Origin of the sequence: Microbacterium flavescens, from assembly GCF_018588945.1 — a bacterium.
Classification (GTDB): Bacteria; Actinomycetota; Actinomycetes; order Actinomycetales; family Microbacteriaceae; genus Microbacterium; species Microbacterium flavescens.
Genome location: NZ_JAFIWA010000003.1, coordinates 341103 through 397915, shown reverse-complemented (window position 1 = coordinate 397915; position 56813 = coordinate 341103). Strand labels below are relative to the sequence as shown.

The 56813-nt window shown below is 70.1% G+C and carries 55 protein-coding genes and 1 tRNA gene (2 of these 56 cut by a window edge); 17 read left to right on the top strand and 39 right to left on the bottom strand.

All coding sequences use genetic code 11. The features are described 5' to 3' along the window. A protein-coding gene (locus JX005_RS08810; RefSeq protein ID WP_214467102.1) for a S9 family peptidase crosses the window boundary here: on the top strand, window positions 1-1779 show its 3' portion. It extends 210 nt beyond the left edge of the window; the window shows 1779 of its 1989 coding nt (coding positions 211-1989); the start codon falls outside the window, past its left edge; the stop codon is at window positions 1777-1779. 64 nt (window positions 1780-1843) lie between these two features. Here the strand turns inward: JX005_RS08810 and JX005_RS08805 are convergent, their stop codons facing one another. After that, the gene (locus tag JX005_RS08805) at window positions 1844-2404 is read right to left on the bottom strand and encodes an HdeD family acid-resistance protein (protein WP_214467101.1); all 561 of its coding nucleotides are present in this window, start codon (window positions 2402-2404) and stop codon (window positions 1844-1846) included. A 188-nt stretch (window positions 2405-2592) separates the two neighbouring features. On the opposite strand from JX005_RS08805, the gene JX005_RS08800 reads away from it, so the two are divergent. Genes JX005_RS08800 through JX005_RS08790 form a run of 3 tightly spaced genes read left to right on the top strand, consistent with a single transcriptional unit; the run spans window position 2593 to window position 4177 of the window. Further along, window positions 2593-3186, top strand: a complete 594-nt coding sequence (locus JX005_RS08800; RefSeq protein ID WP_214467100.1) for a sulfite oxidase-like oxidoreductase — start codon at window positions 2593-2595, stop codon at window positions 3184-3186. Next, the gene (locus JX005_RS08795) at window positions 3183-3908 is read left to right on the top strand and encodes an FAD-binding oxidoreductase (RefSeq protein ID WP_214467173.1); all 726 of its coding nucleotides are present in this window, start codon (window positions 3183-3185) and stop codon (window positions 3906-3908) included. The genes JX005_RS08800 and JX005_RS08795 overlap by 4 nt, the downstream gene beginning before the upstream one ends. Then, window positions 3905-4177 (top strand): DUF6510 family protein, encoded by a 273-nt coding sequence (locus tag JX005_RS08790; RefSeq protein ID WP_246533703.1) that lies wholly within the window; start codon window positions 3905-3907, stop codon window positions 4175-4177. Before JX005_RS08795 ends, JX005_RS08790 begins: the two co-directional genes overlap by 4 nt. A 15-nt stretch (window positions 4178-4192) precedes the next feature. On the opposite strand, the gene JX005_RS08785 is transcribed toward JX005_RS08790, so the two are convergent. Further along, a complete protein-coding gene (locus JX005_RS08785; RefSeq protein WP_214467099.1) occupies window positions 4193-5113 on the bottom strand; it encodes an AEC family transporter in 921 nt (306 codons plus the stop codon). 46 nt (window positions 5114-5159) lie between these two features. Here JX005_RS08785 and JX005_RS08780 point away from each other — a divergent pair, with 46 nt between their 5' ends. The 3 genes from JX005_RS08780 to JX005_RS08770 all read left to right on the top strand — a co-directional run bounded on the left by JX005_RS08780 (window position 5160) and on the right by JX005_RS08770 (window position 7177). Then, complete coding sequence (locus JX005_RS08780; RefSeq protein ID WP_307858537.1) at window positions 5160-5921, top strand: phosphotransferase; 762 nt, start codon at window positions 5160-5162, stop codon at window positions 5919-5921. A 140-nt stretch (window positions 5922-6061) separates the two neighbouring features. After that, window positions 6062-6655 (top strand): hypothetical protein, encoded by a 594-nt coding sequence (locus tag JX005_RS08775; RefSeq protein WP_214467098.1) that lies wholly within the window; start codon window positions 6062-6064, stop codon window positions 6653-6655. Between the two features lie 75 nt (window positions 6656-6730). Further along, a complete protein-coding gene (locus JX005_RS08770) occupies window positions 6731-7177 on the top strand; it encodes an HTH domain-containing protein (RefSeq protein ID WP_214467097.1) in 447 nt (148 codons plus the stop codon). Window positions 7178-7237: 60 nt separating this feature from the next. On the opposite strand, the gene JX005_RS08765 is transcribed toward JX005_RS08770, so the two are convergent. Genes JX005_RS08765 through JX005_RS08755 form a run of 3 tightly spaced genes read right to left on the bottom strand, consistent with a single transcriptional unit; the run spans window position 7238 to window position 10092 of the window. Further along, on the bottom strand, window positions 7238-8746 hold the full coding sequence (locus tag JX005_RS08765; protein WP_214467096.1) for a Fis family transcriptional regulator: 1509 nt from the start codon (window positions 8744-8746) through the stop codon (window positions 7238-7240). Continuing rightward, window positions 8739-9086 carry a helix-turn-helix domain-containing protein gene (locus JX005_RS08760; protein WP_214467095.1) on the bottom strand — a complete coding sequence of 116 codons (348 nt, stop codon included), beginning with the start codon at window positions 9084-9086 and terminating at the stop codon, window positions 8739-8741. Before JX005_RS08760 ends, JX005_RS08765 begins: the two co-directional genes overlap by 8 nt. Continuing rightward, complete coding sequence (locus tag JX005_RS08755) at window positions 9079-10092, bottom strand: tyrosine-type recombinase/integrase (RefSeq protein ID WP_246533702.1); 1014 nt, start codon at window positions 10090-10092, stop codon at window positions 9079-9081. Before JX005_RS08755 ends, JX005_RS08760 begins: the two co-directional genes overlap by 8 nt. Before the next feature lie 408 nt (window positions 10093-10500). On the opposite strand from JX005_RS08755, the gene JX005_RS08750 reads away from it, so the two are divergent. Both JX005_RS08750 and JX005_RS08745 read left to right on the top strand, forming a co-directional pair. Next, a complete protein-coding gene (locus tag JX005_RS08750) occupies window positions 10501-11367 on the top strand; it encodes an AraC family transcriptional regulator (protein ID WP_214467093.1) in 867 nt (288 codons plus the stop codon). A gap of 28 nt (window positions 11368-11395) precedes the next feature. Next, window positions 11396-12076 (top strand): GNAT family N-acetyltransferase, encoded by a 681-nt coding sequence (locus JX005_RS08745; RefSeq protein WP_214467092.1) that lies wholly within the window; start codon window positions 11396-11398, stop codon window positions 12074-12076. Between the two features lie 85 nt (window positions 12077-12161). Here the strand turns inward: JX005_RS08745 and JX005_RS08740 are convergent, their stop codons facing one another. Next, window positions 12162-12425 carry a DUF6458 family protein gene (locus JX005_RS08740; RefSeq protein WP_214467091.1) on the bottom strand — a complete coding sequence of 88 codons (264 nt, stop codon included), beginning with the start codon at window positions 12423-12425 and terminating at the stop codon, window positions 12162-12164. 202 nt (window positions 12426-12627) lie between these two features. Here JX005_RS08740 and JX005_RS08735 point away from each other — a divergent pair, with 202 nt between their 5' ends. Then, the gene (locus JX005_RS08735) at window positions 12628-13542 is read left to right on the top strand and encodes a pseudouridine-5'-phosphate glycosidase (protein WP_307858536.1); all 915 of its coding nucleotides are present in this window, start codon (window positions 12628-12630) and stop codon (window positions 13540-13542) included. Continuing rightward, window positions 13542-14381, top strand: a complete 840-nt coding sequence (locus JX005_RS08730; RefSeq protein ID WP_214467090.1) for a carbohydrate kinase family protein — start codon at window positions 13542-13544, stop codon at window positions 14379-14381. Before JX005_RS08735 ends, JX005_RS08730 begins: the two co-directional genes overlap by 1 nt. A 6-nt stretch (window positions 14382-14387) precedes the next feature. On the opposite strand, the gene JX005_RS08725 is transcribed toward JX005_RS08730, so the two are convergent. Then, window positions 14388-14834, bottom strand: a complete 447-nt coding sequence (locus tag JX005_RS08725) for an SRPBCC family protein (RefSeq protein ID WP_214467089.1) — start codon at window positions 14832-14834, stop codon at window positions 14388-14390. After that, on the bottom strand, window positions 14827-15192 hold the full coding sequence (locus JX005_RS08720; protein ID WP_214467169.1) for an ArsR/SmtB family transcription factor: 366 nt from the start codon (window positions 15190-15192) through the stop codon (window positions 14827-14829). Before JX005_RS08720 ends, JX005_RS08725 begins: the two co-directional genes overlap by 8 nt. An 87-nt stretch (window positions 15193-15279) precedes the next feature. On the opposite strand from JX005_RS08720, the gene JX005_RS08715 reads away from it, so the two are divergent. Both JX005_RS08715 and JX005_RS08710 read left to right on the top strand, forming a co-directional pair. Then, complete coding sequence (locus tag JX005_RS08715) at window positions 15280-15849, top strand: dihydrofolate reductase family protein (RefSeq protein ID WP_214467088.1); 570 nt, start codon at window positions 15280-15282, stop codon at window positions 15847-15849. Further along, on the top strand, window positions 15846-16328 hold the full coding sequence (locus JX005_RS08710) for a DUF2087 domain-containing protein (protein WP_246533700.1): 483 nt from the start codon (window positions 15846-15848) through the stop codon (window positions 16326-16328). The genes JX005_RS08715 and JX005_RS08710 overlap by 4 nt, the downstream gene beginning before the upstream one ends. Here the strand turns inward: JX005_RS08710 and JX005_RS08705 are convergent. Genes JX005_RS08705 through JX005_RS08695 form a run of 3 tightly spaced genes read right to left on the bottom strand, consistent with a single transcriptional unit; the run spans window position 16317 to window position 19542 of the window. Continuing rightward, on the bottom strand, window positions 16317-17078 hold the full coding sequence (locus JX005_RS08705; protein WP_214467087.1) for an SGNH/GDSL hydrolase family protein: 762 nt from the start codon (window positions 17076-17078) through the stop codon (window positions 16317-16319). The two genes, JX005_RS08710 and JX005_RS08705, sit on opposite strands and share 12 nt — an antisense overlap. 31 nt (window positions 17079-17109) lie before the next feature. Continuing rightward, complete coding sequence (locus tag JX005_RS08700) at window positions 17110-18468, bottom strand: MFS transporter (RefSeq protein ID WP_214467086.1); 1359 nt, start codon at window positions 18466-18468, stop codon at window positions 17110-17112. Window positions 18469-18504: 36 nt separating this feature from the next. Continuing rightward, a complete protein-coding gene (locus JX005_RS08695) occupies window positions 18505-19542 on the bottom strand; it encodes an LLM class flavin-dependent oxidoreductase (protein WP_214467085.1) in 1038 nt (345 codons plus the stop codon). 107 nt (window positions 19543-19649) lie between these two features. Between JX005_RS08695 and JX005_RS08690 the strand changes: the two genes are divergently transcribed. Continuing rightward, entirely contained in the window at window positions 19650-20276 is a 627-nt protein-coding gene (locus tag JX005_RS08690) for a phosphoribosyltransferase (RefSeq protein WP_214467084.1), read from the top strand. Between the two features lie 13 nt (window positions 20277-20289). Here the strand turns inward: JX005_RS08690 and JX005_RS08685 are convergent, their stop codons facing one another. Together JX005_RS08685 and polA are read right to left on the bottom strand one after the other, a co-directional pair. After that, window positions 20290-21963 (bottom strand): DUF885 domain-containing protein, encoded by a 1674-nt coding sequence (locus tag JX005_RS08685; protein WP_214467083.1) that lies wholly within the window; start codon window positions 21961-21963, stop codon window positions 20290-20292. 46 nt (window positions 21964-22009) lie between these two features. Beyond that, window positions 22010-24649 carry a DNA polymerase I gene (polA, locus tag JX005_RS08680; protein WP_214467082.1) on the bottom strand — a complete coding sequence of 880 codons (2640 nt, stop codon included), beginning with the start codon at window positions 24647-24649 and terminating at the stop codon, window positions 22010-22012. 116 nt (window positions 24650-24765) lie between these two features. On the opposite strand from polA, the gene JX005_RS08675 reads away from it, so the two are divergent. After that, window positions 24766-25140, top strand: a complete 375-nt coding sequence (locus tag JX005_RS08675) for a hotdog fold thioesterase (RefSeq protein WP_214467167.1) — start codon at window positions 24766-24768, stop codon at window positions 25138-25140. Window positions 25141-25187: 47 nt separating this feature from the next. On the opposite strand, the gene JX005_RS08670 is transcribed toward JX005_RS08675, so the two are convergent. Next, window positions 25188-25808, bottom strand: coding sequence for an ANTAR domain-containing response regulator (locus JX005_RS08670; RefSeq protein WP_214467081.1), 621 nt, complete (start codon window positions 25806-25808; stop codon window positions 25188-25190). Window positions 25809-25858: 50 nt separating this feature from the next. Between JX005_RS08670 and JX005_RS08665 the strand changes: the two genes are divergently transcribed. After that, window positions 25859-25941, top strand: a tRNA-Leu gene (locus JX005_RS08665). Between the two features lie 28 nt (window positions 25942-25969). On the opposite strand, the gene JX005_RS08660 is transcribed toward JX005_RS08665, so the two are convergent. The 17 genes from JX005_RS08660 to rpe all read right to left on the bottom strand — a co-directional run bounded on the left by JX005_RS08660 (window position 25970) and on the right by rpe (window position 45317). Then, window positions 25970-27265: a MinD/ParA family ATP-binding protein gene (locus JX005_RS08660; RefSeq protein ID WP_214467080.1), complete on the bottom strand. Its 1296-nt coding sequence runs from the start codon at window positions 27263-27265 to the stop codon at window positions 25970-25972. A 194-nt stretch (window positions 27266-27459) separates the two neighbouring features. Then, on the bottom strand, window positions 27460-27837 hold the full coding sequence (locus JX005_RS08655; protein ID WP_214467079.1) for an SHOCT domain-containing protein: 378 nt from the start codon (window positions 27835-27837) through the stop codon (window positions 27460-27462). 79 nt (window positions 27838-27916) lie between these two features. Continuing rightward, on the bottom strand, window positions 27917-29368 hold the full coding sequence (gene pyk / locus JX005_RS08650) for a pyruvate kinase (protein ID WP_214467078.1): 1452 nt from the start codon (window positions 29366-29368) through the stop codon (window positions 27917-27919). 48 nt (window positions 29369-29416) lie between these two features. Next, window positions 29417-30883 carry a glutamate synthase subunit beta gene (locus tag JX005_RS08645; RefSeq protein WP_214467077.1) on the bottom strand — a complete coding sequence of 489 codons (1467 nt, stop codon included), beginning with the start codon at window positions 30881-30883 and terminating at the stop codon, window positions 29417-29419. Then, window positions 30876-35480, bottom strand: a complete 4605-nt coding sequence (gene gltB / locus JX005_RS08640; RefSeq protein ID WP_214467076.1) for a glutamate synthase large subunit — start codon at window positions 35478-35480, stop codon at window positions 30876-30878. The genes JX005_RS08645 and gltB overlap by 8 nt, the downstream gene beginning before the upstream one ends. An 86-nt stretch (window positions 35481-35566) precedes the next feature. Then, window positions 35567-36550, bottom strand: coding sequence for a prolipoprotein diacylglyceryl transferase (gene lgt / locus JX005_RS08635; protein WP_214467075.1), 984 nt, complete (start codon window positions 36548-36550; stop codon window positions 35567-35569). A 54-nt stretch (window positions 36551-36604) separates the two neighbouring features. After that, window positions 36605-37399 carry a tryptophan synthase subunit alpha gene (gene trpA, locus JX005_RS08630; RefSeq protein ID WP_214467074.1) on the bottom strand — a complete coding sequence of 265 codons (795 nt, stop codon included), beginning with the start codon at window positions 37397-37399 and terminating at the stop codon, window positions 36605-36607. After that, entirely contained in the window at window positions 37396-38661 is a 1266-nt protein-coding gene (gene trpB, locus JX005_RS08625) for a tryptophan synthase subunit beta (protein ID WP_214467073.1), read from the bottom strand. The genes trpA and trpB overlap by 4 nt, the downstream gene beginning before the upstream one ends. After that, the gene (trpC, locus tag JX005_RS08620) at window positions 38658-39470 is read right to left on the bottom strand and encodes an indole-3-glycerol phosphate synthase TrpC (RefSeq protein ID WP_214467072.1); all 813 of its coding nucleotides are present in this window, start codon (window positions 39468-39470) and stop codon (window positions 38658-38660) included. Before trpC ends, trpB begins: the two co-directional genes overlap by 4 nt. Before the next feature lies 1 nt (window position 39471). Then, window positions 39472-39702 (bottom strand): DUF6704 family protein, encoded by a 231-nt coding sequence (locus tag JX005_RS08615; RefSeq protein ID WP_214467071.1) that lies wholly within the window; start codon window positions 39700-39702, stop codon window positions 39472-39474. A 42-nt stretch (window positions 39703-39744) separates the two neighbouring features. Further along, complete coding sequence (locus JX005_RS08610) at window positions 39745-40341, bottom strand: Trp biosynthesis-associated membrane protein (RefSeq protein ID WP_307858535.1); 597 nt, start codon at window positions 40339-40341, stop codon at window positions 39745-39747. A gap of 44 nt (window positions 40342-40385) precedes the next feature. Further along, window positions 40386-42254 carry a cell wall-binding repeat-containing protein gene (locus JX005_RS08605; RefSeq protein ID WP_214467069.1) on the bottom strand — a complete coding sequence of 623 codons (1869 nt, stop codon included), beginning with the start codon at window positions 42252-42254 and terminating at the stop codon, window positions 40386-40388. After that, window positions 42251-42619 (bottom strand): phosphoribosyl-AMP cyclohydrolase, encoded by a 369-nt coding sequence (gene hisI, locus JX005_RS08600; protein ID WP_214467068.1) that lies wholly within the window; start codon window positions 42617-42619, stop codon window positions 42251-42253. The genes JX005_RS08605 and hisI overlap by 4 nt, the downstream gene beginning before the upstream one ends. Further along, window positions 42616-43389: an imidazole glycerol phosphate synthase subunit HisF gene (gene hisF / locus JX005_RS08595; protein WP_214467067.1), complete on the bottom strand. Its 774-nt coding sequence runs from the start codon at window positions 43387-43389 to the stop codon at window positions 42616-42618. Before hisF ends, hisI begins: the two co-directional genes overlap by 4 nt. Further along, the gene (gene hisG / locus JX005_RS08590; protein WP_214467066.1) at window positions 43389-44231 is read right to left on the bottom strand and encodes an ATP phosphoribosyltransferase; all 843 of its coding nucleotides are present in this window, start codon (window positions 44229-44231) and stop codon (window positions 43389-43391) included. Before hisG ends, hisF begins: the two co-directional genes overlap by 1 nt. A gap of 43 nt (window positions 44232-44274) precedes the next feature. Beyond that, the gene (locus JX005_RS08585; RefSeq protein WP_214467065.1) at window positions 44275-44538 is read right to left on the bottom strand and encodes a phosphoribosyl-ATP diphosphatase; all 264 of its coding nucleotides are present in this window, start codon (window positions 44536-44538) and stop codon (window positions 44275-44277) included. 80 nt (window positions 44539-44618) lie between these two features. Further along, window positions 44619-45317 (bottom strand): ribulose-phosphate 3-epimerase, encoded by a 699-nt coding sequence (gene rpe, locus JX005_RS08580; protein WP_214467064.1) that lies wholly within the window; start codon window positions 45315-45317, stop codon window positions 44619-44621. A 20-nt stretch (window positions 45318-45337) separates the two neighbouring features. Between rpe and glsA the strand changes: the two genes are divergently transcribed. Then, on the top strand, window positions 45338-46510 hold the full coding sequence (gene glsA, locus JX005_RS08575) for a glutaminase A (protein WP_214467063.1): 1173 nt from the start codon (window positions 45338-45340) through the stop codon (window positions 46508-46510). A gap of 21 nt (window positions 46511-46531) precedes the next feature. On the opposite strand, the gene JX005_RS08570 is transcribed toward glsA, so the two are convergent. The 8 genes from JX005_RS08570 to carB all read right to left on the bottom strand — a co-directional run. After that, complete coding sequence (locus tag JX005_RS08570; RefSeq protein WP_307858534.1) at window positions 46532-47902, bottom strand: RsmB/NOP family class I SAM-dependent RNA methyltransferase; 1371 nt, start codon at window positions 47900-47902, stop codon at window positions 46532-46534. Next, window positions 47899-48822, bottom strand: a complete 924-nt coding sequence (gene fmt, locus JX005_RS08565) for a methionyl-tRNA formyltransferase (RefSeq protein WP_214467061.1) — start codon at window positions 48820-48822, stop codon at window positions 47899-47901. The genes JX005_RS08570 and fmt overlap by 4 nt, the downstream gene beginning before the upstream one ends. 8 nt (window positions 48823-48830) lie before the next feature. Further along, a complete protein-coding gene (locus tag JX005_RS08560) occupies window positions 48831-50810 on the bottom strand; it encodes a primosomal protein N' family DNA-binding protein (RefSeq protein ID WP_214467060.1) in 1980 nt (659 codons plus the stop codon). Window positions 50811-50868: 58 nt separating this feature from the next. Then, the gene (metK, locus tag JX005_RS08555) at window positions 50869-52062 is read right to left on the bottom strand and encodes a methionine adenosyltransferase (RefSeq protein WP_214467059.1); all 1194 of its coding nucleotides are present in this window, start codon (window positions 52060-52062) and stop codon (window positions 50869-50871) included. A gap of 88 nt (window positions 52063-52150) precedes the next feature. Further along, complete coding sequence (gene rpoZ, locus JX005_RS08550; RefSeq protein WP_137843608.1) at window positions 52151-52405, bottom strand: DNA-directed RNA polymerase subunit omega; 255 nt, start codon at window positions 52403-52405, stop codon at window positions 52151-52153. Between the two features lie 90 nt (window positions 52406-52495). Continuing rightward, entirely contained in the window at window positions 52496-53395 is a 900-nt protein-coding gene (gmk, locus tag JX005_RS08545; protein WP_214467058.1) for a guanylate kinase, read from the bottom strand. Continuing rightward, window positions 53388-54248 (bottom strand): orotidine-5'-phosphate decarboxylase, encoded by an 861-nt coding sequence (gene pyrF, locus JX005_RS08540; RefSeq protein WP_214467057.1) that lies wholly within the window; start codon window positions 54246-54248, stop codon window positions 53388-53390. The genes gmk and pyrF overlap by 8 nt, the downstream gene beginning before the upstream one ends. Further along, window positions 54245-56813 carry the 3' portion of a carbamoyl-phosphate synthase large subunit gene (carB, locus tag JX005_RS08535; RefSeq protein ID WP_214467056.1) on the bottom strand. Its footprint extends 719 nt past the window's final position, so 2569 of the gene's 3288 nt are visible here — the last part of the coding sequence; its start codon lies beyond the right edge, outside the window; the stop codon is at window positions 54245-54247. Before carB ends, pyrF begins: the two co-directional genes overlap by 4 nt.

The following is a 56813-nucleotide window of genomic DNA, read 5'->3' as shown; positions in this document are numbered from 1 at the left end:
CGGACGCTCGGCTTCGTGCGCGCCGACGGCAAGGGCAAGGCCCAGGTCTGGGTCGTCGCGGCGGCCGGCGGCGAGCCGGTGCAGGCGACCGACGCCACTCTGGGTGTCGAGGGCTTCGCGTGGTCACCCGATGGACGCACGCTGGCCTTCGCTGCACGGGTTCCCGAGAAGGGCCGTTACGGCAGTGTGGAGGGGTTGGATGCCTCGGCCGAGGCTCCGCGCCACATCACCGGCATCCGCTGGCACGCCAACGGCCTCGGGTATATCGGCGACCGCCCGTCGCACGTCTTCGTCGTGGCCGCTCCGGCGACCGACTCCGAGCCCTTCTACGAGCCGGCGCCGGCTGTGCACGACGACGACGCGACGCCGCCGAAGAAGCAGACGGTCGCAGCAGAGGCGCGTCAGCTGACGGAGGGCACCGCGTCGCACGGCGGCGTGGTCTTCTCAGCCGACGGCACCGAGGTGCTGACCGCTGTCGACGAGATCGAGCCTGCCCGGCGCGACCTGCGCACGCGCGTGGTCGCCGTCGCGGTCGACGGATCTGGGCAGCGAGAGGTGCTCGGGGTCGACGCGGGTCTGTCGCTGTACGGCCTCGAGGTGGCCGGTGACGGCGCCGTCGCGCTGCTCGGCCACGAGGTCGGTGCGGACGGGATCGACTTCATCGCTCCCGGCGTGGGGCTGTGGATCCTCGAGGGCGGTGGTCCCCGGCGCCTGACGGACGCCGAGTCGATCGATCTCGGCGAGGTCGGCAGCCACATCACGCCGGTCGGCGACGACTTCCTCGTGCAGGACCGCACCCGCGGGCGGGTCCGGCTGCTGCGCGTGTCCCGCGCGGGCGAGCTGGTCGAGGTGCTCGGCGGCGACGTCGAGGTGGCGGGTCATGACGCCGCGGGCGACCGCATCGTCGCCGCCGTCGCCCGGCCCGACTCCTATGGCGAGCTGGTGCTCGTCGAGGACGGGACCGATCGCACCCTGACGGCATTCGGGGCGCGGGCCGCGGCATCCGGAATCATCGCTCCTCGCGAGTTCACGATCGACGGCCGCGACGGATACCCGGTGCACGGGTGGGTCGCCGTCCCCGAGGGCGACGGCCCGTTCCCTGTGATCCTGCAGATCCACGGCGGGCCGTACGCGTCGTACGGCGTCCACCTGTTCGATGAGACGCAGGTGCTGGTCGACGCGGGCTACGCCGTCGTCTACAGCAACCCGCGGGGCTCGGCAGGCTACGGTCGCGCGCACGGGCGCAGCATCCGCCAGGCCATGGGCACGGTCGACTACGCCGACGTCATCGACTTCCTCGACGGCGCGATCGCGTCCGACACGCGTCTGGACGGCGACCGCGTCGGCGTCATGGGCGGTTCGTACGGCGGCTACCTCACGGCGTGGGTGATCGCGCACGACCACCGGTTCGCCGGGGCCATCGTCGAGCGCGGATTCCTCGATCCCGTGTCCTTCCAGGGCACGAGCGACATCGGCACCTTCTTCGGCGACGAGTACGTCGGCATCGACCCCGAGTCGATCGCGCGGCAGAGTCCGATGGCGGTGGTCGACCAGGTCACCACGCCGACCCTCGTCATCCACTCGGAGCTCGATTTCCGCTGCCCCCTCGAGCAGGCCACCCGGTACTACGCGGCGCTCAAGCGGTCCGGCACCGAGGCGGAGATGCTCGTCTTCCCCGGCGAGAACCACGAGCTCACGCGCTCGGGCCAGCCGCGCCACCGCGTGCAGCGGTTCGACGCGGTGCTCGACTGGTGGGCGCGCCACCTTCCGGTCGGCTGAACGCCGGCGACACGAGGAAGGGCCCCGGGATGCTCCCGGGGCCCTTCTCCGTGCGAGTCGCGACTCAGAGGTCGTTCTTGCCGAACGTGAAGGCGCGGACGACGTTGATGATGCCGAGCACGATGAGTGCGATGCCGAGCAGCCACCACAGGATGGCGGCGCCCCACAGCGGCGAGAAGAGCAGCACGATACCGGCGATGATGCTGATGACCGCGAAGATGATCGACCAGACCTTCGACCGGGCGTCACCGAGGGTCGACAGTGCGACGATGCCCTCGATGATCCACATGATGCCGACGAGGATGCCGATGAAGACGGCCAGCCAGGCCGTCGTCTGGCCGAGGTTCATCAGCGCGACGACACCCGCGATGATGAAGAGGACGCCGAGTGCGATGTGTCCGATCCGCGCCCAGCCTCCCTTGCTCTTGGAGAAGATGCCGAGACCCGCGTAGACGAGTCCGGCGGCGATCGCGTAGATGGCGATGATCGCGGCGACGACCATGGCGGTCTTGCCCGGCCACGCCAGGATGAGGATGCCGACGATGACCGCGAGCACGCCGCCGATGCCGAGCGCGGTGCGGATGCCGTTGACGGCCGACTTCTCGGCCGCGGATGCTGTGGACATGCGAGTGCCCTTTCTGGGAGTTTGCTGTTAACCTGCGGTCAGAGCTTAGACCCGAGGTCGAAGATCGCCGTCATGAACACTCCGTGTCGCGGACTCGGCCGTGTACGCGAAAGCCGGCCAGGCCTCGCGCGCTGAAGGTCCCTCGTAATACGGTGAGCGTGCGCGCAGTCCGACACGAAGGGCAGACCATGGCCGTTTTCTCCAGGGGTTTCGGTGCACGGCGTCGGGAGAGCGACCCGAACCTTCCACCGGGGCAGTACCTGACCGAGGACTTCCCAGTGCTCTCCGCCGGTCCGACACCGCGCGTCGACACCGCGGAATGGTCGTTCGACGTGCGGAACGAATCGGGTGACCTCGTCTCCTGGACGTGGGACGAGTTCTGGGACCTGCCGATCGAGGACGTCTCGACGGACATCCACTGCGTGACGAGGTGGTCGAAGCTCGGGACGTCGTGGCGCGGGGTGTCGCTGGACACGGTGTTCGAGCACGTCGATACCGACGCTGCCTTCGCGATGGCGCACTCGTACGGCGGGTACACGACGAACATCCCGCTGGAGGACCTGCTCGGCGGACGGTCGTGGGTGGCCTTCGAATTCGACGGCGCACCGCTCGATCCTGAGCACGGCGGACCCGCGCGGCTGCTCGTGCCGCACCTGTACTTCTGGAAGAGCGCGAAGTGGGTGCGCGGCCTCACGCTCATGGATCGCGACGAGCCCGGATTCTGGGAGCAGAACGGCTACAACATGCACGGGGATCCCTGGACCGAGGAGCGGTATTGGTGATCGTCGGCGGCTGGCGGCCCGCCCGGGTCACGGCGGTCGAGCAGGCGACGCCGAGCGCCCGTGTGCTTCGGCTTGCCGTGGAGGACTGGCCCGGCAGCGACGCCGGCCAGCACGTCGACATCCGGCTCACCGCCGAGGACGGCTACCAGGCCGAGCGCTCGTACTCGCTCGGCTCGTACGGCGCAGGCCCCGACATCGAGCTCGCGGTCGATGAGATCCCCGAGGGCGAGGTCTCGCCGTACCTCGTCCGCGACGTGCTCCCCGGTGACGAGCTCGAGGTGAAGGGGCCGCTCGGCGGCTACTTCGTCTGGCGCGCCGGGGGAGAGGGGCCGGTGCAGCTCATCGCGGGCGGTTCGGGGATCGTGCCGCTGATGGCGATGGCGCGAGCGGCTCGGGATGCCTCGGCCGCGGCATCCTTCCGCCTTCTGTACTCCGTCCGACGCGCGCAGGACGCGATCTATCGTGATGAGCTGGCGCGGTCGGCGGCCGACGGGGGAGTGCCGGTGTCGTGGGCGTACACCCGCGGAGCGCCGGAAGGATGGACCGGCCGCGTCGGGCGGCTGGACGATGCGGCGATCCGCGAAGCCGTGTGGCCGGCGGGGCAGCAGCCGACGGTGTTCGTCTGCGGACCGACCGGCTTCGTCGAGCACGTCGCCGACGCTCTGGTGCGACTCGGCCACCCGGCTGCGAAGGTCAAGACCGAACGATTCGGGGGTGCATGATGCGCGCGGAGAACGCGACGTCGACGGTGGACGGCAACGCCCTGGCCGGAATGATGGGCGACCTGCTGGCGGGGGAGATCACCGTGATGACGGCGGTGTGCGGCGGATGCGGAGCCGCGGGGCCGCTGGCGGAGACGGTCGTGGAGCTCGACGACACGGCGGGCATCGTGCGCTGCCGGTCGTGCACGCACACGCTGTTCACCGTGCTGCGCGGCGACGGGCGCACCCGGGTGGTCATCGGGATGCTGCGGGAGCTCTCCGACGGGTGAGGCAGGCGTCGCCGATCAGCTGAGCAGCAGGGTGACGGCGATCAGCACCGGCAGGCACCCCACCGTCGTCAGGAATACGGTGTCGCGTGAGATCGTCTCGCCGACGTCGTATCGCTGCGAGTAGTTGAAGACGTTCTGCGCCGTCGGCAGGGCCGCCAGCACGACGACCACCAGCACGTCCTGATCGCTCAGGCCGAAGACGAACTCGGCGAACGCCCACGCCACCACCGGCATCGCCACCAGCTTGAGCGCGGTCGCGAGGATGATGTCGCGGCGCCGACCCGAGGGTGCGAGCACGCGCTGACCGACGAGCGACATGCCGTAGCTGATCAGGAGCACCGGCACGCACGCGTTCGCGAGGAGCACGGCGGGCTCGAGCACGATGGGCGGCAACTCGATCCCGCTGACGGCGACGAGGGTGCCGAGGACGGATCCGAGCACGATGGGGTTCGTCGCCGTGCGCACGATGGAGCGCCACAGCGTCGCGCGGCCGAAGGTGACGGCATCCAGGATCGCCATGGTGATGGGCGTGAAGACCAGGAGCTGCAGCAGGATCACCGGCGCCGGATACGCCGCGCTGCCGAGGAGATACAGCGACAGCGGGATGCCGATGTTGTTGGAGTTCACCTGGCCGGCGCTCAGAGCGCCGATCACCGTCTCGCCGATCGACCGTCTCCAGACGAACCGGGCGACCAGGGTGAACACCGCGATCATGGCGACCGCGGCGATGGCCGACACGGGCAGCAGGGCCGAGAAGAGCGTGCGCACGTCGGCCTGCGCGAGCACGACGAAGAGCAGGAACGGGGAGAGCACGAAGAAGGTGAGCCGCGCAAGCACCGGACGGCCGTGCTCGCCGAGCAGATCGATGCGGCCGATGATCCAGCCCACCAGGATCGCGACGCCGACGACGACGAACCCGGTGAGCGATTCCAGCACCCCTCGAGCCTACGGCGGCGTGCGGAGGGTCAGTACGGTGGGACCCGTGGACGGCACCGAGGAGACGCTGAGCGGCGGCAACATGGAACCGGTCGTGCGCGTCGGGGACACCGTCCGCCGTGCGACCGGACCCTGGACGCCGGCAGTCCACAGGCTGCTCGACGAACTCGCGGATGCCCGCGTCGACGGGGTGCCGCAAGCATTGGGCGTCGACGCGCAGGGCCGCGAGATCCTCAGCTTCCTCGACGGAGTCGTGCTGACGGATGCTCCGCCGCACGTCCAGTGGTCGGACGGCGTTCTCATCGCCGCCGGGCGCCTGCTGCGGCGGATCCACGACGCGAGCGAGCCTCTGGTCGCCGATGACGCTCTGATCTGGCGTTCTCCGCGTCGCGAGCCGGCCGAGGTGATCTGCCACAACGACTTCGCCACGTACAACCTGATCGTGCGGGACGAGCGGCTTGCCGGTGTGATCGACTTCGACTTCGCGTCGCCGGGATCGCGCCTGTGGGACCTGGCGTACCTGGCGTACCGGATCGTGCCCTTCGCTGAGGACGCGACAAGCGCCGACGGGCTGGACCTCGATCGACGACTCGCGCAGCTGATCGAGGCGTACGACGCGACGTACAGCGACCGCGAAGTCATCGACGCCGCGGTCGCGCGACTGGACGATCTCGCGGCGTTCACGCGCCGTCGTGCTCAGGAGACCGGCCGTGCCGACTTCCTGGAGCACGCGGCGATGTACGAGCGGGATGCCGCGGCTCTGCGCCTGCCATCCAGTGGGCTCAGCGACTGGCAAACGCTCGTGTGAGTGCGTACTGAGTTGACAGTGGTGGTGTCCGCCGAAGTGCCTACATACCCCGTGGTGTGGGACTGGGAGTATCAAGACTGGATAAGGGTTCCGCCCGATGTAGTCCGCATCGGGTTCGTCTCTCAGAAGGGTCTCTGAACGTGAAAATCAGCGTGAAGCTCTCCGAAGGAATCGACGCCTCGGCTGCCGCCCGCCCTGGGCGTCTCAGAGGAAGGGCTCGCTCCAACGGTGTCCTCGGTGTCGCGGTCGCCGCACTAGCAGTCCTGATGTCAATCGGTCTGACGGCGCCCGCTGCTGCGGCAGCCGAGCCGGTCGGCGACGATGCTTACGACCTCACGGTGAATGGGCAGAAGGTAACGCTGGACGAAGGGGAGACGGTGACATTCAGCATGCAGGCCGTCAAGCCGAAGCGGGGGTCGGGCGCGATTTCGCCTCAGGCGGTTTACACGGGCAACGGAGGAACGATCACGGTGAACGCCAGCAATGGCGTCTACTACTGGTTCGTGAGCGCGCCTTGCGCCACCAGCTTCTTCGGGTCGTTCTCCATCACCGACCTGACCACCGGGCTGTTCGGGGGCGGCAATCCAGCGGTCGGCTTCTCGGGATCGGCTCCGACAAGCAAGCTGAACGGTCACCGCTATTCGGGGACTCTCTCAGGGTCCGCTTCCAACATCTGGGGTGTGCCCTGCGCCGTCACAGGGCCGAATAATACGCTCTACACCTACAGGCGCTAGACCGAGGAGCGGGAAGGCCCGCCGTTCCACATGGCAGGCCTTCCCCCCGAACTGGAATACAGAAAGCATGGACGCATGACAACTCACGGTCAGGAAATCGTGGGGGAGCTGCGGCGGCTCCTCGAAGACGAACAGATCACCGAAGGCGCTCTGCATGCTATGACCCGGATCGAGCCTGGGAAGCTAGCGGCTTTGCTCTCCGACCCTTCGAGCACATCCGGACTGAGGGTAGACGAACAGGCGCTTTCGGCAGACGAGAACGCACGCGTATCGATCCTCGTCTCGCAGCTGGCCTACGGACTTGAGATCGATGACGATGAACGTCTTCAGGGGATTCTCGTCGCGCTGATCTCCGACTGCGGGCTCTCCCTCCAGAATGTGTCTCGGCTGACCGGTGTTGGGATCCAGGAGCTGAGTCTGACTATGGACAATCCTGTTGCGGTCCCGCTTGAGACGAAGTACACACTTGCTCTCAGAGCGTCTTACCTCATCAACGCTGTCAGCCAGGCTCGCGCTCGGTAGTCGTTCACAAATCGGCCCCGTACCAGTGCTACTAGTCCGCACAGTGAACGAAACCGTGTACTAACTGGTCTTGTGTGAACCTGCTGCGGCTTCGCGGGGGAGGGGAGCTCCTCCCATGGCCTTCACGGTGGCGATGTATCGGGCGTATGTGGCGCCGGAGTCGACACTGTGTCGTTCGAGGGTGGTCGTGGCGTAGCCAAGCGCTTCCGCGGCGATAGTGACCGGGGCGAGCTTGGTGAGTTCGTTGAGCGCGCCGAGTCGCGCGGCGCGGACTTGAAGATGCTGTCGTAGTCGGTTGGCGAGATGGTCTGGGTTGACGGGTTGACCCGGCTTCTGGCCGGGGAAGATCCAGGTGCTGTTCGGGTGTGCCGCGGTCTGCTGATGTCGTGGCGTCTGACGGAGCTGTCGCCAAAGGTCGTCGAAGGGACTCGGGATTGGCAGCGACATTCCGGCGAGCCTGATGGTAACGCTCTCCCGGGTAATGGTGACGTCCGACCAGGTAAGTCGAACGATGTCCTCGACGCGCTGGCCGAACACCAGGACGAGGACGCCCGCGGCGCGGTCCCGGAGGTCCACCGCATCGGCGTCAGAGAGGTCGGCGTTCGCCTGACGCTGCTCTGCGAGGCTCATCCTGGACGCTGTCCCGCGGCGGTGTCGGGCCATCTTGAGGTCGGTGTTGACGAGCCGGCTGCGGCGGGCCCAGTTGAGGAATCGGTCTGCGACGAGGCGCGTGGTTTTTCCGCCGGCGACCCAGTCGTCAAGGTCGCTCTGCGACAGATCCTGGAGGTCGACTTTTCGCTCGGCGAGCCAGTTGAGGAACTCGACGCCGACGGTGATGCTCTGCTTGCTGCGCAGGAACATCCCGCGGGAAATCGGGGCCTCCTGATGCATCTTTCGCAGGTGATCCCAGCGGACGTAGCGCAGCAGGATGTCCCGGTCGTCATGATTGAGGAGACGGTCGGGGACGCCGGTGAGCCACCGGTTGAAGGTGGCGAGGTATTCGTCGCGACGGGGGAGCGCGCAGTGTTCGACGAGAAGAGCTCGAACGTAATCGAGCGTTGCGGAGGGCGGCAGCTGATCCAGCGCTTCGTGCGTCGTGGGGGTGCAGGTGAGGGTGCGCAGGAACGTCTGGACGTGCGGCTGGCGCAGCCAGGTGAGGCCGCTGTTGGCCCGCTCCATCTGCTTCAAACCGGCGGCCAGGGGCGTAAGCGAGGGTGGGATGGTGCCGGTGGCCGGGTGGGCGAGGGTTTCGTCGACGAGGTCGCTGAGCGTGCATCGCCAGCAGCGGCCGCCGGAGTAGAGCTCGTCCTCCTTACCGCAACGGACGCAGTCGACATTCAGCGTGATCCCTGAGCAGTTACGACAGGTAGGTCCGTCCGCGGACACTCCCGGCAAGACACCCTCGTGCCCGCACTCGACGCAGCGTCCCATTGTTCGAATCGCCTTGCGCCGGCAGTTCTGGCAGACCTTCCCGTCTGGCCAGCGGACGGCGAGGGCGCGGTGCTCGCCGCAGCGGCCGCAGGGCTCGGGGTGAAGTTCGGGGTCCTCGGCGCTCTTGGGTCTAGCCATCGTCCTCGACGATCCGGACCCGGTGAGAGATGGTCTCAGGGCGCGATGCCAGCGGGTCTTCACCGGCGGCCGGTGCATTCACGCGGGTGGCGGCGCGCATCTCAACGACGGGCTCGAACAGCTCGTTGGGAGTGCAGTCGAGGATGTCGCAGAGGGCGGCAAACGTTCGTGCGGGGATTCGCTCGGGGGTCCCGGTGACGAGACGCCAGACCTGACTCTCTGAGAGTGAGATCCCGCGTGCTTTCAGCAGGGGCATGAGGTCTGTGCTCTTCCAGAGGTTTCTCTGTGCCATCACCTGCCGGAGATGCCAGTTGTAGCCGATGCGGCGGTGCTCAGGCACTTCGGTCCTCCTGCAGCTGTGCGGCACGTTGCGCAATCATCCGGTGGACTTCCTTCTGCTTGAAGTCGGCTGAGACGCTCGTGTAGATGCCGGTTGTCGAGGCGTTCTGGTGGCCGACCTGGGTTTGCACGAAGGTCGGGTCGTAGCCGGCCTCGAGCAGGTGGGTGACATACGAGTGACGTAGGCAATGCAGGCCCAGCCCGGCCGGGAGGCCGGCCTCGGCTCGAGCCTTCACAAAGGCGTTGCCGAAGGTGCTCAGCCCGACCCGAGCTTGACGTTCGCTGGGCCATAGCGCCGTTCCGCGCTCTGCCTTCGGGAAGCGATCTCGCTGGCCAGGGGAGAGCCAGAACTCGAGGAGAGGAATCACCCACTCGAACTCCGGCACCGTCAGGACTGTGCGACGTCGTGGCCCTGACCCGGCGGTGCCTTTGCCCCAGCGCACGGTCAGCGCCCCGTGGATGCCGTAGGCCGGGACGTGAGGATTGGGGCCGAAGTCCACAAGCTCGAGCATCGCGAGCTCTCGTTTGCGCAGGCCGAAGGCGTAGCAGAGCTTGAACGCGACGGAGTTTCTGAGCAGGCTCATCCAGCGCTTCGAGCCGGCGGCGTACTCGCGGTCGACGGCGTCGTCCATGTGGTCGAAGAGCGTCTGAAGCTCGGGACGAGTGAGAGCGCGGCGCGATGCCGGGACCGCGTTGTCAGAGGTGTGGTGCGGCGAGTTCCAGTCGAAGACGATCTGGGACGGGACGTCGCCGAACGTGCCCTCGCAGTAGTCGACCCAGCCGTAGGCCGGATTGGTCGTGTAGCTGCAGAACTCACCGATGCTGCCGGCATACATCCGCACCGTCGACCGTGCGCGGGGCTCACCGTTGGCCTTTGGCTCGCTTGCGAACTGCTCGAAGTCAACCGGCGACCACTGCCACGGGAACGTCTCCGCATACTCCTGGAATCGCTTGACCAGTGCGAGCTTGGGACGGATCGTGCTGACCTCCAGGCCGCGCGCCAGCATCTGTGTGCGCCACCCCTCAAGCATGCCCTCGAAGACACGTTCGTCGGCACGAAAGAGCTGGACGACGGGTCACGGAACAGTCGAGGCACGGCACCGCTTACTCGCTCGACCATCTGCATCCGTTCGTGGAATCTTGCATCTAATGCACGAAACCTACGCCGGTATGGTGATGACATGCAAGCGATGCCTTCCCGCCAAGCGGCACGCGCCCCTGGAATCCACTGCCCACCGGGACTTCCTTACCGGCGCTCTTAGATACTCAGTGGTTGCATCTAATGCGACTCGGGCGATTCAATCGCTGATAATGCACATTATGTCAACTTGCGCGAGGTCGCTGATCGAACCGGTCCGCGATCATCGGGCGCGGCCCCCGCTTCCCCGCGCAGGATGGTGCGTGAAGGAGGAACCGTGATCGCATCGCTCAACGGCGTCGCCGAGTACGTCGAGGCTCATCTCACCGACGACCTCGACATCGGCACGCTCGCCCGCACCGCGGGCACGACCGAGTACCACCTGCGGCGAATGTTCTCGTCGTTAGCCGGGATGCCGCTTTCCGAGTACGTTCGGCGACGTCGCATGACGGCCTCCGCTGCTGACGTGCTCTCGGGCGACGATCTGCTCGCCATCGCGGTGCGCTACGGCTACGGCTCGGCCGAGGCGTTCGGCCGGGCGTTCCGTGCGGTGCACGGCGCCGGTCCGGGCGACGTACGGCGAGACGGCGGTCCCCTTCGCACACAACCGCAGCTCAGGTTCCGCCTGACCGTAGATGGGAGCAACCCCATGGACACCCGCATCACAGACCGCCCCGCGTTCCGACTCGTCGGCCACGCCACCCGCGTGCCGCTCATCCACGAGGGCGCCAATCCGCACATCCAGGCGCACATCGCCGCTCTCCCGCCCGAGGCGCATGTCCGTCTCAAGTCCCTGAACGACACCCAGCCGGAGGGCATCCTCCAGGTGAGCGATGACGTGGAGCCGGACTACACCGAGGGGAGCGAACTGACCTACCTCCACGGGGTAGCCGTTCGCGCCGACACGACGGTGCCCGACGATCTCGATGCGATCGAGATCCCCGCCGGCACGTGGGCCGTCTTCCGCGTCGCCGGCGAGTATCCGGCGGCCCTGCAGTCGACGTGGGCGGCGACGGCCACCGAATGGTTCCCCTCGAACCCGTGGCGGCTGCGCCCCGGCCCCTCGATCGTCGCGGTGCTGGACCGCTCCCCCGACTTCCTCACCGCGACGTGCGAGCTGTGGCTGCCCGTGGAGCGCGCGTAGGCGGCGATGCACCTGGCAGACTGCGTGGGTGACTCCACCCTCCGACCTCGTTCGGCTCTGGCCGGCCGCCGGTGTGCGCGTGCGCGCCGGCGACCTCGAGCTGCGCTGGATCGACGACGCGCTGCTTCTCGCGCTGGCCGACGTGGCCGCGCACGGCGTCCATGATCCGGAGGCGATGCCGTTCCAGCAGCCCTGGACCAGAGGGGCACCCGACGAGGTCGCGCGCAGCGTGCTGGCCTACCAGTGGGGCGTGAGACCCCAGGTCTCGCCCAGCAAGCTCGTGCTCGAGCTCGGCGTCGTCGTCGGCGGCGTGCCCGTCGGGGTCCAGGGCCTGGTCGGCGATGAATGGCGCGTGCTCCGGCGGGTGCAGACCGGTTCGTGGCTCGGACTTGAGCATCAGGGGAAGGGCATCGGCCGCCGCATGCGCCTGCTCGCGCTCGAACTGGCCTTCACCGGACTGGGCGCCGTCGAGGCGACGTCCGGCGCCTTCGCGGACAACCCCTCGTCCAACGCGGTGTCCCGGCGGCTCGGCTACGAGCCGAACGGGTCGGTGCAGGTAGCGCGCGAAGGCGTCGCCGCGCTTCACCACAACTACCTCATGACGCGCGAGCGCTGGGAGTCGCTGCGCCCCGAGCACGCGAGGGTCCTCGGGGCATCGGTCGAGCTCGAGGGCGTCGGCCCGTTGCGCTCCCTGCTCGACCTGGCGTGAGCGGCGGCCACGCCCCTCCTGCCCGAACAGCGAACGGGGGCGGAGCCTTCCGGCTCCGTCCCCGTTCGGACCGTGATGCGACGCGTCAGAGACCGACCGTGTCGTCAGGCGTGCTGGTGGATCGACGGGTCACGCGCTCGTTGGCCGTCGGGTCCACGGCGGTGTGCGTCACCGACTCCGAGCGGCGGCGGCGTGCCATCAAGACGATCCCCACGAGGAAGATGACCAGCCCGGCGCCCATCAGGATGTAGCCGATCATGTCGAGGTTCACCCATTCGACTTCCACGTTCACCGCGAAGGCGAGGATGGCGCCGATGGCGAACAGTGCGATTCCTGCTCCGATGCTCATGCGAGGTTTCCTTTCCGGGGCACGGCGATCGGCCCTCCCCTTTCAGCGGGACGCGATCGTCCCGACGCCTACGCTTCCGGATCGCCGTCGGCGCGTGCAGGGGGTTGACAACCTCGCGATTCACGGGCATCGGGCCGTAAATGCCCGTCCACGGGGGCTTGCGGGTTCTAGGGTGGCGGTACCCGCCGTCGGAAGGATGCTCGTGCCCTCTCCCCTCGTCATCGCGCCCGAGGTCCGCGACGCGATCGCCGCAGGCGCGCCCGTGCTCGCCCTCGAATCGACGATCTTCACCCACGGGCTGCCGCGGCCCCGCAATCTCGAGGTCGCCCTGGAGGCGGAGGAGCGCGTGCGATCTCTCGGAGTGACGCCCGCGACGATCGGGGTGATCGACGGCCGGCCGACCGTCGGACTCTCCGTCGCCGAGATCGAACGGCTCTCCACAGCCGACGACGTCGTGAAGGCGAGCCTCCGGGACGTGCCCGTCCTCACCTCACTGGGCCGCAGCGCCGGCACGACCGTCGCCGCCACCGCGTACCTCGCCGACCGCGCGGGTGTGCGCGTCTTCTCGACCGGCGGTCTCGGCGGCGTGCACCGCGACGCTCAGCAGACGTTCGACGAGAGCGCCGACCTCGGCACGCTCGCCACCCTCCCGCTCGTCGTCGTGAGCGCCGGCGTGAAGTCGATCCTCGACATCCCCCTCACGCTCGAGCGACTCGAGACGCTGAATCTGGCCGTGGTCGGCTACCGCACGACCGACTACCCCGGCTTCTACGTCGCCGACTCCGGGCAGAACATCGAGCACGCCGCCCACACCCCGGGCGAGATCGCCGACATCGCTCGCGCACGCGACGGGCTCGGCATCCGCTCCACCCTGCTGGTCGCGAATCCTGTCGCCGCCGATCGGCAGCTCGACCCCGTCCTCCACGACGAGGTGCTCGCACGCGCTCTCGCCGCCGCGCGCAGCGAGGGCGTCACCGGACACGACACCACCCCGTTCCTGCTCGACTACCTCCAGCGCGAGACCGGAGGCCGCAGCCTCGACGTCAATGTCGAGGTCTATCGCGGCAATGTGGAGCTGGGTGCGCTCATCGCCCGCGAGCTCGCGGATCACGCCTGATGCTGGTGGTGATCGGCGATCTCGTCGCCGACCTGATCGTGCTCGGCGGCTCTTCGTTGGAGCGCGGCACCGACAACCCTGCCGAGGTGCGGATCACGCGGGGTGGGAGCGCCGCGAACGTGGCGGTCGCGGCCGCGCCGCGGCATCCGGTGCGTTTCATCGGCCGTGTCGGCGACGACACGATCGGCAGGGCGCTGGTCTCCGAACTCGCCGCCGCGGGAGTCGACGTGCGCGTCCAGCGCGGGGGACGCACCGGCGCCATCGTCGTCCTGGTCGACGCCGTCGGAGAGCGCACGATGATCACCGACCGGGGTGCCGCCGCCGACCTCGCCGCAATCGACGCCGAGTGGCTCGAGGGTGCGCGCTGGCTGCACCTTCCCCTGTACGGCTTCGCCGCTCCCGCGTCCAGAAGAGCGGTGACGGATGCCGCGGCCGCCGCCGCTCGTGCGGATGCGCGGATCAGCCTCGACCTCTCGAGCGTCGCCTCGATGCGCGATCTCGGCGCCGGAGCGCTTCAGGGCATCATCGACGATCTCGCACCGGCGGTCGTCTTCGCCAATGCCGATGAGGCGCAGGCGGCGTCCGACGTCGACCTCGACACCGGAAGCGCCGTGTTCGTCGTGAAGCGCGGCGGCGATTCCGTACTCGTGTTCGAAGGCGGAGAGCGCGCCGAGGTGGCGGTCGACCGGGTCGACGCCGTAGTCGATTCGACTGGTGCCGGCGACGCATTCGCGGCGGGGTACCTCACCGCCGCGCTCGGTGGCGCCGGTGCACGCGAGAGCGCCCGCGCCGGCAGCGAGCTCGCGATGAGCGCACTGCGCCGCGCGGGCGCCCTGTGATCCCGGTCAGGAGCGCTGCATCGTCTCGAGCACGTGCTCGATGTCGTCGACGAACGCGTTGTAGCCGGCGATCGTCGCCGCCACCTGGTCGTCGGTGAAGTCGGAGCGGTCCTGACGGATCGTGAGCTTCGTGCCGCCATCGACCTCTTCGAGATCGAACAGCACGGGGAGGCCCGCGTCGTCGTCCGGTTGATCGGTCAGCGTCATCGCCAGGTGGGAGGGTGGCTCGACCACCTGGTACTCCCCCGCCCAGTCGATGCGGTTGCCCTCGGGAAGCATCATCACCGCGCGGAACGCACCGCCGGGACGCACGTCCATCGTGAGCGAATCCTGCGGCACCGACACCGCCGCGGTGCCGAACCAGACCGCGAAGTGCTCGGACTTGGTGATGGCGTCGAACACGAGTTCGCGCGGTGCCCGCAGCGTGCGGGTGATGGTGAAGTACTCAGTCATGACTGTTCTCCTCGTCGGGCTGGTCGGTCGTGGGTGAGAGCTGCTGGAGGGCGTTGAGGTAGTGGTCGAGGGCGTCGACGCTGTCTTCCCAGAAGCGTGCGTAGTCGCCGATCCAGTGGCATGCCGCAGCCAGCGGTCGAGCGTCGAGCCGTGCCGGCCGGTACTGCGCGTCCTTCCCGCGCGTGACCAGGCCTGCTCCCTCGAGAACCCGCAGGTGCTTGGAAACCGCGGCGAACGTCATGTCGAACGGTGCCGCGAGTTCGCCGACCGTCGCCTCTCCCCCGCTGAGCCGTTCCAGGATCGCGCGGCGCGTCGGATCTGCCAGGGCCGAGAACGTCCGGCTGAGCTGGTCCGTCATGGTCACCTCCGCATTCAACTGTTCGGTATAGTACCGAACGGTTGAATACGTGTCAACGATGTCGGCCGATCGCGCTACCGTGACGATATGCCTCGTGTGATCTTCTACACCGCCACGACTCTGAACGGCTTCCTGGCCGACGACGACGACTCCCTCGACTGGCTCTTCGCCGCACCCGGCGGCGAGGGTGGCGACAGCAGCTTCGAGCAGTTCCTCGAGGGCATCGGCGTGCTCGTCCAGGGGTCCTCGACGTACGAGTGGGTGCTTCGGCACGAGCAGCTCATCGAGCACCCCGACAAGTGGCCCGCCTACTACGGCGCTCGTCCGACGTTCGTGTTCACCCGTCGAACGCTGCCCGGTGTGGCCGGTGCCGACATCCGGTTCGTCCGCGGCGACGTCGGTGATGCCTGGCCCGCCATCCGTGAGGCCGCGGGCGATCGCGACGTCTGGATCGTCGGGGGCGGCGACCTCGCCGGGCAGTTCGCCGACGCGGGGCTGCTCGACCAGGTCGCCGTGTCGGTGGCACCGGCGACACTGCCGTCCGGAAAGCCACTGCTCCCCCGGGCGCTCGGCGCTGACCGTCTGACGCTCACCGCCGTCCGGCAGGCCGGCGCGTTCGCGGAGCTGACCTACGCCGTCAGCGGCCCTGCCCGATGAGCGACCGATGGCGCGGCGTGATCGCCGCGCTCCTCAATCCGGAGCTCCGCGCAGTGCTCGCCGAGGCGATGTCCGACACGCCGCTGACCGACGCGCGGCGACGGCGTGCACAGGAGCGGCTGTCCGAGCTGGGCCTCCTTCGCGAGACCGCCGGCGGACTCGTCTTCGACGACACCCTGCTGCGCGACATCCTGGCAGAGGGTGCGCCCGCGCGGGCGATCGGACCAGCGCGGTTCCTCGACGGCGAGGGCCGCATCGATCGCTACCCCGTCCAGCTCGCCGACCGCCTCGAACTGCTGCGATGGGTCGCCTCGCGCGCGTTCGCGCCGGGCGAGGTCCTGAGCGAGAAGGACACCAACGAGCGACTCTCGCAATTCACCGACGACGTCGCGGCGCTGCGGCGATTCCTGGTCGATGCGGAACTGCTCGAGCGCACCCGCTCCGGCTCGGAGTACGCCCTGGTGACGTCAGTGTCCTGACGGGTGCACCTCGAACCACTCGCCGTGCTTCGGCTCACGGCCGTCGCCCGACGACGTGCCGGTCAGGCGCCGCCGAACCCACGGACCGACGTGGTCGCGGTAGTAGGCCGCGCCGCGGGCTGCTGCCGGCGGCAAGGGCGGGAGCGACCACCAGTCGGCCGGAGGCTCCTGACCGAGCGCCGTGAGAACCCGCGCGGCGACGCGATGATGGCCGCGGGAGTTCATGTGCAGGCGATCGTCCGACCAGTACGGCGGGCTCGAGAGCTCGCGGTCCGGCCAGTTGAAAGCCCGGACGATGTCGGGGCGATCGGCCAGGCGCGCCGAGACAGCGGCGGACAGCAGGTCACCGCGTCGCTGGATCACGCGGCTCAGCGGCAGCTGCGCGGAGGGGTTGGCGCCCGAGAGCACGATGAGCGTCACGCCCTCCTCGTCACAGCGGCGAAGCACATGGAGGAACGCGTCGACGACACGCGACACGCTCGTGCGCGGTCGCAGCATGTCATTGCCCCCGCCGTTGAACGACAGGTGCGTCGGCCGCAGGGCGAGCGCCGGCTCCAGCTGCTGCTCCACGATCGGCCACACGAGCCTGCCACGGATGGCGAAGTTGGCGTACTCGATCGGCTGAGCCGAGGCATCCGCCCAGCCCTGGGCGACCAGATCGGCCCAGCCGCGCACGCGACCGTCGGGCAGTTCGTCGCCCACACCTTCAGTGAACGAGTCGCCGATCGCGACGTACCGCACGGATGCCATCGTCCCAGCCTATGCGCGCCCGTCGATTGCCTCAGCGGTCGTCGAGGGCGAGCCCGCGCTTGTCGATGAGGCCCCATGCCGCCGCCGCGGCCACGACGAAGAAGGCGGCGAACACGACGAACAGTGTGGGAGCTCCTCCGACGGCGAGCAGAGCGGGAACGGTGAGCGGTGCGATGATCGACGCGATGCGGCCGACCCCTGCCGCCGAGCCGGAGCCGGTCGCCCGCAGCGACGTGGGGTACATCTCGGGAGTGACCGCGTAGAGCGCCCCCCACGCTCCGAGATTGAAGAACGACAGCGCCATGCCCGCGGCGATCACACCGGCTTCGCTGCCCACGGTGCCGAAGACCACTGCGGAGGCTGCGGAGCCGATCAGGAAGACGGACAGGGTCGCGCGGCGGCCCCACACCTCGATCAGCCATGCGGCCGTGACGTAGCCCGGAAGCTGGGCGAGCGTGATGATCAGCGTGAAGCCGAAGGAGCGGACGAGGTCGTACCCCTGCGCGACGAGGATGGAGGGGATCCAGATGAACGCGCCGTAGTACGAGAAGTTGACGCAGAACCACACCACCCAGAGGCAGGCGGTGCGCATCCGGAACTCGCCCGACCACAGCGACGCCAGCCGTGAGCGGAACGAGGCCGCCAGCGGGGGCTGGGGCGGGGCGAGGGCTCCGGCCGGCTCGAGAACGGTCGTCGCACCGGCCGCCTCCTCGAAGGACTCCACGACCGAGCGCGCCTCCGCAGCCCTGCCGCGGCGCTCGAGCCACCGGGCCGATTCGGGCAGCCCCCAGCGCACGAACAGCGCGTACGCGGCCGGAATCGCTCCTAGCGCGAACGCCCACCGCCATCCCGCCTCCGAGGCGGGGATGACGAAGTAGCCGATGAGGGCGGCCGCTGTCCATCCGACCGCCCAGAACGCCTCGAGGATCACGATGAGGCGGCCGCGAATGCGCACGGGCGCGAACTCGCTCACGTACGTCGATGCGACGGGAAGCTCGGCGCCGAGGCCCAGCCCGACGAAGAACCGGAGCACGAGGAGCGCGACGAGCCCTCCCACGAGCGCGCTCGCCCCCGTCGCGAGTCCGTAGACGACCAGCGTCACCGCGAAGATCGATCGTCGTCCGAACCGGTCGGCGAGCAGGCCGCCGACGCTGGCCCCGACCGCCATGCCGATGAAGCCGACCGAGGCGATCCACGCCGTCTCGTACGGCTGCAGGCTCCACTGGGCCGCCAGCGCCGCGATCACGAACGAGATCAGCCCGACGTCCATCGCGTCGAGCGCCCACCCGAGGCCCGACCCCGTCAGGACGCGCAGGTGCCGGCGCGTGAACGGCAGCCGGTCGAGGCGCTCCGAGAGTGTCGCAGCAGCGAGGGTGTCGGCATCCGTCATAGCGTCATGCTACGGATGCCGGGGCCTGTGCGTCACTCACGACAGCAGGTCGCGGACCAGCGGCGCCACCTTCGTGCCGTAGAGCTCGATCGAGCGCATCATCCGGGCGTGCGAGAGCGTGCCCGTCGAGAACTTCATGTCGAAGCGCTGGACCCCGAGGGTCCGGACGGTGTCGGCGATCTTCCGTGCCACCGTCTCGGGCGAGCCGACGTACAGTGCGCCCTCTGGCCCCACGTCGCGCTGGAAGCGCATGCGGCTATAGGGCGGCCATCCACGCTCGCGCCCGATCGTGTTGTTCATCGCCTCGAAGCCCTCGTACGCCTCGTCCCACGCCTGCTGGTCGGTGTCGGCGACGTGACCCGGAGAATGCACGCCGATCGGCAGCGGCGCGCGCTCGAACGTCGTGAGCGATCGCCGGTAGAGGTCGGCGAACGGACGGAAGCGGTCGGCAGGACCTCCGATGATCGCCAGCATCAGCCCGTATCCGTAGCGCGCTGCCCGCACGACCGATTCGGGCGTGCCTCCGACGCCGACCCACGCGCGCAATCCGTTCTCGGTCTTGGGGAACACGTCGGCGTCGGCGAGCGGGGCGCGCAGCGTGCCCTGCCACGTGACCGGCTTCTCCTCGATCAGCTGCGAGAACAGGTCGAGCTTCTCGTCGAAGAGCGTCTCGTAGTCGCGCAGGTCGTAGCCGAACAGCGGGAACGACTCGATGAACGAGCCGCGGCCCAGGATCACCTCTGCGCGCCCGCTGGACACCGCATCCAGCGTCGCGAAGCGCTCGTACACGCGCACGGGGTCGTCGCTGGAGAGGACGGTGACGGCAGTGCCCAGGTGGATGCGCTCGGTGCGCGCCGCCGCGGCCGCCAGCACGATCTCGGGGCTCGAGATCGCGAATTCGCGGCGATGGTGCTCCCCCACGCCGAAGAATGCAAGGCCGACCTGGTCGGCGAGCACCGCCTCGTCGACGACGTCGCGGATGGTCTGGGCCGCGCTGCGCAGCGCGCCCGTGTCATCGCGGGTGATGTCGCCGAAGGTGTCCAGACCCAGTTCGACGGAGGCGAGGTCGCTCATCGCGTGTCCTTTCCATTCGCTTGCATAAGACTTCTGGCAGGAGGAACCGCGACACGGGGTCGGGCATTCCCCGAGACAAGCGGACACGGCGCGCGTACCGTGGCGGTATGGCACTCTTCGCCGACCGCACCGCTGCGGGCACGGAGCTCGCGGGAGCACTCCAGGCGTGGAGCGGGGAGGACGTCGTGGTCTTCGGGATCCCCCGCGGCGGCATCGTCGTCGCCGCGGCCGTGGCCCGGCCGCTCGGCCTGCCCCTCGCCGCGGCGGTCGTGCGCAAGCTCGGCGCCCCCTCCCATGAGGAGTTCGCGGTGGGGGCGATCGCCGGCGATGTGCGCGTGGTGAACGCCGCCGCACTCGAGGCGGGGCGTGTCACGCCCGAGCAGCTCGCGTCGGTCGAAGACAGGGAGCGCGCGGAGCTTCAGCGGCGCGGGGCGCTCTTCCGCGGTGAGGCCGACATCGAGGGACGCACCGCGATCGTCGTCGATGACGGAATCGCCACGGGGGCGACGGCGACCGCCGCGTGCCTCTCGCTGCGCTCGCGCGGTGCGAAGTCGATCGTTCTCGCGGTGCCCGTCGCACCGGCCGACTGGACGCCCGACGCGGATGCCGTGGACGAGTACGTCTGCCTGCACAGGATGCGCGACTTCTGGGCGGTCGGCGAGTTCTTCGACGACTTCACCCAGACGAGCGACGCGGAGGTCGTGGAACTGCTGTCCCACGACCTCCGCGACTGACACGTCGGGTGGCTCAGCGCGAGAGAGCCGAGCGCAGGGTGTCGAGGCCGACGCCGCCGATGTCGAGCGCGCGCTTGTGGAAGCGCTTGATCGAGAAGTCCTCGCCCTCGCGCTCCGCCACATCGTCACGCAGCTGCTCCCAGATGCGCTGCCCGACCTTGTACGAGGGCGCCTGTCCCGGCCAGCCGAGATAGCGGTTGACCTCGAACTTCACGAACTCGTCGGACATGTTCACGTTGTGACGCATGAAGTCGAGTGCGAAGTCGGCGTCCCACGTGCCCTCGCCGTCGGGGCGCGCCTTGCCGAGGTGCACGCCGATGTCGAGCACGACGCGCGCGGCGCGCATGCGCTGGCCGTCGAGCATCCCGAGTCGGTCGGCGGGATCGTCGAGGTACCCCAGCTGCTCCATGAGGCGCTCCGCGTAGAGCGCCCAGCCCTCGGCGTGGCCCGACGTGCCGCCGAGCAGACGGCGGTACGAGTTGAGCTGCGCACGGTTGTACACGGCCTGCGCGATCTGCAGGTGGTGTCCGGGGACGCCCTCGTGGTACACCGTGGTGAGTTCGCGCCACGTGTCGAAGTCCTCGACGCCCTCGGGAACGGACCACCACATGCGCCCCGGGCGCGAGAAGTCGTCGGTCGGGCCCGTGTAGTAGATTCCGCCCTCCTTCGTCGGCGCGATCATGCATTCGAGCTTGCGGATGGGCTCGGCGATGTCGAAGTGGGTCTTGCCGAGCTCGGCGACGGCGCGGTCGCTGGTCTCCTGCATCCACTTCTGCAGTGCGTCGGTGCCGTAGAGCTTGCGGGCGGAATCCTGCTCGAGGAACGCCACGGCCTCCTCGACGGACGCGCCGGGCTTGATCTCGTTGGCGATCGACTCCTGCTCGGCCACCATGCGCGCGAGCTCCTCGACGCCCCACTCGTAGGTCTCGTCGAGGTCGACCGTCGCACCCAGGAACCGGCGCGAGTGGATGGCGTAGAGCTCGCGTCCGACGGCGTCCTCGTCGGACGCGGCTGCGCTCAGCTCGCCGCCGAGGAAGGCCGCGAGCTCGTCGTACGCCACGCGAGCGGCGTTCGCACTGTCGGACAGCTCGCGGGCGAGCGAGGCGGGCAGCTGGCCCTCGGCCGGGGCGGCCTCCGCGGCGAAGGCGGCGAAGAAGCCCTCGTCTTCCGTATAGCGGGCGATCTGCGTCACGACCTCGGTCACCTGGCGGCGAGCCGGCACGACGCCGCGCGAGATGCCCTCCCGGAGCGTCTCGATGTAGCCGTCGAGCGCGCCGGGCACGGCCTTGAGGCGTGTGGCGATGACGCTCCAGTCGTCGGGGGTCGCGGTCGGCATGAGGTCGAATGCCGAGCGGATGTCCTGCGCCGGCGACGCGATGACGTTGATGTCGCGCAGGTGCCAGTGCGCTTCGTTGAGCTCGATGCCCACCTGGATCTCGCGGGCGAGGTCCTCCTGCGTGACGACGTCGATGTCGTCGACCGGCGTCGCGTTCGCGAGAGCCGCGAGCGTCTTGCGTCCTTCTTCGACGAGTCGCTCCTGGCCGGCGGGGCTGTAGTCCCCGAACCGGTCGTTGTACTCGGAGCGGCCGATGTAGGTCGCCAGAGTCGGCTCGAGCTCGGCGAGCGTGTCGACCCAGGCGTCAGCGATCGTGTCGATCTGCGTGGGCGTGCGTGTTTCGTCAGTCATGGATTCGAGCCTAGGGAGCCGCAGCCCGACGCGCCAAACGAATGGATCAGTGGCCCGCTTCGTTCCAGTTCGGACCGCGTCCGATCTGCACGTCGAGCGGCACGGAGAGGTCGGCGGCGTCGCCCATCCGGTCGCGGACGATGCGCTCGGCGGCATCCCACTCCCCCGGGGCGACCTCGACGACGAGCTCGTCGTGGATCTGCATGAGCACCCGCGAGCGGAGATCGCTCGATGCGAAGTCATCGTGGATGTGGAACAGGGCGATCTTCATGATGTCGGCCGCACTGCCCTGGATCGGCGCGTTCAGCGCAGCCCGCTCGGCGTTCTCGCGCAGCACGCGGTTGGGGCTCGCGAGATCGGGGAACGGACGCCTCCGGCCGAAGATCGTCTCGGTGTACCCGTCGATGCGGGCCTGCTCGACCGATGACCGCAGGTAGTCGCGCACCGCACCGAAACGGGCGAAGTACTCCATCATGAGCTGCTTCGCCTCGGTCTGCTCGATGCGCAGCTGCTTGGAGAGGCCGAACGCCGACAAGCCGTACACGAGGCCGTACGACATCGCCTTGACCTTGGTGCGCATCGCCGGCGTCACATCGGCGGGGTCGACGGCGAAGACGCGCGCGCCGACGAACCGGTGCAGATCTTCGCCGGAGTTGAAGGCCTCGATCAGCCCGGGATCCTCCGAGAGATGCGCCATGATGCGCATCTCGATCTGCGAATAGTCCGCCGTGAGCAGCGTCTCGTAGCCTTCGCCCACTTCGAAGGCCGAGCGGATGCGCCGGCTCTCCTCGGTGCGGACCGGGATGTTCTGCAGGTTGGGGTCGGTGCTCGACAGCCGGCCGGTCTGGCTTCCGGTCTGCACGTACGTGGTGCGGATACGGCCGTCGGCGGCGATCGCGGTGTCGAGCGACTCGATGATCTGACGCAGCTTCGTGGCCTCACGGTGCTGCAGCAGCAGGTCGAGGAACGGGTGCGGGTTGGACTCCTGCAGATCGGCGAGGACCGCGGCATCCGTCGAGTAGCCGGTCTTCGTCTTGCGGGTCTTGGGAAGCTGCAGCTCGTCGAACAGCACCTCCTGCAGCTGCTTGGGCGAGCCGAGGTTGACCTCGCGGCCGATCGCCAGGAACGCCTGCTGCGCGATGGCGTCGGCGCGCTCGCCCAGCTCGGCCGAGAAGCCCGACAGCGTGTCGTGGGAGACCGCGACGCCCGCCAGCTCCATGTCGGCCAGCGTGAGCAGGGTGGGCAGCTCGATGTCGGCGAGCACCCGCGCGACGCTCTCGGGCAGCTCGGCGCGCAGTGCCGCCGTGACGCGCATCGTGAACCACGACAGCTGCCCGGGCGTCGCGCCCTCGGTCTCGGGCACCAGCTGCGTCGGGTCGGCCTCGGGGAGCTTCTCGTCGAGGTAGCGGTCGACGAGATCGGCCAGGTTCTTGTCGGGGAAGCTCGGGCGCAGCAGCCAGCCCGCCACGATCGTGTCGAAGGCGAGCCCGCCCACGCGGCGTCCGACGCGGCGCAGCGATTTGACCTGCGCCTTGGCGTCGCTGAAGATCTTCGGCGCGTCGGACGCGAGCCAGTCGCTCAGCGCCTCGGCGAGCTCCGGTGTCCACGTCGCCTCGGCCGCGTCGTCGGCCGTCGCGACCCCGATGCGCACCGGCGTGCCGCCCTCGCTGATCACAGTGACGCCCACCTCGCCGTCGGCGGCCTCGAGCCAGGCCCGCAGTTCGGCGGCGCCCAGCTCGGCGGCGTCGGGCATCGGCACGGCGGCTGCCGAGGCCACAGCGGCCATCTGCTGCTCGATGCCGGCGAGCTCGGCCACGCGCGGAATGAGCGTCTTGAACTCGAGGCGGGCGAAGATGTCGCGCACCGCCTGGGCGTCCATCGGCTTCACCTCGAGGTCGTCCACCGTCACGGGCAGCTCGACGTCGGTGAGCAGGCGGTTGAGCGTGCGGTTCCGGCGCACGTCGTCGAGGTGCTCGCGCAGGTTGCCGCCGACGACGCCGGTGACCTTGTCGGCGTTCTCGAGCAGTTCGTCGAGCGACCCGAACTGGTTCAGCCACTTGACGGCCGTCTTCTCGCCGACCTTCGGCACGCCCGGAAGGTTGTCGCTCGTCTCGCCCACGAGCGCCGCGATATCGGGGTACTGCTCGGGCGGAACGCCGTACCGGTCGATCACCGCCTGGCGGTCGTAGCGCTTCAGCTGCGAGACGCCCTGCACGTTCGGGTAGAGCAGCGTGATGTCTTCGTTCACGAGCTGGATCGTGTCGCGGTCGCCCGAGCACACCAGCACGTCGTAGTGCTCGGCGGCGGCCTGCGTCGCGAGGGTCGCGAGGATGTCGTCGGCCTCGATGTCCTCCTTCTGGAGGACCGTGATGCTCATCGCCGAGAGGCAGTCCTGCAGGATCGGGATCTGCCCCTTGAATTCGGAGGGCGTCTCGGAGCGGTTCGCCTTGTACTCGGCGTACTCGCGGGTGCGGAACGACTGGCGCGAGGTGTCGAAGGCGACAGCCAGGTGTGTCGGCTTCTCGGCCTTGATGAGGTTGATGAGCATCGCCAGGAACCCGTAGATCCCGTTCGTGTGCTGGCCGTCCTTCGTCGAGAAGTTCTCGACCGGAAGGGCGTAGAACGCCCGATATGCCAGCGAATGGCCGTCCACGACGAGAAGGGTAGGCTTTGCGGAGTCCGTCACCCTGCAAGCCTAGACGCGGGCGGCGACACCCCCTCTCCCCCATCGTCGGAAGGTGCAGCGTGCCCGAGAACTCCCCCGTGAACATCGACGGCCTCGAGTGGGCGGCAGGCCGCGGCATGGGGGCTCTCGCCGAGAAGATGGGCATCGAGTTCACCGAGTTCTCGGTCGAGCGCTGCGTGGCGACGATGCCGGTCGAGGGCAATACCCAGCCCGTCGGCCTCCTCCACGGCGGCGCCTACGTCGTGCTCGGCGAGTCGCTCGGATCGATGGCCGCGAACCTCCACGCCGGCCCCGGCCGGCTCGCCGTCGGAGTCGACATCAACGCCACGCACACGCGCTCGGCGACCTCCGGGATCGTGACGGCCGTCTGCACGCCGGTGCACCTCGGCCGCACCATCACGGTGCACGAGATCGTCGTGTCCGACGATCAGGGGCGCCGCTGCTCGACGGTCCGCATCACCAACCACGTGATGGCCCGACCGAAGGAATGAAGAAAGCGGATGCCTCGGCCGAGGCATCCGCTTCATTCGAACTCGGGTCAGCCCTTCTTGGGCGCGAGCTGCTCGATGATCGCCTTGGCGACGTCCTGCATGGTGAGGCGGCGGTCCATGGACGCCTTCTGGATCCAGCGGAACGCCTCGGGCTCGGAGAGGCCCATCTTCTCGTTGAGGAGGCCCTTGGCGCGGTCGACCAGCTTGCGGGTCTCGAAGCGCTCGACCATGTCGGCGACCTCGGCCTCGAGCGTGATGATCTGCTCGTAGCGGGCGAGGGCGATCTCGATCGCGGGCAGCAGGTCGTTCGGAGTGAACGGCTTGACGACGTAGGCCAGGGCACCTGCCTCGCTGGCGCGCTCGACGAGCTCCTTCTGGCTGAAGGCCGTCAGGAGCACCACGGGGGCGATGTGGTTCTTGCTGAGCTTCTCGGCCGCGGAGATACCGTCGAGCTGGGGCATCTTGACGTCCATGATCACGAGATCGGGCCGCAGGTCGGTCGCGAGCTGCACGGCGGTCTCGCCGTCACCCGCCTCGCCGACGACGTCGAAGCCGTTGTCTCGGAGGATCTCGACGATGTCGAGTCGGATCAGCGACTCATCCTCCGCCACGACGACTCGACGGGGGGTGGAGGTCTGCGCTCCGGGGGTCAGCTCCTGCTCAGTCACCTTTGAATCCTACGGTATGGTCAATCGCGGACGCGCGGGACGCCGCGCGAGCCGGTGTGGCGGAATGGCAGACGCGACCGACTCAAACTCGGTTGCCCGCAAGGGCGTGTGGGTTCGACTCCCACCACCGGCACTCCCCCGCCCCGGATGGGGCTTCGTCGTCAGAGCCGGTCGGCGACCGTCGCGGCGACCGTCAGCCACGCATCGCGCGTCTCCGCCGACAGCGCGTCGAAGTCGATCGGTCCGCCGTCGACCAGTGACGGGTCGAACGGGGCGATGACGACGCCCGAGGTGACCTGCTGGAAGTGGCGCGACAGCCGCGCCTCGAGACGCCGGTCGGGACGCGAGGACGGTGCGGTCAGGACGGTCACCGCGGTGTCCACCTTGTCGCCGAAGCCCTTCTCGCGCAGGCCGTCGAGCAGCCACGCGGCGCTGGCGGCGGTGTCCTCGCGCACCGTGGAGACGATGACGAGCTGGTCGGCGGCGGCGACGGACGCGACCCAGTTGGAGGCGCGCATGTTGTTGCCGGTGTCGACGATCATGAGCCGGTAGTACCGGCGGAGCAGCGCGTGGAGGCGGTCGAACGCCGTGGCATCGATCGTCGAGGACGCGGCGGCGTCCTCGTCCGACGCGAGCACGTCGAACCGCGCGTCGACCTGCGTGCGCACGTAGGTGTCGAGCGCGGCGAGCCCGGAGCCGTCGATGCTCGAGAACCGGTCGAGGTCCTCGAGCAGGTCCACCGCCGTGTGGTGATGCGGAGCGTTCTGCGCACGCCAGCCGAGCGTCCCGCGGGTCTCGTTGTTGTCCCACGCCAGAGTGGCGCCGCCGCGCAGCGTTCCGAACGTCGCCGCGAGCAGGAGGGTGCTCGTCGTCTTGTGCGCGCCGCCCTTCGGGTTCAGCACGACGATCGTGCGCGGCGCATCGAGCCTGCGCTGAACCCTCTTCTCGCGGTCCAGGCGAGACCGCTCGGCCCGGCCCGGAGCGGGCGAGATGGCACCGCCGGTCGCGCGGCGCACCGCGCTCTGCCAGCCCGACATCGCGCGAGGGCGATCGCCGTCGTTGCGCGAGTCGAGCAGGTCCTGCACCGTCGGCTTGCCTGCGCCGCGCGAGGCGGCAGCGCTGCGCGTCGGCGCGGAAGGCAGGGTGGCCGCCGGCGTGGCGGCGACGGGCGCAGCGGCAACCGGCTCAGCCCCAGCAGTCGGCGCCGCCGGCTCCAGCGACTCCGCGTAGCTGCCGTCGGGGTTCACGATCAGCGGCCAGCGGGACGCCCCCTCGACGAGGGTCGCGCGCGCCGGCTCGCCTGCGGAAGCCGCCAGCAGCCGGATCTCCTCGACCACCCGGTCGCGCAGTGCGCGGCTGTCGGGGGCGACGAGCTCCTCGACGTCGGTGCCGACATGGACCTCCGCGACGGTGCTCGACAGAATGTGCACCGTGGCTTCGGGCATGCGTGCGGTCATCGGTTCTCCTCCAGGAGAGAGGTGCAGGTGCAGGTGCCGGCGCTCGCGCGCGCGGCAGGGCGCTCCGCTCGAACGCCTCTACTACGGTAACCGACGGCTCCTGGGAGTCTCCGGGCCGGCCACGGTGCGCCGGGCCCGCGTCACGTGCGAACGAGCGGATGCCTCGGCCCGAGGCATCCGCTCATGTTCGGCGGCTACGCGCCGAAGTATTGATTGCCGAGCGCCTTGCTCTTGAGGGCGTCGAACTCGCCCTGCGTGATGGTGCCGGCGTCGAGGAGGGCCTTGGCCTTCGCGATGTCCTCGGCAGGGCTCGCCGAAGCCGAGGGCTTGTAGTCGTCGTACTCGGGCGCGCTCACGTACTGCGCGCGGGCGCGCTCCGCCATGCCCGACCCGCGCGAGATCACGTAGACCAGCGCCGTCAGGAAGGGCACGAACACCAGGGCGATGATCCACAGCGCCTTGAGCCAGCCGTTCAGCTTCTCATCGCGGAAGAGATCGGTGATGACGACGATCACCACGTAGATGTACGCGACGAACCAGAAGATCCACAGCAGCCACCAGAAGAAATCCATGCGAGGGCCTCCTGCCCGAGAAACGGAGCGGTCGCGCTCAGCATAGTGAGCGCGACCGGTCCGTGCGGGCTTTTCCGACCTACAGTTCGTCGGACTGGTAGATCGGAGCCTTGCCGTGGACCGCATCGCCGATCTTGTGGATGCGGATGTCGTTGGTGGAGCCGATGATTCCGGGAGGGGATCCCGAGATCACGACCACGCGGTCGCCGACCTTCGCGAGATCGTTCGACAGGAAGTAGTCGTCGACCTGGATGAACATGCGGTCGGTGTGCGCGACGTGCTCGACGAGGGCCGACTGCACGCCCCAGGTGAGCGCCATGCGGCGGCGGATCGCCGGCTCGGGCGTGAACCCGATCATCGGGATGCGGGGGCGCAGCCGCGACATGCGGCGGGCCGTGTCACCCGACTCGGTGAAGATGCAGAGGTACTTCGCCTCGACGAACTCGGCGACCTCGAGCGCGGCGAGGGTGATCGCGCCGCCCTGCGTGCGCGGCTTGGTCATGAGCGGCTGGATGCGCTCGAGTCCGTGCTCCTCGGTCGATTCGACGATGCGGGCCATCGTCTCGACGACCACGACCGGGTACTTGCCCACGCTGGTCTCGCCCGAGAGCATGACCGCGTCGGCGCCGTCGAGCACGGCGTTGGCGACGTCACTCGTCTCGGCACGGGTCGGCACGGGGTTCTCGATCATCGACTCGAGCATCTGGGTCGCGACGATGACCGGCTTGGCCATGCGGCGGCAGAGCTCGACGGCGCGCTTCTGCACGATCGGCACGGCCTCGAGCGGCAGTTCGACGCCGAGATCGCCGCGGGCGACCATGATGCCGTCGAAGGCGTCGATGATCTCCTCGAGGTTGTCGACGGCCTGCGGCTTCTCGATCTTGGCGATGACCGGGATGCGGCGGCCCTCTTCGGCCATGATCACGTGGACGCGCTGGACGTCCTTCGCGTCGCGGACGAACGAGAGCGCGATGACGTCGGCTCCGGCACGCAGGCCCCAGCGGAGGTCGGCTTCATCCTTGTCGGACAGTGCGGGCACGTTCACGGCGACGCCGGGCAGGTTGATGCCCTTGTTGTTCGAGACCGGGCCGCCCACGATGACCTTCGTCGTGACGACGGTGCCGTCGGTCTCGACGACCTGCACGCGGACCTTGCCGTCGTCGATGAGGAGGAAGTCGCCGGCCTTGACATCGTTCGGGAGGCCCTTGAAGGTCGTCGAGACGATCTCCTTGGTGCCGAGGATGTCGTCGACCGTGATCTTGAAGATGTCGCCGGCGGCGAGGTCGTGGGGTCCGTTCTCGAACTTGCCCAGGCGGATCTTCGGACCCTGGAGGTCGACCAGGATGGCGACGGCGCGACCTGCGTCGTCGGCGGCCTTGCGCACGTTGGCGAAGTTGTTGTCGTGGACCGAGTAGTCGCCGTGGCTCAGATTGAAGCGGGCGACATCCACGCCGGCGTCGATGATCGCGCGAACGCTCTCATAGGTCGACGTGGCGGGGCCGAGGGTTGCGACGATTTTGGCGCGTCTCATCCGTGTGTATTCTCCGGGTGGTTTTCGAGGGCGAGTGCCGTGGCCAGCCTACGCGGGCTGCAGGCCGATAGCGACATCGTGGGGGCGGACAGGGGCGGGCAGGTGGGTTTGGCCCATCAGGAAGGCGTCGACGCCCGCGGCGGCCGCGCGGCCCTCCGCGATCGCCCACACGATCAGGGACTGCCCGCGACCGGCGTCGCCGGCCACGAACACCCCGGGGGCGGTCGTCTGGTAGTCGTTCTCGCGGTGGACGTTGCCGCGTCCGGTGAACTGCGCGCCGAGCTGCTCCTCGAGCAGGGTGCGCTCCGGACCGGTGAAGCCCATGGCGATGAGCACCAGATCCGCGGGGATCTCTCGCTCGGTCCCGCTCTTGGGGACCCGGCGGCCGTCGACGAACTCGGTCTCGGCGACGCGCAGCGCGCGTACCTCGCCGGCGCCGTTGCCCAGGAACTCGACGGTGGAGGCGAGGTAGGACCGCTCGCCGCCCTCCTCGTGCGCCGACGACACCTCGAACAGGGTCGGCGCCATCGGCCACGGCTGGTTCTCGGGACGCTCGCCGGGAGGGCGGCGCCCGATCGCGAGATTCGTGACGCTCAGCGCACCCTGACGGTGCGCCGTCCCGACGCAGTCGGCACCGGTGTCGCCGCCGCCGATCACGACGACGTGCTTGCCTTCGGCGGAGATCTGGTGCGCGACCGCATCGCCCGCGATCGCCTTGTTCGACTCGACGAGGTACTCCATGGCGAAGTGCACCCCGGCGAGGTCGCGACCGGGGATCGCGAGCTCGCGCGGGATCGTGGCACCGGTCGCGATGACGACGGCGTCGTACCGCGCGCGCAGGTCGCTCCAGGAGATGTCCTTGCCGATCTCGACACCGGCGCGGAAGCGCGTGCCCTCGTCCCGCATCTGGCGGAGTCGCGACTCGAGGTGCTTCTTCTCCATCTTGAAGTCCGGGATGCCGTAGCGCAGCAGTCCCCCGATGCGGTCGTCGCGCTCGAACACGGCGACGGTGTGGCCCGCGCGCGTCAGCTGCTGAGCGGCGGCGAGACCCGCAGGGCCGGAGCCGACGACCGCGACCGTCTTGCCGGTGAGGCGCCCGGGTGGCTCGGCCTCGACCCAGCCGTGAGCGAACGCCTCGTCGATGATCGAGACCTCGATCTGCTTGATCGTGACGGCGGGCTGGTTGATGCCCAGCACGCAGGAGCTCTCGCACGGAGCCGGGCACAGCCGGCCCGTGAACTCCGGGAAGTTGTTGGTCGCGTGCAGGCGCTCGATCGCAGAGCGGCCCTCACCGCGCCACGTGAGGTCGTTCCACTCCGGGATGAGGTTTCCCAGCGGGCAGCCCTTGTGGCAGAACGGCACGCCGCAGTCCATGCAGCGGCCGGCCTGACGACGCAGGACGGCGGAGTCGCCCGGCTCGTAGACCTCTTTCCAGTCCATGATGCGCACCGGCACGGGCCGCCGCGGCGGCAGCTCGCGCTCGGTGACCTTCAGAAAGCCTTTCGGGTCAGCCACCCGTCACCTCCAGGATGCGGTTCCAGACGACATCGCCGTCGGGGTCCAGCCCCTCGGCGACGGCGTTCTGACGCGTCTCGAGCACCGCGGCGTAATCGCGCGGCAGGACGCGGATGAAGTTGTCGAGCTCGTTGTCGAAGTCGGCCAGGAGTGCCGCGGCGAGCGTCGACTCGGTCTCGGCGACGTGCTGCTCCAGCAGGTCGCGCAGGATCTCGGCGTCACCGGAGCCGAGCTCGCCCAGCACGAGCTCGCCGGTCGCGAGTGCCTCGCGGTTCACGAGCTTGCGGTCGAGCCTGTACACGTACGCGGTTCCGCCGGACATGCCGGCGCCGAGGTTGCGGCCCGTCGCGCCGAGGATGACGGCCAGGCCGCCGGTCATGTACTCGAGCGCGTGGTCGCCCACGCCCTCGACCACGGCAGTCGCACCCGAGTTGCGGACGAAGAACCGCTCCCCCACGACGCCGCGCAGGAACAGCGTGCCCTGGGTCGCGCCGTAGCCGATCACGTTGCCGGCGATCACGTTCTGGGATGCGTCGAAGGTCGCGCCGCGCGGCGGGCGCACGACGATCTGACCGCCTGAGAGTCCCTTGCCGACGTAGTCGTTCGAGTCGCCCTCGAGGCGCAGCGTGATGCCCGCGGGCATGAAGGCGCCGAAGGACTGCCCGGCCGAGCCGGTGAGGTTCACCACGATGCTGCCCGACGGCAGCCCGTTCTCGCCGCGTTCACGCGTGACGTAGTGGCCCAGCAGCGTGCCGACGGCGCGCTCGGTGTTGCGGATGGGGAGGTCGACCGTCAGCTCGCCGCCGTTCGCGATGACGTCCTGGGCGAGCTCGATCAGCGGCACGTCGAAGTGGTCCTCGATCTCGTGCAGCTGGGCGGTGGTGTTGCGCCGGGGCTCGTCGTCGGCGAACGCAGGGCCCTCCAGCACGGGCGAGAGGTCGAGGCCGCTCGCCTTCCAGTGCTCGACGGCTCCGTTGATGTCGAGCAGCTCACTGTGGCCGATGGCCTCGTCGAGTGAGCGGAAGCCCAGCTCGGCGAGGTACTCGCGGACCTCCTCGGCGATGAACTCCATGAAGTTCACGACGAACTCCGGCTTGCCGGTGAAGCGCTCGCGCAGCACGGGGTTCTGGGTGGCGACGCCGACGGGGCACGTGTCGAGATGGCACACGCGCATCATGATGCAGCCCGACACGACGAGCGGCGCCGTGGCGAACCCGAACTCCTCGGCACCGAGCAGCGCGCCGATGATGACGTCGCGGCCGGTCTTGAGCTGGCCGTCGACCTGAACGACGACGCGGTCGCGCATCCCGTTGAGCATGAGCGTCTGCTGCGTCTCGGCGAGACCCAGCTCCCACGGCGTGCCCGCGTGCTTGAGCGAGTTCAGCGGGCTGGCGCCCGTGCCGCCGTCATGACCCGAGACGAGGATGACGTCGGCCAGGGCCTTGGCCGTGCCCGCGGCGACGGCCCCGATCCCGGACTGGCTCACGAGCTTCACGTGGACGCGTGCGCCGGGGTTTGCGCGCTTCAGGTCGAAGATCAGCTGCTTGAGGTCTTCGATCGAGTAGATGTCGTGGTGCGGCGGCGGCGAGATCAGCCCCACGCCGGCTGTGGCGTGACGGGTGCGCGCCACCCACGGGTAGACCTTGGTCGGCGGCAGCTGTCCGCCCTCGCCGGGCTTCGCGCCCTGGGCGAGCTTGATCTGGATGTCGTCGGCCTTCGTGAGGTAGAGGCTCGTGACGCCGAACCGGCCCGAGGCGACCTGCTTGATCGCACTGCGGCGCTCAGGGTCGAGCAGGCGGTCGACATCCTCGCCGCCCTCGCCGGTGTTGGACTTCGCGCCGAGGCGGTTCATCGCGATGGCGAGCGTCTCGTGCGCTTCCTTCGAGATCGAGCCGTAGCTCATCGCACCCGTGGAGAAGCGCTTGACGATCGACGAGACCGGCTCGACCTCGTCGATCGGAACCGGAGCGCGGCCGGCGGTCTTGAGCTTGAACAGTCCGCGGAGGGTCTTGAGCTCGTTCGCCTGGTCGTCCACGAGCTTCGTGTACTCGCGGAAGATGTCGTAGCGACGCGACCGCGTCGCGTGCTGCAGCCGGAAGACGGTGTCGGGGTTGAACAGGTGCGGAGAGCCGTCCCGGCGCCACTGGTACTCGCCGCCGGTCCACAGCCGCTCGTGCGCGCGCACCGCGGCATCCTCCGGGTAGGCGTACGCGTGGCGCGCCGAGTTCTCGGCGGCGATCACGTCGAGCCCGACGCCGCCGAGCTTCGACTCCGTGCCCGTGAAGTACTTCGCGACGAACCCCCCCGACAGCCCGACCGCTTCGAACACCTGGGCGCCCGCGTACGACGAGACGGTGGAGATGCCCATCTTCGACATGATCTTGAGAACGCCCTTGCCGAGCGCGTAGATCAGGTTGCGCACGGCCTTCTCGGGGGTCAGTCCCGTGATGTACCCGGCTCGCACGAGGTACTCGACCGTCTCCATGGCGAGGTACGGATTGACGGCGGATGCCCCGTACCCGATCAGCGTCGCGACGTGGTGCACCTCGCGCACGTCGCCCGCCTCGACGACAAGACCGCACTTCATGCGCGTCTGGTTGCGGATCAGGTGGTGGTGCACAGCGGCGAGCATCAGCAGCGACGGGATCGGGGCGAGGTCCTTGTTCGAGTCGCGGTCTGAGAGCACGATGAACTCGGCGCCGTCCTCGATCGCCTGGTCGACCTCTTCGCACATCTGCGCGAGACGCTTCTCCATGCCCTTGTGCCCCGCCTCGACGCGGTAGAGGCCGCGGATCGTGACCGAGGTGCGGCCCGGCAGGGCGGTATCGATGTGCTGGATCTTCGCGAGCTCGTCGTTGTCGATCACCGGGAAGTCCAGGGTGACCACACGGGTGTGGTCGGGACCCCACTCCAGCAGGTTCCGCTCGGGGCCGAGACCCAGCGAGAGCGACGTGACGACCTCTTCGCGGATCGAGTCGAGCGGCGGGTTGGTCACCTGCGCGAACTGCTGGGTGAAGTAGTCGAACAGCAGGCGGGGTCGCTCGCTGAGCACGGCGACTGGGGTGTCGCTGCCCATCGCGCCGAGCGGCTCGGCTCCGGCCTGCCCCATCGGGGTCAGGAGGATGCGCACCTCCTCCTCGGTGTAGCCGAAGGTGCGCTGACGCCGCGTGATCGACGCGATCGGATGCACGATGTGCTCGCGCTCGGGAAGTTCGGCGAGGCGGACGCGACCGGAGTCGAGCCACTCCTGCCACGGCTCGAGCTCGGCGAGCTGACGCTTGATCTCGTCATCCTCGATGATCCGCCCCTGCGCGGTGTCGACCAGGAACATCCGGCCCGGGCGCAGGCGCCCGCGGCGCTTGATGCGCTCGGGAGCGAAGTCGAGCACGCCGGTCTCGCTGCCGATCACGACGAGTCCGTCGGTGGTCTCGGTCCAGCGGCCGGGGCGGAGTCCGTTGCGGTCGAGGGTGGCCCCGACCAGCGTGCCGTCGGTGAAGATCAGCGCCGCCGGGCCGTCCCAGGGCTCCATCTGCATCGAGTGGAACTCGTAGAACGAGCGCAGCTTCGGGTCGATGTCGGCCTGCTTCTCATAGGCCTCCGGCACCATCATCATGATCGCGTGCGGCAGACTGCGGCCGGTGAGCGTCAGGAGCTCGAGCACCTCGTCGAACGAGGCCGAGTCGCTGGCGCCGTCGGTGCAGATCGGCAGCAGCGGGCTGATGTCGCCGAGGAGCTCGGACTCGAGCTGCGACTGGCGGGCGCGCATCCAGTTGCGATTGCCGTTCACGGTGTTGATCTCGCCGTTGTGGGCGAGCATGCGCAGCGGCTGCGCGAGCGGCCACGACGGGAAGGTGTTGGTCGAGTACCTCGAGTGCACGACGGCCAGCTCGGAGGCGAAGCGCTCGTCCTGCAGGTCGGGGTAGAACGGCTCGAGCTGCAGGGTGGTGACCATGCCCTTGTAGCCGAGGGTGCGCGCGGAGAGCGACACGAAGTAGGCGTCGAGCTCGGTGCGGGCGCGCTTGCGCAGCCGGAACGTGCGGCGGTCCAGCGCGATGCCCGAGAGCGCGGGCGCATCGCCGACCGCCGGGCGCGATACGAAGAGCTGCTCGAAGACGGGGCGCGCCGCGAAGGCGAGCTTGCCGAGGTTCTCGTCAACCGTGGGCACCTCGCGCCAGCCGAGCACGGTGAGGTTCTCGGATGCCGCGATCCGCTCGATGCCGGCCTTCTGCGCCGCGCGCGCCTCATCGTCGCGGGGCAGGAACACCATCCCCGCCGCGTATTCCCCCACCGGGGGCAGGTCGAAGCCGACGACCGCCCGCAGGAAGGCGTCGGGCATCTGCGTGAGGATGCCCGCGCCGTCGCCCGTGCCGGCGTCCGACCCGATCGCCCCTCGGTGCTCGAGGTTGCGCAGCGCGGTCAGCGCCAGGTCGATGATGTCGTGACCTGCCTCGCCGCGGAGCGTGGCAACCATCGCCAGACCGCAGGCGTCCTTCTCGAAGGCGGGGTTGTACATGCCCTGCTTCGCAGGGAAGCCGGACATCCCGCTGTTCCGGGTGCTCGCCTCCGAAGAGACGACGCGACGGGGGCTCGAAGCCATACCAACCGTCCTCACATTGATGCTCAAGATGGGACGACGTCGGCCCTGTGCTAGTCGAACTGCACGTGCTAGCTGTTCAGCATGCGTTATTTCGTGGCGGGGGTGCTTGTGGCGGTGCCTTCGACGGACTCGGACGACGGGGGATCGCTGACGTCGACGAAGTCGTCGGTGTCCTGCGATTGTACAGCCTGTCCGGCGGTCCACTCGCGGCCGGACACATAGGGCGACGGCTCGTAGCCGGGGTGACGGCGCTTCTGCACGAAGAAGATCGCCAGACCCAGGATCACGCCGAGGATCGCGGCCCACACGTTGGTGCGCAGACCGAGGAAGATGTCGCTCGGGTCGATGCGGATCGACTCCCACACGATGCGCCCGCCGCTGTACCAGACGAGGTAGAGGCCGAACAGCCGACCCCACTGCAGGCGGAACTTGCGTCCGGCCCACAGCAGCACGACGACGCCCAGCAGGTTCCAGACCACCTCGTAGAGGAACGTGGGGTGGAAGAGCGTGCCCTCGGGCAGGCCGACCGGCCAGGCCGGGTTCGGGTAGTCGATCTCGAGGCCCCACGGGAGGTCGGTGGGCAGCCCGAACAGCTCCTGGTTGAACCAGTTGCCGAATCGGCCCATCGCCTGTGCCAGCAGCAGCCCGGGGGCGAGCGCGTCCGCGAACGTCCAGAAGCGGATGCCGGTCCAGCGGCAGCCGAGCCACGCGCCGATCGCGCCGCCGATGAGGGCGCCGTAGATGGCGATGCCGCCCTCCCAGATGTACAGCGCCGAGAGCGGGTTCCTGCCCTCGCCGAAGTAGAAGTCGAAGTGGGTGAGCACGTGGTAGATCCGCGCGCCGATGATCGCGAGCGGGACTGCCAGCAGTGAGATGTCGATGACGACCCACGGCTCGGCACCGCGCCTGGTCAGGCGGTGGTTCGTCAGGAAGACGGCGGCGATGATCCCCGCGATGATGCACAGCGCGTAGAAGTGGATCGTGAGCGGGCCGAGCTGGAACTGGCTGACGTCAGGGCTCGGGATGCTGGCGACGACGCCCTGGGCGAGGCTCTGTGCGGCGGAGATCATGGGCGATCGAATCCTTGCTGGTGGGGAGGTCGGCGGCGAGCCGACGTGAGAAGTCTAATTCGCGGTGCGGACCGTGCCTGCGGCGAGGGCGCGAGCCGCCTCCGCGAGCCCGTCGAGGCCGCCCTCGCGCAGCGCGCGCACGAGTGCGGTGCCGACGATGGCGCCGTCGGCGTAGCCGAGCACGCCTGCGACCTGTTCGGCGTTGGAGATCCCGATGCCGACGCACGCATGAGCCGAGCCGCGCTCGCGCAGACGCCCGACGAGCGTGCGGGCCGCAGCGTCCAGCTGCGCCCGCTCCCCCGTGATCCCCATCGTCGAGACGGTGTACACGAAGCCGGTCGAGTTCTCGACGATCAGGTCGAGGCGCTCGTCGGTCGACGTCGGCGCCGCGAGGAAGACCCGGTCGAGACCGGTGCGCTCGCTCGCCGCGATCCACTCGGCTGCCGACTCCGGCGTGATGTCGGGCGTGATCAGCCCGGCGCCTCCCGCTGCGAGGAGGTCGTCGGCGTAGCGGTCGACGCCGTACTGCAGCACGGGGTTCCAGTACGTCATGACGAGCACGGGGACCTCGACGCGTCGCGTGATCTCCGCCACGGCCGTGAACGTGTCGCGCAGGCGGAACCCTCCGGCGAGAGCAGCCTGAGTCGCCTCCTGGATGACCGTGCCGTCCATGACAGGGTCGGAGTAGGGCGGGCCGAGTTCGAGGACGTCGGCGCCGTTCTCGGCCAGGGTGACCGCCGCGTCGATGCTCGTCTGGAGGTCGGGGAAGCCGAGCGGGAGGTAGCCGATGAAGGCTCCGCGTCCGTCGGCGTGTGCCGCGTCGATCGCGGCGGCGACGCGCGAGGTCACAGCTTCTCCCCCTCGCCCTTGGCGGCGTCGTCGTGGGGTGCGGAGGCTGCGGTCGCGGCATCCGTTCCCTTGTCATACAGCTCGAAGTAGCGCGCGGCGGTGTCCATGTCCTTGTCGCCGCGTCCGGAGAGGCACACCGCGAGGATCGCGTCGGGTCCGAGCTCACGTCCGAGGCGCAGCGCGCCGGCCAGGGCGTGGGCGGACTCGATGGCGGGGATGATCCCCTCCGTCTCGGAGAGCAGGCGCAGCGCCTGCATGGCCTCGTCGTCGGTGGCGGGGATGTACTCGGCGCGTCCGATCGAGGCGAGCCACGCGTGCTCGGGGCCGACGCCGGGATAGTCGAGGCCCGCCGAGATCGAGTGGGACTCGATCGTCTGGCCGTCCTCGTCCTGCAGCACGAACGTCTTGGAGCCATGCAGCACACCGGGGCGTCCGCGTTCGATGGATGCCGCGTGCCGGGACGTGTCGACCCCGTCGCCCGCCGCCTCCACGCCGTAGAGCCTGACGCCCTCGTCGTCGAGGAACGCGTCGAACATGCCGATGGCGTTCGAGCCGCCGCCCACGCACGCGATCACCGCGTCGGGAAGGCGTCCGGCCTCTTCGAGCAGCTGCGCGCGCGCCTCTTCGCTGATGACCTTCTGGAAGTCGCGGACCATAGCGGGGAACGGATGCGGACCGGCCGCCGTCCCGAAGATGTAGTTCGTCGTCTCGACGGTGGCGACCCAGTCGCGGTAGGCGTCGTTGATCGCGTCCTTCAGGGTGCGCGAGCCGGTCGTCACCGGCACGACCTCCGCGCCGAGAAGCCGCATGCGGGCGACGTTGAGGGCCTGTCGCTCGGTGTCGACCTCTCCCATGTAGATCGTGCACTCGAGACCGAACAGGGCGGCCGCCGTGGCCGTGGCGACCCCGTGCTGACCGGCGCCCGTCTCAGCGATCACCCGCGTCTTGCCGAGGCGACGCGTGAGGAGCGCCTGGCCGAGCACATTGTTGATCTTGTGCGAACCGGTGTGGTTGAGGTCCTCGCGCTTCAGGAACACCCGCGCACCGCCCGCGTGCGCGGCGAAGCGCTGCACCTCGGTGATCGGCGACGGACGGCCGGCGTACGTGTGCAGCAGCCGCACGAACTCCGCCTGGAACTCGGGGTCAGCCTTGGCCGCCTCGTACTCGGCGGTCAGCTCGTCGATCGCGGCGATGAGCGACTCGGGCATGTAACGGCCGCCGAAGTCGCCGAAGAAGGGGCCGGATGCCTCACGAAGACTCACTGGGACTCACTCCGCTCGTTCAGTGCAGCGTGCGCTGCGCCGGCCTCCAGAAACGCCTGCAGGGTGGTGACCGGGTCGTTCGTGACGAGCGCCTCGCCGACGAGGACGACGTCCGCGCCCGCGGCGCGGTAGTGGGCCACGTCGGCCGGAGCGAGCACCGCCGACTCGGCGACCTTGACGGCACCGGCAGGGATGCGATCGGCCAGCCGCCCGAACAGGTCGCGATCGAGGGCGAAGGTCGAGAGGTCGCGCGCGTTGACGCCGATGAGGCGAGCGCCGACGTCCGCGGCGCGGTCCACCTCGTCGGCGGAGTGCGTCTCGACGAGCGGTGTCATCCCCAGCTCGAGCGTGAGCGCGTACAGCCGCGCCAGGACGTCCTGCGGGAGGGCTGCGACGATGAGGAGCACGAGGTCGGCGCCCGATGCGCGGGCTTCCAGCACCTGGTACTCGGTCGCGATGAAGTCCTTGCGGAGCACCGGCAGGCCTACCGCGCCCTTGACCGCCTCGAGATCGGCGAGGCTGCCCTTGAACCGGCGACCCTCGGTGAGGACAGAGATCGCCGATGCGCCGCCCTCCTGGTAGAGAAGGGCCTGGCGGGCAGGGTCGGGGATCGCGGCGAGATCGCCGCGCGACGGGCTCGCGCGCTTCACCTCGGCGATGATCTTGACGTGATCGGCGGGGGCGAGGACGGCGAGGGCGTCACGCGCGGACGGCTGTGCGTGCGCGGCTGCCTCGACGGCGGCCAGCGGCCGCACCGAGGCGCGCGCCTCGGCATCCTCCACCGCGCCGGCCGTGAGGTCGGCGAGCATGTCAGTGCTCTTTCGCGCTGTACTTCGGACCGTTGGCGCCGTAGCCGGCCTTGGCCATGATCCAGCCGACGATGACGCCCACGACGAGGAGCGCGGCGGATGCCCAGACGAGCACCGGCATGTCGAACCAGTAGAACAGCGTGCCGAGCGTGACTGCCAGGAGCATGATCACGACGGCCGTCCAGGCGGCGGGCGAGTGTCCGTGGCCAGGGTCGCCGATGTGGTTGCTCATGGTTCTCCTCCGGGTAGGCGCGGGATGTCGCCAGTCTAGCGGTCAGGCGGTGGGATCCTCGCCACGCGACAGGTCGTCCCACGAGTCGATGGCGTCGTGCGGGCGCGATCCCGCCGAGCCCGCGGCAGGGGGTGCGTCGTCCGTCCGGTAGCGGCGTCCGCTGCCCCGCCACCGGTGCGCGGTCGCGAGCGTGAACACGCCGGCAGCGACGAGGATGACCCAGACCACGAGTGTCACGACAGGCCAGGGCGTCGGCGTGATCGAGTCGACGAGGGCCGAGACGGCGCTCTCCCCGGTGATGCCGGTCGCCTCGGTCACGGTGGCCGACACCGCCGAGACCGGAAGGGCCAGCGCCACATGGGCGGTCATCCATGCCAGCAGCACGGCGATGGCGACGGTGAGCGCCCCGAACGCGTACCGCAGCGCCCGTCCCACGATCGAGAGCGCACCGCCGAGGGCGAGCACGGCGAGACTGAGGGGCGCCAGCACGGCGATCGCCGAGGCGCCGGGGACCTCGAGCGCGCGGCCGGCGCTGTCGTCGAGCACCACCGTGAGCCACGTCTGGGTGGACGAGATCACGCCGATCGCTCCGCACAGCAGGATCGCCGCGACGGCGACGAGGCGGGCGCGGCGGGTCACCCCTCCACTGTAATCGGCGACACCCGGCACGCCCGCGCCGGCCGTCATCGCGCCGGGAGGCAGCAGGCCGCGCCGCCCGACGCGGTCAGGACGCGGCGACCGGCGGCGTCGGTCCAGAAGCCCCAGTAGTCCGTCCCCGAGCTTCGCGCCGTGTAGTCGCCGAACCGCATGCCCTCGACCGACACGGGGATGCCCGCGCGACGGATCACGAGATGCACATGGTCGAAGGTGGCGCCACCGCCGCACGGGACGGTGCGTCCGACATCGCCGAGGTACGTCCCGGCAGTCACGTGCTTGCCGACGAGCTGCTCCTGGTAGTTCACGAGGTGGTAGTACGTCGACTGCCATCCCCCGGCGTGGTTGATCCCGAGGTAGGAGCCGGACGCGCACTGCACGCGGTAGACGGTGCCGTCGGCGATCGCGCGCACGCGCCGGTCGCCGCCTGCTCGGGGTCCGAAGTCCAGCGATCCGCGGGCACCCGCCGTGCCTCCTGAGTTGGCGTGCGGACCGCCTGCCGCCCAGCTCTGGCCCGCCGCGTACGGCAGCCGCCACTTCGGAGCGGCGGCGCTCGACATGCTCGACCAGACGATCTGACCCGCCGCGGTGCCGAGCACCAGATCTCCGTCGTTCTGCACCGAGAGCCCGTTGGCGCCGGTGCCCGCGGTGCTGGACTCCCAGATCACCCGGCCGTCGACGCTGTAGAGGAGCGCATTCCCGTCGGAACGGAGCCGGAGCGCCCGTGCGGCGGCGTCCGTCGTGCCCGACGACCACAGCACGGTGGAACCTCGCGCGACCGAGAACGAGCCGGCCGCGGAGACGCACAGCGACACCGTCCGATCGGGCGAAGCGAGGCAGGTCCCCGCCCGCACCTCGCTCGAGGCGGTCAGCCGCGATGCGGTGGCCGCCGGAAGGTCGGTCCCGACGACGCCCAACCGGGCGGCGGTGGTGGTCGAGACGACTCCGGTGCCGCCGACGACGACGATCTTGCCCGGCTTCAGCCGGATCAGCTCGCGGGCCGTGGCCGGCGGAATCGACGACGTCGCGGTGAGGAGCAGCGGTGCACCGCGCGCCGCCGCCGCTGCAGAGAGCGCGTCGGGGAAGTCCATGCCGTTCGCGACGTAGGCGACAGGCACGCCGGGCGCGAAGGCGGATGCGCTGATGCTCGCCGACGTCCCGAAGCGATCGTCGCCCGATCGGCGCGTCGGGCTCACACCCGTGGCGGAGCTGATCTGCGCTGCGACGCCCGCCGACACGGCGCCCGGCCCCCCGACGATGACGATCGACGTAGGCGACAGGCGGACGAGCTCGTCGCGGACGGCCGCGGGCAGTGCGGTGCCGCGCGTCAGCAGAATGGGCCCGCGCTGACCGCCCGCGACGGATCCTGCCGACAGCGCATCGGGGAACGTCTCTCCGCTCGCGACGTAGGCGATGGCCGCGCCCCTGGGGAAGGTCCTCGCGCTCACCGCCGCGGACGTGTCGTAGCGGTCGGCTCCGTGCAGCCGTGTCAGCTTGCCCGCGGTCAGGCGCGCCAGCGACTCCGCAACCGCGGGCGAGACGGCCCCTTCGCCGCCGAGGACGACGATCTCGGCCGGTCGCAGCCGGGTGAGCTCCGCGGCGATCACGGCGGGCAGGGTGTCGGGACGGGTCAGGAGCACGGGCGAGGAGCGAGTCCCGGCGGCAGCCGCACCCGACAGGGCGTCGGCGAAGCCGTCGCCGGCCGCGACGTAGGCGGCGGCCACGCCGGGTGCGAAGGTCGTCGCGCTGATCCGCGCCGACGTCGCGTAGCGGTCGTCGCCCGACACGCGTTCGACAGCGGGCACGGCGGCGACGGCGGCCGCCCCCGGGAACAGCAGCGACGCCGCGACGATGAGCGTGCCCAGGAGGAGGACCGCCCCGCGCCGCACGAAGGTCATCGGCTGCCGCGCTCCGGTCCGGAGACGGGGGCGAGGTCGTCGGCGTCGAAGCACGTGCGGGTGCCGGTGTGGCACGCCGGGCCCACCTGATCCACTTCGAGGAGGATGGCATCGCCGTCGCAGTCGAGGCGTGCCCCGCGGACGAGCTGGATGTTCCCCGACGTGTCGCCCTTGCGCCAGTACTCATGCCGGGAGCGCGACCAGAAGGTGACGCGCCCTTCCGTCAGCGTGCGGCGGAGGGCCTCGGCATCCATCCATCCCAGCATGAGCACCTCGCGGGTGTCCCACTGCTGCACGATGGCGGCGACCAGTCCGTCGGCGTTGAACGCCACGCGGTCGATGCGGTCCTGCACGGTCTCGGTCATGAGGCCACCTCTCGCACGGCGATGCCGTCGGCCGCCATCGCCGCCTTCACATCCCCCACGGTCAGCTGACCGGAGTGGAAGACGGATGCCGCCAGCACGGCGTCCGCGCCGGCTTCGATCGCCGGCCCGAAGTGCCCGGCCGCGCCTGCGCCGCCCGAGGCGATCACTGGGACGCTCGAAACCTCCCGCATGAGGGCCACGAGCTCGAGGTCGAACCCTTCGCGCGTGCCGTCTGCGTCGATCGAGTTGACCAGCAGCTCGCCCGCGCCGCGCTCGATCGCCTCTCGAGCCCACAGCAGCGCGTCGAGGTTCGTCTCGGTGCGACCGCCGTGCGTCGTCACGACGAAGCCCGACTCGGTCGCGCCGGAGCGCTTGACGTCCAGCGAGAGCACGAGCACCTGCGCTCCGAAGCGATCGGCGATCTCATCGAGCAGGCCGGGCCGGGCGATGGCCGCGGAGTTCACGCCAATCTTGTCGGCCCCGACCGAGAGCAGGCGCGCGACGTCGTCTGTCGAGCGCACTCCCCCGCCGACCGTCAGCGGGATGAAGACCTCTTCGGCCGTGCGCCGCACGACGTCGTAGGTGGTCGAGCGTTCGTCGACCGTGGCCGTGACGTCGAGGAAGGTGAGCTCGTCGGCGCCCTGCCGGAAGTACTCCCGCGCCAGCTCGACCGGGTCGCCCATATCGCGCAGGTTCTCGAAGTTGACGCCCTTGACGACGCGGCCTCCGGCGACGTCGAGGCAGGGGATGACGCGGCAGACCAGGCTCATCACAGCCTCGCGTTGTGGATCGCGGTGACGAGGATCGCGCGGGCGCCGAGCGCGTAGAGCGCGTCCATCACCTGGTTCGCGCTGTTCCGCGGGGTCATGACGCGCACGGCCACCCATTCCGGGTCGCGCAGCGGCGAGATCGTCGGCGACTCGATGCCGGGCGCGAGCGCCACGGCCTCGTCGATCAGCGCGACGGGGAGGTCGTAGTCGATCAGCACGAACCGCCGGGCGACCATCACGCCGCGCAGGCGCCGCAGCAGGGTCGCCGTGCCCTCGGCCTCATCGGGCGCGCCGATGAGGACGGCCTCCGACTCGAGGATCACGGGTCCGAAGATCTCGAGTCCGGCCTGACGCAGGGTCGTGCCCGTCGAGACGACGTCGGCGACGGCATCCGCCACTCCCAGCCGCACGGCAGACTCGACGGCGCCGTCCAGCGGCACGAGGTCGACGGCTACGCCGTGGTCGTCGAGGAACCCGTCGACGAGACCCGGGTAGGCCGTCGCGACGCGCATGCCGTCGAGGTCGGCGACGGTGGAGAAGCGTCCGGGCGGACCTGCGAAGCGGAACGTCGAGTCGCCGAAGCCGAGCGCCTCGATCTCGCGCGCCCCGGGCATGCGGGCGTCCAGCAGCAGGTCACGGCCGGTGATGCCGACGTCGAGTGCGCCCGATCCGACGTAGGTCGCGATGTCCTTCGGACGGAGGTAGAAGAACTCGACCTCGTTGCGGGGGTCGATGACATGGAGGTCCTTGGGGTCGCGACGGCCGGTGTAGCCCGCCTCGGAGAGCATCTCGGAGGCGGTCTCGGCGAGCGAGCCCTTGTTCGGCACGGCGATTCGCAGCATGGCGGCGGAGCTTTCGGTTCGAGAACGGAGGGAGGGCACGCGCTCAGAGATGTCGGTAGACGTCCTCGAGGCTCAGGCCCTTCGCGAGCATCAGCACCTGCAGGTGGTACAGCAGCTGCGAGATCTCCTCGGCCGCGGCATCCGTCGACTCGTACTCGGCGGCCATCCAGACTTCGGCCGCCTCTTCGACGATCTTCTTGCCGATCGCGTGCACGCCCGCGTCGAGCTGCGCGACGGTGCCCGATCCTTCGGGACGCTCGACCGCCTTGGCGGCCAGCTCGGCGAACAGCGCATCGAACGTCTTCACCATGCCAGGGTATCGAACGCGCGGGATGCCTCGACCACGCGTGACACGCGACGCGCGGCGGATCGCGTGGGCGCGGCTCGTCAGTGGGCGTGGTGGTGCCGGGCAGCGGCGGCGCGGAGTCCGGCGATCGCCGAGCCCGGGTCTTCGGCGCCGAACACCGCCGACCCCGCCACGAACGTGTCGGCTCCGGCCTCGGCCGCCTGGGCGATGGTCGACTCGCCGATCCCGCCGTCGACCTGCAGCCAGACCGACGAGCCTCGGCGCCGCGCCTCATCGGCCAGGCGGCGCAGCTTCGGCATCGTCTCGGGCATGAACGACTGCCCGCCGAATCCGGGCTCGACCGTCATCACCAGGATCTGGTCGAAGTCGTCGAGCAGATCGAGCAGTCCCTCGACGGGGGTCGCCGGCTTGACGGCCACGCCGGCACGCGCGCCGATTTCACGCAGACGGCGGGCGAGGGCGACCGGCTCCGGCGCGGCTTCGAGATGGAAGGTCACCGACGCCGCACCCAGTTCGGCATAGCCGGGCGCCCATCGATCGGGGTCGGCGATCATCAGGTGCACGTCGAGCGGGACGGGGCTGGTGGCCTGGATGCGCTCGACCATCTGCGGACCGAACGTGAGATTGGGCACGAAGTGGTTGTCCATCACATCGACGTGCACGAAGTCGGCCGCGGCGATGCGCGCGAGTTCCGCCTGCATGTTGACGAAGTCGGCGGCGAGAATGCTCGGATTGATGCGGATGCCGCCATCGCGGCCGTTCTCGTCACGGAGAGGCACCCGTCCATTATGGTCGAGCCGTGGACACCATCACGGCGCTGCTGAGCGGCGCGCTCGAAGAGGTCCGGCCGCTGACGGACGGCGCGACGGCGTCGTACATCCCCGAACTCGCGGAGGCGGATCCGGATCAGCTCGCGCTCTCCGTCGTCGGACCGCGGGGGCGGGTGCGATCGGTGGGCGACGAGGACGCCGAGTTCACGATCCAGTCGATGTCCAAGCCGTTCGTCCTCGCTCTCGCGCTCGTCGAGCACGGGCGCGATGCCGTCTTCGCGAAGGTCGGCGCCGAGCCGAGCGGCGAGCCGTTCAACGCCATCAGCCTCGAGCAGAACACCGGTCGGCCCGCGAACCCGCTCATCAACGCGGGCGCGATCGCGACGACCGCGCTCATCGGCGGCGACGACCTCGACGCCCGTACCGGCCGCATCGTCGAGCTGCTCTCGGCGTTCGCCGGGCGGTCGCTGTGGGTGGACGAGTCGGTCTACGCCTCCGAGTCCTTGACCGGCGATCGCAACCGCGCGCTCGCGCACCTGATGCGCTCGTACGGCATCATCGACGTCCCCGTCGAGCTCGCGGTCGAGACCTACTTCCGCCAGTGCGCGCTGCTGGTGACCGTGCGCGACCTGGCGGTGATGGCGTCCACGCTCGCATTCGGCGGCTGGAACCCCGTGACGGGCGAGCGGGTCGTGAGCGAGGCCGTCGCCCGCGACGTGCTGTCGATCATGGCGAGCTGCGGCATGTACGACTACTCGGGCCAGTGGCTGCTGCGGGTGGGGCTGCCGGCGAAGAGCGGCGTCAGCGGCGGCATCCTCGCCGTGGCGCCCTCGCAGTTCGGCGTCGCCGCGTTCAGCCCGCGCCTCGACGGGTACGGCAACAGCGTGCGCGCCGTGGCCGTGGTCGAGCGGCTGTCGGAGCGCCTGGGCATGCATCTGCTCGAACCGCACGAGAACCTGGCGGCACCGACCGTCTCCGTGGACTCCTCCCCCGATGGGCGGACGATCCGGCTCAGCGGTGAGCTCGGGTTCGCGGGAACGGAGCGGGTGCTCGCCATCCTGCGCGATCTCGCCGGAAGCATCCCGGCGGGATCAACGGTGACGCTCGACGTCCGCGAGCTCGCCCGCACCCACCCGGCGGCCCTCGCCGCGCTCGAGGGCGAGTTCAACGCGCTTCCCCTCGGTCTCCGGCTGCAGACCTGATCGAGGGCGCTCCGGATCGGCTCAGACCCGGCGCAGCAGCGAGATCGACATCGCGTCGGTGTTGTGCCGGTGCGGCCACAGCTGGGCGCGCTCGGAGCCGTCCGCCTGCGGAGCCAGGCCCGGGTCGCTGTCCGACAGCTCGGTGACGATCTCGCGGGCGGGCAGCTCCTCGACGGCCGCGCCCCACTCCCGCCGGACCTCGGCGACGACGCCCGCGGTCTCTGCCAGGTGCGGTGAGCAGGTGACGTAGGCCACGATGCCACCGGGCTTGAGCGCGCTGAGTGCCGCGCCCAGCAGACCCCGCTGGAGCTCGCTCAGCTCGGGCACGTCGGCGGGCGCCTTGCGCCAGCGCGCTTCGGGTCGGCGACGGAGAGCGCCCAGCCCGGTGCACGGGGCGTCGACGAGGATGCGGTCGTAGGTGTTCGGGGCCTCCTCGGCGCGGATGCGGCCGTCCTGCTCCGAGACCGGCACCTCGAGCGGCACCCCGGCGAGTGCCTTGCGCACGAGTCCCGCGCGTGACGGCGAGATCTCGTTCGCCTCGAGCTTCGCACCGTGCGCGAGCGCCTCCGCGGCGAGAAGGGCCGTCTTTCCGCCAGGCCCCGCGCACAGGTCGAGCCACCGCTCGCCCTCCCGCACGGGCTCGGCGCGCGTGAGCGCGAGCGCGGCCAGCTGCGACCCTTCGTCCTGCACGCGGACCCGACCGTCCGAGGCGCGGATGACGGCGTCGGGATCGCCGCCGCCGAGGCGGAATCCGTGCGGCGAGAACGGCGTCCGGCGCGCGTCCTCGGGGATCTCCGCAAGCCCCGGCAGGGCGATCATCGTGACCCGCGGCGCCGCGTTGTCGGCGGTGAGCAGCGCCTCGAGCTCGTCGGCGCGGCCCTCGGCCGCCAGAGCACGGCGCAGGGCGCGCACGACCCACACCGGGTGCGAGAACAGCAGTCCGAGCCTCTCGTCGTCGGAGCGTGCGCTCTCGGCGATGCGCGTCATCCAGTCGCCCGGCGTGTCACGCGAGACGCGGCGCAGCACCGCGTTCGCGAATCCGCCGGCCCCGCGTCCGCCGGCTTCCCGCGCGAGCTCCACCGATTCGTTCACCGCGGCATGGGACGCCACGCGCGTGGACAGCAGCTGGTGCACGCCGAGACGGAGTGCATCGAGCACGGCGGGGTGGATCTCGGGGATGCCGCGATCGGACGCGACCGCGATCACGGCGTCGTAGGTGCCCTGGCGTCGGAGCGTGCCGTAGGTGAGCTCGGTCGCGAGTGCCGCGTCCGCCGTGTTGAGCCAGGCGCGGGCGATCGAGGTGGGCAGCAGGAGGTTGGCGTAGGCATCCGATTCGTGGACCGCGCGGATCGTGTCATAGGCGACCTGGCGCGCGCCGGCGACGCGGCTCACGACCCCGCCACCGGATCGGCCGAGCGCAGTCCGCGCCACCAGTCCGCCGCGCGCATCGCGCCCTTGCCCGCGGGCTGCACGGTCTCGAGTGCGAGCGGCGTCGTGCCCGTCCCGACCAGGACCGCCTTGTCGTGCAGCGTCATGCGGCCGGGCTCGAGCGACGGGGCGTCGGCCGCCGCCGGGCGCACATCGAGGATCTTCAGTCGCGCGGAGTCGACCGTGGTGTGCGCGCCGGGTTCGGGAGTGACGCCGCGGATGCGCCCGAGCACGGATTCGAGGGCGTCGGTCCATCGCACCGCGCCGTCGGCGTCGCCGAGCTTCGGCGCGTACGTCGACTCCCCCACCTGCGGGCGAGCCACCGCCGTGCCGGCCGCGATCGAATCCACGACCTCTCGCAGCAGCTCCGCGCCGGTGTCGGCCAGGGCGCCGAGCAGATCTCCCGCCGTCGCGCCATCGGGAATCGGATGTGAGCGCTCGGCGAACACGTCGCCCGCGTCGAGCTCGGGGACGAGCTGGAACACGCTCGCACCCGTCTCGGCGTCTCCCGCGATCAAGGCGTGCTGCACCGGCGACGCGCCCCGCCAGCGCGGCAGCAGCGAGAAGTGCAGATTGATCCAGCCGTGGACGGGCGTCGACAGCAGAGGTTCGCGAACGAGCCCCCCGTACGCGACGATGACGCCGAGATCGGGCCGGAGCGCCGCGATGCGCTCGGTCACGTCGGCGTCCAGCCGATCGGCGCGGATGGGATGCCGGCCGAGCTCGTCGGCGGCGACGGCGACCGGAGACGGCGTGAGCACGCGCTTCCGCCCCAGCGGAGCGTCGCGGCGGGTGATCACCGCCGCGATGTCGTGATCGGATGCCGCGAGCCGTCGCAGCGCCGGCACCGCCGGCTCCGGCGTACCGGCGAAGACGAGTCGCATGAGATTCCTCACAGGTCGAGATCGGGCACGTCGACCCGAACTTTGAGTCTATTGCGGCCGCCCGTCGATGACCCTTTCGCGGGCCGCCGCCCCTTGATGGCAGCGCTCACGACCGAAGCCCGCAGGCTCTCCGCGACGCGGGCGCCGAGCGCGTAATCGAAGCGCACGAGGGCGCGCACGCCCTCGTCGTCGCGCGGCAGCGGGCCGAGGACGGCCTCGGCGTCGAGCTCGGGCACGGCCGCGCGCAGCGCTGCCAGCGCCGCATCGACGGTGAGGCGGTCGCCGTCGACGGACGCGACGCGCACCGTCGGAGGCATGCGCAGCGGCTTGCGGTCGGCGAGTTCCGCGCGGGCGTAGGCGGCCTGCGTCCACGTCGCGAGAGCCCGTGCGACGGGGCCCGCCACGCCCACCAGATGCACCGGCGCCCCCGGAGCGGCGAGAGCCGCCGCGTTGGACCACCACCGCAGACACGACTCGCCGATGCGCAGATCGTCTCCGAGCAGCATCCGATCGCCGTCGAGGAGGACGACGGCGCGATAGCCGCCCGCGGCGAGGGGTTCGGCGCCGCGCGTGGCGACCACGAGCGCGGGCCGCGCATCGACATGGGTGACGGGGTGCTCGCCGTCGGCGATGATCACGCGGACGCCGGGGAACGCGCGCCCGAGCTCGTCAGCGGTGCGCTCACTGCCCGAGGATGCCATGCGCACCCGCGTGGACGAGCAGTCCGGGCACGTCCAGCCGCCCGCGGCACGACCGCACCACGTGCACGTCGGCACCGCGCCGCGGCGCGCCGCGTGGAGGGGTCCGCCGCAGTGGGCGCAGCGGGCGGGATGCCGGCACTCCGCGCAGACGAGGACCGGTGCGTACCCCGGCCGGGCGACCTGCACGAGCACGGGTCCGTGGACCAGAGCCTCCCGCGCCGCGGCGAAGGCGGCGGAGGGCACGCGCGAGCCGCGCGACTCCCCCTCACGCGTGGCGCTCAGCACGACCCGCGGACTCGGCCGCCGTGCGGCCGGAAGATCGCGGAGCCAGCCCACGGCGACGAGGCGCTCCACGTCGGTGGTGCGGGTGTGTCCTGCGAAGAGGAGCGCGCCGCCGTCGAGCTCGTGCCGGAGCAGTGCGGCGTCGCGCGCGTGGACGCCGGGGCTCAGCGGCTCCGACAGCAGCGGGTCGCCGTCGTCCCAGAGAGCCACGAGTCCGAGCGAAGGAACGGGGGCGTACACCGCGGACCGGTTGCCGATGACGATGCACGGTGCGTCGGCCAGGGTCCGCAGGAAGGCGGCGTAGCGCAGCGGCGAGCTCTGCTTCGCATCGTCGCGCACGACCGCTTCGGGCGGAACGCGCCCGGCCAGGACGGCCTCGAGCTGCGCGCGGTCGCGGTGGTCGGGCACGATCAGCACGGCGCTGCGTCCGTCGGCGAGGGTGCGGACGGCAGCCGCCACGAGGAGCACCGCCCAGGCGCCCACGGCCGATCCGTCGGCCAGGGTCGCAGGATGCGGGGGCGCATCGATAGCCAGCCGCGCGTCGTCGTCGAGGGCATCGGCGAGACCCGGGTAGGCGCCGAGCACCGACTCGGCCCACTCACGCGCTGCGGCGTCCACCTCCGGCGTGGCCGGAGCGCCCGCCGCGAGCCAGGCCTTCTCGGCACGCACCATGCGCTTCGGGATGGCGAGTCGCAGGATGTCGCTCGCCGATCCGGCGGCGCGATCGGCGCATCGCCGCGCGTGCGCGTACAGACCCGGGGTGAGCACGGGAACCGGCGACACGACGGATTCCAGCTCGGACAGCGGGCGGTCGGAGGCATCCGGCTCGCCCACCTCGACGAGATAGCCCTCGACCATCCGGCCGGCCGATCGCAGCGGCGCCTTCACGCGCACGCCGGCGATCGCCTCGTTCGCCAGATGGTCGGGAATCGCGTAGTCGAAGAGCCGGTCGAGCTGCGGCAGTGGAGAGTCGATGAGCACACGGGCGACCCTTCGCGCCGTCATGACGCGCCTCCCCGGGTGCGCCGGCGCGCAACGCGCCCCCGGTGCGGGGCGCCCCGCATCACAGCCCTGCGGCGGCGCGCAGGTCGTCGGCGCGGTCGGTGCGCTCCCACGTGAACTCGGGCAGCTCGCGCCCGAAGTGCCCGTAGGCGGCGGTCTTGGCGTAGATGGGCCGCAGCAGGTCGAGCTGATCGGTGATCGCCTTCGGCCGCAGATCGAACACGTCGAGGATCGCCCGCGTGATGGCCTCGTCGGAGACCCGGCCGGTGCCGAACGTCTCGACGTAGAGGCCCACGGGCTTCGCCTTGCCGATCGCGTAGGCGACCTGCACCTCGAGGCGCTCCGCGAGTCCGGCAGCGACGGCGTTCTTGGCCACCCACCGCATCGCGTATGCAGCGGAGCGGTCGACCTTCGACGGGTCTTTGCCGCTGAATGCGCCACCGCCGTGCCGGGCTGCGCCGCCATACGTGTCGATGATGATCTTGCGGCCGGTGAGGCCGGCGTCGCCCTTCGGCCCGCCGGTCACGAAGGGGCCCGCGGGGTTGATGTAGAACTTCACGTCGGGAAGGTCGAGACCCGTGGCCTCGAGCACCGGGTCGATGACCTCCGCGCGCACCGCCGCACGCAGCGCCTTCTGCGAGATGTCGGGCTGGTGCTGGGTCGACAGCACGACGGATTCCACCGTGCGCGGGATCTGGCCCTCGTATCCGAGGGTCACCTGGGTCTTGCCGTCCGGCCGGAGGAACGGCAGCTCGCCCGACCGGCGCACCTCGGCGAGCCGCTCGGCCATGCGGTGGGCGGTCCATGCCGCCATGGGCATGAGCTGCGGCGTCTCGGTCGTCGCGTAGCCGAACATGATGCCCTGATCGCCGGCGCCCTGCAGGTCGTGCGGGTCTTCCGAGCCGTCCTCCCGGCGCTCGAACGCCTTGTCGACGCCCGCGGCGATGTCGGACGACTGCGCGCCGATCGACACGCTCACGCCGCACGAGTCGCCGTCGAAGCCGGTGTCGCTCGAGGTGTAGCCGATGCGGTTGACGACGGAGCGGACGATCGCGGGGATCTCGACGTAGGCGGACGTCGAGACCTCGCCCGCGACATGGACGAGTCCGGTGGTCACGAGGGTCTCGACCGCGACGCGCCCCTTGGGGTCTTCCGCGAGGATCGCGTCGAGGATGCTGTCGGAGATCTGGTCGCAGATCTTGTCGGGATGCCCCTCCGTTACGGATTCGGACGTGAACAGACGCAGGTCGGTCATCGATGCTCCAGGTCGGAAGTGTGCCGGCACCAGTATGCCCCCGAAGGCGGACAGTGCCGCCCCGGGGGCATCAGGAGATCAGGGGCTCTTACTCGACGTGACGGAGGCGGAGCTTGTCCTCGTGGATCTCGTGCATCGCGATGGTGAGCGGCTTGTCCTCGACCGTCGAGTCGACCAGGGGGCCGACGTTGTCGAAGAGGTTGCCCTCGTGGAGATCGGAGTAGTAGTCGTTGATCTGTCGGGCGCGCTTGGACGCGAAGATCACGAGCTGGTACTTCGAGTCCACCTTCTCGAGAAGGCTGTCGATGGGGGGCTCGATGATGCCCTGGTTCGTTCCGGCCATGGGAATCCTCCTGGATCGGATGACGGTGGAGAGGTCTGCGAGCCTCGGCCGGGCCGAGGCATCCCACCATTCTACGTCAGCGCCCGCCGCTCAGCGCGCAAGCCGTGCCACCTCGTCGGCGGCCCGGGCCACATCGTCGTTCACGACGCGGAAGTCGAACTCGCCCTGCGACGCCAGTTCGGTCTTCGCGGTGCGCAGGCGGCGGGCACGCTCCTCGTCGCCCTCGGTGCCCCGGCCGACCAGCCGGTGCACCAGCTCGTCCCAGCTCGGCGGGAGCAGGAAGACCAGCGTGGCGGAGGGATCGGCGGCCCGCACCTGACGGGCTCCCTGCAGATCGATCTCGAGAAGAGCCGTGCGGCCCTCGGCGAGCACGCGCTCGATCGGCGCGCGCGGTGTGCCGTAGCGGTGCGCATTGTGAACCGTCGCGTGCTCGAGCAGCTCCCCCGCAGCGATCAGCCGGTCGAACTCGGCATCGTCGACGAAGAAGTAGTGCTCCCCGTCCACCTCTCCGGGACGCGGCGCCCGAGTGGTGGCCGAGACGGACAGATGGATCTCGGGGTGGTGCTCTTTGATGTAGGACGCGACCGTTCCCTTGCCCACGGCCGTGGGGCCGGCCAGGACCACGAGCCGGCTGCGGCCGCCGCGCGGCGCGAGTTCCGGCCAGCGCTCGTCGAGGAACCGTCGCAGCGCCTCGCGCTGACGGGTGCCGAGGCCGCCGAGGCGCTTCACCGGCGAGATCTCGAGGTCCTTCAGGATGCGGTCGCGCTTGCCCTCGCCGATCGCGGGGATCGAGGTGAGGAACTCCGTCACGCGCATCGCCCCGGCCGGCGACTCGGGTTCGGCGAGGGCGCGGCGCAGCAGCTCCTGCGGTGTGATGACGCGCATCGCGACGTCCTTCTTGAGCGCGGCGCGCTCGCGTCGAGCTGCGACGGCACGACGGGATGCCGCCACCCGGTCGACCTCGGGAGGAGAGGTGCGCACGTCAGCCACGGAGCGCCTCCCGGTAGAGCTCGGCGCGTTCCGCGATCCGGTCGGCGAGGCCATCAGCACCCGCCGACAGGATGCTGCGGCTCTCGGAGGCAACCACGTTCTCAGCCGCCGCGCCGAAGAGCGCGGGCAGGTCTTCGGGAGAGGCGCCCTGCGCGCCGAAGCCCGGCGCGAGGATCGGCGCACCCTGGAGCGCCTCGTCCGAGAGCCCGACCGCGGCGCGGTCGACGGTCGCCCCCACCACGAGGCCGACAGGCCCGAGGCCCCCGGCGAAGGCGGCGGAGCCGTTGATCCAGCCGACGTCGCGTGCGACGCGCTCGGCGACCGTCTGGCCGTCCGTCGCCGCGACGTCGACGACCTGGGCGCTCTGCAGCGGGAAGGCCTCAGGGTTGCTCGTCGCGGCGAGCACGAACGCGCCCTTGTCGTAACGCACCGCGGTCGTGAGCGTCGCCCGCAGCGAGTCCGGTCCGAGGTAGGGGCTGAGCGTCACCGCGTCCGCCTCGAGGGGCGAGCCGGGCGTCAGCCAGGCTCCGGCGTAGCCGTCCATCGTCGACCCGATGTCGCCGCGCTTGGCGTCGGCGATCACGAGCAAGCCCGCCTCGCGCGCCGCTGCGAGCACGTCCTCCAGCGCGGCGAAGCCGGCCGAGCCGAAGCGCTCGAAGAAGGCCACCTGAGGCTTGACGATGCCGGCCCGGCCGGAGGCGGCCTCCACCGCGCGCAGGCCGAACTCGCGGACGCCGGAGGCCGAGGCATCCAGTCCCCACTCCCTCAGCAGGTGCTCGTGCGGATCGATGCCGACGCACAGGGGTCCGTGGGCGTCGAGCGCCGCGCGCAATCGGGCGCCGAACGCGGTCACGCGCGCACCGCCCGGTCGGCCGCATACTCCTGCAGGCTCTTCACCTTGAATCCCTCGCGCAGCACCGGCAGGGCGCTCACCGCGGCTCCCAGGACGGCCATGGTGGTGAACAGCGCCTTGTCGCCGGCGACGGCGGCGGCGCGGATCTCGTAGCCGTCGGCGCGGGCGGCGCCGCCCGACGGGGTGTTCACCACGATGTCGATCTCGCCCGCGTTGATGAGGTCGACGATGTTCGTGCCGCCCGACTCCTGCGTCTCGGAGTACTTGCTCACCACGCGCACCGCGATGCCGTTGCGCGCGAGGATCTCGGCGGTGCCCTCTGTGGCGACGAGGTCGAAGCCCAGCTCCTGCAGGCGGTGCGCGGGCAGGATCACGGCCCGCTTGTCGCTGTCGGCGACCGAGATGAAGACCGTGCCCGACTGGGGCATGCCGCCGTACGCGGCATCCTGCGACTTGGCGAACGCGGTCGGGAAGTCGCGGTCGATGCCCATGACCTCTCCGGTGGAGCGCATCTCGGGACCGAGCACCGAGTCGACCGTCTGGCCGTCGGCGGTGCGGAAGCGCTTGAAGGGCAGCACCGCCTCCTTCACCGCGACCGGCGCGTCGAGCGGCACGCGCGACCCGTCCTGCTCGGGCAGCATCCCCTCGGCCTTGAGCTCGGCGATGGACGCGCCGGCCATGATCCGCGAGGCGGCCTTGGCGAGCGGGATCCCCAGCGCCTTCGACACGAACGGCACCGTGCGGCTCGCGCGCGGGTTCGCCTCGATGACGTAGAGCACGCCCGCCGAGATCGCGAACTGGACGTTCAGCAGGCCGCGCACGCCGACGCCCTCCGCGATGGCGTGGGTAGCCGTGCGGACGCGGTCGATGTCGGTGCGGCCGAGACTCACCGGCGGAAGCGTGCAGCTCGAGTCGCCGGAGTGGATGCCGGCCTCCTCGAGGTGCTCCATGACGCCGCCGATGTACAGCTCGTCGCCGTCGAACAGCGCATCGACGTCGATCTCGATCGCGTCGTCGAGGAAGCGGTCGACCAGCAGCGGGAGGCCCGGGCCGATGATCGCCGCATCCGCGATGCGCACGAAGTAGTCGCGCAGCGCGTCGGTCGAGTAGACGATCTCCATGCCGCGCCCGCCGAGCACGAAGCTGGGGCGGACCAGCACCGGGTAGCCGATCTCCTCCGCCACAGCCACGGCTCCGTCGACGTCGATCGCCGTGCCGTTGCGCGGCGCCACGAGCCCGGCCTCGTCGAGCAGGCGCGAGAAGAGCTCGCGCTCCTCGGCCAGGTCGATGGCCGCCGGCTTTGTCCCGAGGATCGTGTAGCCGGCCTCCTCGATGCCCTTCGCGAGACCCAGCGGCGTCTGGCCGCCGAGCTGGCAGATGACGCCGAGGATCTCGCCCGAGCGGGACTCCGCGTGGAGCACCTCCAGCACGTCCTCGAGCGTCAGCGGCTCGAAGTACAGGCGGTCGGACGTGTCGTAGTCCGTCGACACGGTCTCGGGGTTGCAGTTGACCATGACGGTCTCGTAGCCGGCGTCCGACAGCGCGAACGACGCGTGCACGCACGAGTAGTCGAACTCGACGCCCTGCCCGATGCGGTTCGGTCCCGAGCCGATGATGACGACCTTCGTGCGCTCCGAGGGCGTGACCTCGGTCTCGAAGTCGTAGCTCGAGTAGTGGTAGGGCGTCAGCGCGGGGAACTCCCCCGCGCACGTGTCGACCGTCTTGTAGACGGGGCGCAGGTCGAGGGCATGACGGATGCCGCGCACCGACGCCTCGCTGTCGCCGCGCAGCTGCGCGATCTGCAGGTCGCTGAAGCCGTGCTCCTTCGCGATGCGCAGGGTGGCGGCATCCAGCTCCTCCGCCTGTCCCACGAAGTCCGCGACCTCGTTGATCAGGACGATCTGGTCGAGGAACCACGGGTCGATCTTCGTGGCCTCGAACGCCTGGTCGACCGTCGCGCCCTTGCGCAGCGCCTGCTGCAGCACGACGATGCGGCCGTCGGTCGGCCTCTTCGCGATCTCGAGCAGCTCCTCCGCCGAGCGCGGCTCGTCGCCCCAGTGGAAGCTCGATCCGCGCTTCTCGAGCGAGCGCAGCGCCTTCTGGAGCGCCGTGGCGTAGTTGCGGCCGATCGCCATCGCCTCGCCGACCGACTTCATGGTCGTCGTCAGCGTGGTGTCGGCGGCCGGGAACTTCTCGAAGTTGAATCGCGGCACCTTGACGACCACGTAGTCGAGCGTCGGCTCGAAGCTGGCAGGCGTCACCTTGGTGATGTCGTTGGGGATCTCGTCGAGGCGATACCCGATCGCGAGCTTGGCGGCGATCTTGGCGATGGGGAACCCGGTCGCCTTCGAGGCCAGCGCCGACGAGCGCGACACGCGAGGGTTCATCTCGATGACGATGATGCGGCCGTTGGAGGGGTCGACGGCGAACTGGATGTTGCAGCCGCCGGTGTCGACGCCGACGGCGCGGATGATGTCGATGCCGATGTCGCGCAGCTTCTGGTACTCGCGGTCGGTGAGCGTGAGGGCGGGCGCCACCGTGATGGAGTCGCCGGTGTGCACGCCG

Bases quoted from the DNA above. Each gene is read 5' to 3' on its own strand.
- JX005_RS08805 (WP_214467101.1), bottom strand. From the start codon at position 2,404: ATGTCCACAGCATCCGCGGCCGAGAAGTCGGCCGTCAACGGCATCCGC.
- JX005_RS08800 (WP_214467100.1), top strand. From the start codon at position 2,593: ATGGCCGTTTTCTCCAGGGGTTTCGGTGCACGGCGTCGGGAGAGCGAC.
- JX005_RS08790 (WP_246533703.1), top strand. From the start codon at position 3,905: ATGATGCGCGCGGAGAACGCGACGTCGACGGTGGACGGCAACGCCCTG.
- JX005_RS08770 (WP_214467097.1), top strand. From the start codon at position 6,731: ATGACAACTCACGGTCAGGAAATCGTGGGGGAGCTGCGGCGGCTCCTC.
- JX005_RS08765 (WP_214467096.1), bottom strand. From the start codon at position 8,746: ATGGCTAGACCCAAGAGCGCCGAGGACCCCGAACTTCACCCCGAGCCC.
- JX005_RS08755 (WP_246533702.1), bottom strand. From the start codon at position 10,092: ATGCTGGCGCGCGGCCTGGAGGTCAGCACGATCCGTCCCAAGCTCGCA.
- JX005_RS08740 (WP_214467091.1), bottom strand. From the start codon at position 12,425: ATGAGCATCGGAGCAGGAATCGCACTGTTCGCCATCGGCGCCATCCTC.
- JX005_RS08730 (WP_214467090.1), top strand. From the start codon at position 13,542: ATGCTGGTGGTGATCGGCGATCTCGTCGCCGACCTGATCGTGCTCGGC.
- JX005_RS08725 (WP_214467089.1), bottom strand. From the start codon at position 14,834: ATGACTGAGTACTTCACCATCACCCGCACGCTGCGGGCACCGCGCGAA.
- JX005_RS08720 (WP_214467169.1), bottom strand. From the start codon at position 15,192: ATGACGGACCAGCTCAGCCGGACGTTCTCGGCCCTGGCAGATCCGACG.
- JX005_RS08715 (WP_214467088.1), top strand. From the start codon at position 15,280: ATGCCTCGTGTGATCTTCTACACCGCCACGACTCTGAACGGCTTCCTG.
- JX005_RS08710 (WP_246533700.1), top strand. From the start codon at position 15,846: ATGAGCGACCGATGGCGCGGCGTGATCGCCGCGCTCCTCAATCCGGAG.
- JX005_RS08705 (WP_214467087.1), bottom strand. From the start codon at position 17,078: ATGGCATCCGTGCGGTACGTCGCGATCGGCGACTCGTTCACTGAAGGT.
- JX005_RS08700 (WP_214467086.1), bottom strand. From the start codon at position 18,468: ATGACGGATGCCGACACCCTCGCTGCTGCGACACTCTCGGAGCGCCTC.
- JX005_RS08695 (WP_214467085.1), bottom strand. From the start codon at position 19,542: ATGAGCGACCTCGCCTCCGTCGAACTGGGTCTGGACACCTTCGGCGAC.
- JX005_RS08690 (WP_214467084.1), top strand. From the start codon at position 19,650: ATGGCACTCTTCGCCGACCGCACCGCTGCGGGCACGGAGCTCGCGGGA.
- JX005_RS08685 (WP_214467083.1), bottom strand. From the start codon at position 21,963: ATGACTGACGAAACACGCACGCCCACGCAGATCGACACGATCGCTGAC.
- JX005_RS08675 (WP_214467167.1), top strand. From the start codon at position 24,766: ATGGGGGCTCTCGCCGAGAAGATGGGCATCGAGTTCACCGAGTTCTCG.
- JX005_RS08660 (WP_214467080.1), bottom strand. From the start codon at position 27,265: ATGACCGCACGCATGCCCGAAGCCACGGTGCACATTCTGTCGAGCACC.
- JX005_RS08655 (WP_214467079.1), bottom strand. From the start codon at position 27,837: ATGGATTTCTTCTGGTGGCTGCTGTGGATCTTCTGGTTCGTCGCGTAC.
- pyk (WP_214467078.1), bottom strand. From the start codon at position 29,368: ATGAGACGCGCCAAAATCGTCGCAACCCTCGGCCCCGCCACGTCGACC.
- gltB (WP_214467076.1), bottom strand. From the start codon at position 35,480: ATGGCTTCGAGCCCCCGTCGCGTCGTCTCTTCGGAGGCGAGCACCCGG.
- lgt (WP_214467075.1), bottom strand. From the start codon at position 36,550: ATGATCTCCGCCGCACAGAGCCTCGCCCAGGGCGTCGTCGCCAGCATC.
- trpC (WP_214467072.1), bottom strand. From the start codon at position 39,470: ATGCTCGCCGACCTCACGGCCGGCGCGGTGGAGGATGCCGAGGCGCGC.
- JX005_RS08615 (WP_214467071.1), bottom strand. From the start codon at position 39,702: ATGAGCAACCACATCGGCGACCCTGGCCACGGACACTCGCCCGCCGCC.
- JX005_RS08605 (WP_214467069.1), bottom strand. From the start codon at position 42,254: ATGACCTTCGTGCGGCGCGGGGCGGTCCTCCTCCTGGGCACGCTCATC.
- hisI (WP_214467068.1), bottom strand. From the start codon at position 42,619: ATGACCGAGACCGTGCAGGACCGCATCGACCGCGTGGCGTTCAACGCC.
- hisF (WP_214467067.1), bottom strand. From the start codon at position 43,389: ATGAGCCTGGTCTGCCGCGTCATCCCCTGCCTCGACGTCGCCGGAGGC.
- hisG (WP_214467066.1), bottom strand. From the start codon at position 44,231: ATGCTGCGAATCGCCGTGCCGAACAAGGGCTCGCTCGCCGAGACCGCC.
- fmt (WP_214467061.1), bottom strand. From the start codon at position 48,822: ATGCGACTCGTCTTCGCCGGTACGCCGGAGCCGGCGGTGCCGGCGCTG.
- JX005_RS08560 (WP_214467060.1), bottom strand. From the start codon at position 50,810: ATGACGGCGCGAAGGGTCGCCCGTGTGCTCATCGACTCTCCACTGCCG.
- metK (WP_214467059.1), bottom strand. From the start codon at position 52,062: ATGACCGACCTGCGTCTGTTCACGTCCGAATCCGTAACGGAGGGGCAT.
- rpoZ (WP_137843608.1), bottom strand. From the start codon at position 52,405: ATGGCCGGAACGAACCAGGGCATCATCGAGCCCCCCATCGACAGCCTT.